The organism is Acidovorax sp. sif0632 (assembly GCF_019218805.1).
Lineage (GTDB): Bacteria > Pseudomonadota > Gammaproteobacteria > Burkholderiales > Burkholderiaceae_C > Acidovorax > Acidovorax facilis.
On sequence record NZ_JAHUWW010000002.1, the window covers coordinates 562,213 to 618,238 of the forward strand.

Sequence of the window (56,026 nt, forward strand, 5' to 3'; positions counted from 1 at the left end):
CGCTGCAGGTGGGCGTCCCACTGGCCGTGCAAGGCCTTTTCAAACACGGGCCCCAGCAGCGGGTCCTGGCGCACATCGCCGTAAAAGCCATGCACCAGCTGCGTGATGCTTTCCACGCTGGGTGGTGCCTGTGCCCCAAGACCCTCGGGTGAAGTGGTTTGCAGGTTCATGCCTGCAGTGTGCCCCCGCCGCTGCACGCGCAGCCTGACGGACCGCAACCTTGCGACGAGGGCGCTGCGCCGGCTTCGAACGCCGGGAACAGCACGTTGTTCTCCAGGTGGATGTGGTTGATGAGGTCATCGCCCAGCTGGGCAATGCCTGCATACAGCGCGCGCCAGGTGTTGCACGCGCCTTGCGGGGGCGTTGCGTCGTTGGTCAGGGCGTTGAGCTTGTCTAACGCTTCGCCGTGGTCCACGTGTTCGGCGCGCATCATGCCGATGGGCTGGCCCACAAAGGGGTTGCCGCCGCTCTTGAGCATGGGGAACAGCACCTGCTCTTCCTTGAGCATGTGCGAGAGCAGCTCTTCGTGCATGGTTTCCAGGTGGTCGGCCAGTCCGGCGGGCACATGGGGGTTGTCGCGGTGCACGGCCTCCACGCGGCGGGCCATGCGGATCAGCTCGGGCAGCTGCTGGCGGTGCACCTCGTGGTAGCGCGCCAGGATGTGGTCGATCAGTGCGCTGGGCGATGCGGCTTCGGGCACGGCGTCGCTGCGTTGCAGGGCCGCCAGCTCGGCCAGCACGGCGTTCGCGTCCAGCCCCTTGTCGGCCGCCGCCTTCGCCAGGCTCACCTGGCCGCCGCAGCAAAAGTCGAGCTTGAGCCGCCGAAAAACCGCCGTGGCACCGGGCAGTTGCACCGCGATCTGGCCGATCTGCTGGTCGGCGCTGAGCGGGGCGGGGTGGGCGGAGGCAGCTTCCAGATGGTCAACACGGGCATTCATGGCAGGTCCTTTTAAAGATTCATTTAATGTGAATATTTTATTCAATAAAATTCGTCCTGCATACCTCTTTCAATTGACCTGCGGCAAAAACCATGCGCCTGACCCAATGGACCGACTACACGCTGCGCGTGCTCATGTACTGCGCAGCCACCGAAGGCCGCGAGCAACCTGTAACGATCATCGAGGTGGCCGAGGGCTACGGCATCTCGCGCAGCCACTTGATGAAGATCGTGCAGCAGCTGGCCGCCCAGGGGCTGTTGGAGACCACGCGCGGGCGGGGCGGTGGCATGCGGCTGATGGTGCCGGCGTCGGCCATCAACATCGGCGCCGTGGTGCGTGCCACCGAGACGGACTTCAACCTGGTGGAATGTTTTGATCCCGGCACCAACCAGTGCCGCCTGAGCAACCACTGCCGCCTCAAAGGCGTGTTGTGGCAGGCCATGCAGGCCTACCTGGCGGTGCTGGACAGCGTGACGCTGGCCGACCTGATGGCACCGGCCGCTGCGGGTGGGTCGGCTGCACGCGCCCTGCTGCCCACGGTGGCGCTGCCCCGAGGCGGCGGCGCCATGCGCAAGCGAGCACCCGTGGCCGGGTTGCCCTCCAAAGCCGAAAATATTGGATAAAAATGGCCCATTACGCTTGATAGATATCGAGTTTTTGCTATCAAATTGATAGTTAATCCAACCCTTGCATGCCTCTGACTGCAAATGCCTGCCGGTAGCGCGCCGGGGTCAGGCCCACATGGCGCGCAAATTCGCGTGTGAAGTGGGGCTGATCGGCAAAGCCGCACGCAAACCCGATTTCTGCGAGGCCATTCGGGCTCTCCAGCAGCCATTGCGCGGCCACCCGCGCGCGTGCCTCGGTCACGATGTGGCGGCAGCTCAGGCCGCGTTCGGTCAGCGCCCGCTGCAGGCTGCGGCGGGCCAGGCCCGTGTGCTGGGCCAGTGCATCCACTGTGTGTTGCGCGGCCGGGTCCTGCAGCACATGGCGCGCCATCTGGTGCGCCAGCGGCGGCCAGGGCAAGGCGTCGCACAGATGGGTGGCGGGCTGGGGCTGCTGCGTGGGGGTTGTGGGTGTGTTGCTGTCGTGAGGTTCCCAATGCAAGGTCCAATGGCCTAGCAACCTTCGCGCGGCCAGCGGTGCCAGTTGCGCGTGCAGTTCCGCCGGGGTGGCGACAGGGGCTTCCATCCGCAGGTTCACGCGGTGGCCTGCGGCCTCGGGCGCGCCGATCTCCACCCGCACCCCGCGCACGCTCAGGGCCTGGCTGGCACCCACCAGCACGCCCAGCACGGCCAGGCTTTCGGTGGGGTGGGGTTCTTCCGGCACACCGGGGCGCGCGTGGTGGCGCAGTGCCAGCGTGCCCGGGGCGCTGGCGGTGACGCTGACCTGGTGGCGCGAATGCACATAGCGCTCCAGCCGCTGCCAGCGCGCCAGCAGCTCTGGCGGGTGGGTGGCGCCCAGCAGCGCGCGGTGCACCGGGTCGCCCGCCAGCAGGTCCACCCGTTGGGCCAGTTGCAGCAGTGTGCCCAGGCCGCCCTGGTGCAGCACGGCTTCGACCACGCTGCGTTTGTAGGCCAGGGGCACGTGGCTCGCGGCCAGCCCGTCGGCACCCGGTGGGGGCGGTGGCGGCACCAGCCCGTGCGCAGCCATGGCGCGCACCAGCAGGCGGACCATGGCGGCGCTGGCAAAGTCTTGCATGGGCGGATTGTGCCGTTGGTGCTGCCCCGCTAGGGATGTCCTGCATAACCCTCGCGAGTCGGTGGTAGTGCGGATCGGGATGGGCCGCAAGGCGTCTTTTCGCAGCCAATAGCCCGGCTATTGGCAAGAAAAGCAACGCAGCGGATCGCCCGAGGCCGCGCTATCACGGACCGCAGGGAGTTATGCAGGACATCCCTAGTCCCGCGTGGACAAGGCCTGCAGCACATCCGCGCTGCGCACCGGCAGGCGGGCAAAACGCACGCCGGTGGCGTCGCGCAGCGCGTTGGCGATCGCTCCGGCCCCGGCCACCATGGCGGTTTCTCCGGCACCGGTGGGCGGCGCGCTGCTGTCGATCAGGTGCACATGCAGCGGCGGCACGTCGCCCATGCGTGGCAGCGGGTAGTCGGCAAAGCTGGCAGCGGCCACGCCCGAGCGGGCCACGGGCAGTTGCTCGTGCAGCACCATGCCCACGCACCACACGAGGTTGCCCTCGGTCTGCGCGCGCACGCCGTCAGGCTGCAGCACCAGGCCGCAGTCGTGCGCGCACCACAGCGCCGTTACGCGCACCTGGCCGGTGGCGCGTTGCACCTCCACGTCGGCCACGGCGGCGGCGTAGCTCACGCCCTTGTAGATACCGCCTGCGATGCCGCGCCCGCGCAAGGTGGTGGCGTCGCTGGCGGGGCGCTCTGACCATCTGGATTCTGCTGCGGCACTGCGCAGCACCTGCGCCAGGCGTGCATCGGTGGTGTGCTGCAGGCGCCAGTCCAGCGGGTCGGCCCCAACGTGGCGCGCGCATTCGTCCATGGCGCTTTCCACCACCAGGGTGTTGGGCCCCGCACCCAGGCCGCGCCAGGGGCCTGTGTGCACGGGCAGGCGCTGGGCGGTGAACTCGATGCGCTGCTGGGGCACGTCGTACGGCATTTGTGCGCCGCGCGCCACGCCGCTGTCGCCCGCCAGGTCGGCCAGGGTCTGCATCCACACCGGCATGGCGGCGGGTGTGAACAGGATGTGGCTGCTGGCCAGCGCATGCCACCAGTGGGTGATGCGCCCGCCCTGCACGCGCGCCCGCACGCGGTGGCTGGAGGCCGGGCGCTGGAAGCCCTGAGCAAACTCCTGCGCGCGGCTCCATTGCACCTTGACGGGCGCCTCCACAGCCTGGGCGAGCACGGCGGCTTCGAGCTCCACCGTGCACAGGGTGCGGCCACCAAAGCCGCCGCCGATGCGGCAGGCCTGCACCTCAATGCGTTCAGCGTCCAGGCTGAACTGCCGTGCGAGCACGTCGCGCATGTAGAACAGGTCTTGCGTGCCCGCCCATACTTTCAGGGCGATGCCCTCTTTGCCTGCGTCGGCCAGCCAGTGCGCCGTTGCGCTGCGCGGCTCGATGGGCGCGTGGGCGGCCAGGGGCACGTCCATGCGCAGGTCCAGCGTCCATGCTGTGTCTGTGGGCAGGTCGTCCTTGCGCAGCCGGTGCTGCAGCGCGCCCCGGCGCAGGTGGGTGTCGATGTCGATGCGCTCGTCGATGGCGGCCTGCTCGAACGCACTGCCATCGTCCACCTGCCACTGCACGGCCAGCGCGGCCTCGATGCGGTCGAGCGCCGAGGGCGTGCGCGCCACGATGCCCAGGCCCAGGCTGCCCATCTGCGCGAGGCGCGGGTGCTGCACCACGGCCACGCAGGCCGGGTCGGCGCGGGCGGCCGTCTCATCCCACGCTTGCGGGCGTGAGGTGATTTCGGCCGACATCGGTGCGCGCAGCACGCGGCCATAGAGCTGGCCGGGCAGGCGCGTGTCGCCCGCAAACAGCGGCTGGCCGGTGACGAGGGCGTGCAGCTGGCCAGGTGCCGCCGCAGCTTCTTTGGCGGCCCCCGTGCGCGACTGCAGGCTGCGCAGCGCGCTGGCCGGGATGTCGCGCGGGGCCAGCGTGCCTGTGGTCTGGCCTTGCGCCAGGGCCTCGCGCAGCGTGGCGCAGGCGCGGGCCAGGGGCAGGGCAAAGTCCTGCACGCTGGCGCTGCCCACGGTGGCGCGCACGCGGGCGATGTGGCGGGTGCTGGGCAGTTGCAGGTGTACTTGTGCAGGCGGCACGCCCAGCTCGGCAGCGGCCAGGCCCTGCATGGCGGCGCTGATCTGCTGGCCCATTTCGGCGCTGGGCAGCCACAGGGTGTAGCGGCCGTTTTCGTGCCGTATCCAGCCCAGCGCGTCATCGGCGGTGGAAGTGGGGCGCTTGGGGATCACTGGCACCAGGCTGCAGCCCGCCAGCGTGACGGTGAGTACCCCGGCGCCTGCCGCTGCCAAAAACTGGCGGCGCTTCATGGTTTGGTTCCCCCGGCTGCTTGGTGGATGGCTGCGCGCACGCGGTGCTGGGTGCCGCAGCGGCACAGGTGGGCCGACATGGCGGCGTCGATCTGCGCATCGCTGGGGCGGGGTGTGGCGCGCAGCAAGGCCACGGCGCCCATGATCTGGCCGCTCTGGCAGTAGCCGCACTGGGGCACGCGCAGGTCCAGCCAGGCCTGTTGCACGGGGTGCAGCGTCCCGTCGGGCGCCGCCAGCCCCTCGATGGTGGTGATGGAGCGCCCTTGCAGCCCGCGCGCCGTCTGCAGGCAGGCGCGCTGCGCTACGCCGTCGATGAGCACGGTGCAGGCTCCACATTGGCCCATGCCGCAGCCAAAGCGGGTGCCCGTGAGGCCCAGGGGCTCGCGCAGCAGCCAAAGCAGGGGTTCGTCCTCCCAGCCGGGTGGTACGGGCTGGGGCTGTTGGTTCAGGGTGATGTGCATGCGGGCCTCCGTGGGTGGTACGGGGCCAGTGTGCAAAGGCGGAGGCGGTTGGTCTTGAAGATCTGCGCCAAACAGATCAGAGCGGTAACTTTGGCGTCGGGCCGGGGATTTGAATGAAAATGGCCTCCAGCGCTTGTCCATCAAGCGCTAGAGGCTATCATTTTGGAAGCATTGCACTCCACTGCGGCATGGTCTGCGCCCACCACAGCCGCAGGCGCATGGCCCATTCGGGTGTGTAGCCCGAGGTGGCGAACCGCACTTGGCCGTGCGCGTCGATGACCACCAGCGCGGGCACGGCGCGCACGCCCCAGCTGCGTGACAGGGTGCCCTGCGGGTCCACCGCCGTAGGCCAGACCATGCTGCGCTGGCGCTGCACCTGGGCCACCTTTTCGGCGTTGCCCGACTGCATGGCCACACCCAGCACGGGCCAGTCGGCGGACAGGCTGGCGATGCTGGGCTCTTCCAGCTTGCAGATGGAACACCATTCGGCCCAGAAATGCACGGCCACGGCCTGACCGGGGTGCTGGGCGCGCCACTGGGCCAGGGTGGTGGGGGCGGTGGCGCCAGCGCTGGGGGCCATCACCAGCGCCACATCGGGCGCAGGGCCCTGGGGCAGGTCGCGCGTGCGCCAGGTGTCTACCGCCACGATGGCGATCCAGGCGAGCGCGAGGGTGGCCAGGTGCTGCTTCCAGCCCCGGCGCAGGGCCTGTGCTGCGCGGGTGATGCGGACTTTCAGCATGACTGGATGGCGATGCCGTCGTTGATCAGCGCAGCACTTCGAGCAGCCGGTCGAGCCCGCCCTGGTTGATGGCCACCTTGGCCTGCGCGCGCACGGCGGGCTTGGCGTGGTAGGCCACCGACAGGCCCGCCGCGCCCATCATGGGCAGGTCATTGGCGCCATCGCCCACGGCAATCGCCTGCTGGGGCGAGATGCCCATGAGCGAAGCCACTTCCAGCAACGTGCGGCGCTTTTCGGCGCCATCACAGATGTCGCCCCAGGCCTGGTCCACCATGCGGCCGGTGAGTTGGCCATCTTGCACTTCGAGCATGTTGGAGCGGGCGAAATCAATGCCCAGCCCGGCCTTCACGCGGTCGGCAAAAAAGGTGAAGCCGCCAGAGACCAGCAGCGTGGTGAGGCCCGCCGCCTTGGCGGCGGTGATCAGCTCCTTGGCGCCTGGGTTAAAGCGCAGGCGCTCAGCGAACACCTGTTCCATGTGCTGCACCGTCACGCCCTTGAGCAGTGCCACGCGCTGGCGCAGGCTTTCCTTGTAGTCGGTGATCACGCCCTGCATGGCGGCTTCGGTGATGGCGGCCACCTCGGCCTTGCGGCCTGCGGCGTCGGCAATTTCGTCCACGCACTCGATGTTGATGAGGGTGGAGTCCATGTCAAACGCGATGAGCTTGTAGCTCGACAGGGACAGGGGGGCTTCAATGCCCTGGACAACAAGGCCGGGCGCGAATTCGGTAGCGTGGGTCATGGCAGAACGTGGGAGTCGATTTTTTGGGGGAGCACAACCTGCAATGGTATCGCCCGCGCCTGCGTACTCGACAGCCCCAAACCGTATCGCCCCGCAGGGCATAAATTCTGCGGCTCGCGGCCGAGAGAGGTTGCTTCCAGCCCTTGGGTTTGCCTGGGATGCGTACGATGTGCCGCACGCGCCCATGGGAGCATATGATTTCTGCACAACATGCACGGAGGGTACTGACGATGGCGATGCACAGAGACGGCAACGCGGGAGAGAAAGTCTCCGCGACATGGATCAACCGCAGGCAGGCCACGGCCGCACTGCTGGCCAGCGCGGTGGTGCCTTTTACCCCAGCGGAAGCGCAGGATGCAGCAGCCCCCGCATCACCAGCTGCATCACCCGCCGCATCAGCTGCCGAAGCCCCTCTCGCCGCTATCTGGCCTGCTGACGATTGGGCAGAAAGCACGCCCGAGGCCCAGGGCATGGACTCCGCGGCGCTGGCCAAGCTCGTCGACTTTGGTGCAGCGCAGGGCATGGACAGCCTGCTCGTCACCCGCCACGGCAGCCTGGTGGCCGAGGCCTTCTATGCCCCGTACCGCGAGGGGCTCAAGCATGCCGTCAACTCCACCACCAAGGGTGTCGTCGCCACGCTCACCGGCATGGCTATCCAGGACGGGCTGATCGCCTCGCGCGATGTGCCCGTGCTCGACTTCTTTGCTGACCGCAAGGTCGCCAACGCCGATGCCTCCAAGAAGGCCATGACTGTGGGCCACCTGCTGGACATGACCTCGGGCCTGAACTGGATCGAGCCGCTCAGCGACGCCGTGCCCGAGACCATGCTGCAGCTGACCCGCACGCGCGACTGGCAGGGCTTTGTGCTCGACCGGCCCATGGCCCAGGCGCCCGGCACGGGCTTCAACTACAACAGTGGCAACACCCATCTGCTCTCGGCCATCCTGGCGCACAAGACCGGCGGCAGCACCCTGGCCTATGCGCAAAAACGCCTGTTCGGCCCCCTGGGCATCACCGACGTCCGCTGGCGCAAGGACCCGCAGGGCCTGGAGGTCGGCGGCTGGGGCCTGTACCTGCACCCGCGCGACATGGCGCGCATCGGCTACCTCTACCTGCGCATGGGCCAGTGGAACGGCCGCCAGCTGCTGCCCGCTGCCTGGGTGGAGCAGGTCTTCAATCCCGTGGTGGACATGGGTTTTGGCACCAGCAACGGGGCGCCATCCTTCAAGTACGCCAACGGCTGGTGGAGCATCCCTTCCAAGCGCGCGTACTTCACGGCCGGCTTCAACCGCCAGCTCATCGTGGTGCTGCCCGACCTCGATGTGGTTGTCGCCGTGACCGGCCGGCGCCACTACCCGCTGCCCCTGTTCATCGACCAGATCACCGCCGCAGTGCGCTCGCGCGAGCCCCTGCCTGCCGACGCTGCCGGGCAGGACCATCTGGCCGCCCGTATCCGCGACGCCGGGGTGGAAAAACCCAGCGCCATCCCCACCACCACGCCCGAACTGGCCGCCACCGTTTCGCGCAAGGCCTGGCTGCTGGAGCGCAACGGCATGGGCATCCAGCGCCTGGTGCTGGATCTCACGCCTGCCAACCCGCGCTATGAGGTCACCTTCGACAGCAGCCGTCCCGATTTGCCGCGCGAGCCGGTTGCCGGCCCGCTGGGCCTGGATGGGAAGTACCGCACCGCGCAGCAGGGACCCAATGCGGTCATCGCCATCAAGGGCCACTGGCTTGATGCGCAGACCTTTCAGCTCATCTCGCGCTCGGTGGCGGATGGCGAGGTCACCGTGGTCACGCTGAAATTCGAGGACGGCGGGAAGGCGGTGAATGTGGGGTTGGAGAACAACTGGGGGTTCAGGGCGCAGGTGCGGGGGCGCGGGGAGTAGCGGTTCGGCTTTGCAGGGCCGTGGGCAATGACGCTGCCAGGTTCACCACCACGGCGACCAGCCCGGCTCTGGCCAGGTTCTTCCATGATCGTGGCTGGATGGTCGCGTTTCCCGAGCGCCGGGGGCTCGGCGTGCCCCGGTTGATATTGGCGCTCTCGGCCGCATGTTGATGGTTGTCAGGTAGCCTTGGGCTTCCACTTCCCAGCACCAGCAGGTGCCCTCGCCAGCAAGACCCGCTACCGATAGACCACCGATGAAGACCATTGACGAAATGCTGCACCTGGACTTGCTCACCGCCGAGCAGCACGTTGACATCAGCGCATGGATTGCGCAGTCAGCCTCTCCCGAAGAAATACTGCAGATGCCTGCGCCCCTGTGGCAGGCCCTGGAGCGCGCCAGCAAAGTGATGGGCATCGACGAGGACCTTTTGCGACCACCGTCGTTCGATGCGGACAGTCTGGCTCTGGGCTAAGACGCTTGTGCCGCTGGCGGCAAGCTTGGCTTGGGTGTCCGGGTCGAAAAGGGCGGCATGCACTGCGCGCTGGAGTTTGTCGGCAACGGGCCGTGGACCATGGCAGAACGTGGGAGCCGTTTTTTAGGGGCTACAGCCCGCAATAGCATCGCCTCCTCGGCTTCCCCGTGCCGGGCTACGGCGCTTAGACCGTGCGGGCCGGATCAGCGCGAAGGCGGCAGGCTCTTGCCGTTGCCCGCGCGCCCGGCGGTGGCGGGGTTGGGCGTAGGTGGTTCGTTCATCTTGACCAGGAACATGCGCAGGAAAAACGCGGCCATGCACAGCATGAACCCGATGCCAATGATGCTCATCAGCCCGTAGTCGGTAGAGAAAAGATCGTTCAGCAGCTTCATGGTGGGGCACTCCTTGTTGGTGTGATGTCCACTATCGCGCTGCAAAGGCGGATACCCCTTGCGCTGTGTCAACCATCGCTGCAGCAGCCGAGGCTCAGTCCGGCCGGGGCAAGTACAGCCGGTCCGACCATGTGGCCAGCCACTCGGGCTTGAAGGCCACAAAAATCGCCGCGAGCATGCCGGTGACAAACCCATCGCCCCAGGCCATCAGCCAGCGCGCCACCAGCGACAGCTCATCGCCCACGCCGGGCAGCAGGTGGCCGCTCCACTGCGACAGGACGCCCGCCGCAAACACGCAGACCACCGTGCCCAGAAACGCACGGCCCAGCACATAGACAAAAGGCCTGGTGCCCGTGTAGCGCCGCACTAGCGCGCCCAGGCCCAGTGCCAGCGTGGCGGGCACCACGCCCAGCCACACCGTGGCACCCAGCGCATCGGCCCAGGCCATGGCGGGGGAGATCAGGCAGGCCACGATGCCCACGCCCATCAGCACCGGGATCGCCAGCGGCCAGCCCAGCATCAGCACCACCAGGCAGGCGCCCGACCACTGCAGTTGCAGCGGCATGGCGTGCAGCGTGGGCAGGGCCCACAGCCAGGGCAGAAACACCAGCGCCGCGAGCAGCGGCGTCCACAGCGCAGACGGCGCGCCCTGCGTCTCGTGTGCCAGAGGCTTGCGGTTGGCCAGCATGCGCCAGGGACGGGCCGCCAGAGCGGTAACCAGAGCGACGAGGGCGAGGGCGGCTTCCAGCCACATGGTTCTGTTTACTACGCTATTGATAGCTACTAGCGCTTGCCAGATAAGCGATAGAGGCCAATTTCATTAAAAATCAAGCAACCGCCAGTGGCTGCCCCAGGCTGCGCAAGATGTCCCGCACCATCTGCGCCCGGTCCTTGGGTTCTTTCAGCTCGCGCTCGATGCGCAGCTTCTCGTTGCCCGCCAGCTTGATGTGCTTGTTTTTCTGGATCAGCTCGATGATGCGCATCGGGTCGATGGGCGGCTGGGGCTTGAAGGTGATATTGATGACGCCAGGGGCCGCATCCACCTTGACCACGCCGTAGGGCTGGCTCAGCACGCGCAGGCGGTGCACGTCAATCAGGGTCTGGGCCTGCGGCGGCAGCTTGCCGAATCGGTCCACGATCTCTTCGAGCAGGCCGTCGATCTGGTCGGGGTTCTTGGCCGTGGCCAGCTTCTTGTAGAACGACAGGCGCAGGTGCACGTCGCCGCAGTAGTCGTCGGGCAGTAGGGCGGGGGCGTGCAGGTTGATGTCAGTGGTGACGGACAGGGGCGACAGCAGGTCCGGCTCCTTGCCTGCCTTGAGCGCCTTGACGGCTTCGTTGAGCATCTCGTTGTACAGCTGAAAGCCCACCTCCAGCATGTTGCCGCTCTGGTTCTCGCCCAGCACCTCGCCAGCGCCGCGAATCTCCAGGTCGTGCATGGCCAGGTAGAAGCCGCTGCCCAGTTCTTCCATCTGCTGGATGGCTTCGAGCCGCTGCTGCGCTTGCTTGGTCAGTCCTTCCACGTCGGGCACCATGAGGTAGGCATACGCCTGGTGGTGGCTGCGGCCCACGCGCCCGCGCAGCTGGTGCAGCTGCGCCAGGCCGAACTTGTCGGCGCGGCTCATGATGATGGTGTTGGCGGTGGGCACGTCGATCCCGGTCTCGATGATGGTCGAGCACAGGAGGATGTTGTAGCGCTGGGCCACGAAGTCGCGCATCACGCGCTCCAGTTCGCGCTCGGGCATCTGGCCGTGGGCCACGGCGATGCGGGCCTCGGGCAGTATCTCTTCGAGCTTCTGGCGGCGGTTCTCGATGGTCTCCACCTCGTTGTGCAGGAAGTAGACCTGGCCGCCGCGCTTGAGTTCGCGCAGCACGGCCTCGCGGATCACGCCCGTGCCCTCGTTGCGCACAAAGGTCTTGATCGCCAGGCGCCGCTGCGGCGCGGTGGCGATGACCGAGAGGTCGCGCAGGCCTTCGAGTGCCATGCCCAGCGTGCGGGGGATGGGCGTGGCCGTGAGCGTGAGCACGTCCACCTCGGCGCGCAGGGCCTTCATCTGCTCCTTGTGGCGCACGCCGAAGCGGTGCTCCTCGTCGATGATCAAGAGGCCCAGGTTGTGGAACTTGGTGGATTCACTGAGCAGCTTGTGCGTGCCCACCACGATGTCCACCGTGCCGTCGCCGATGCCCTTGATGGCGGCGGTGATCTCCTTGCCCGAGCGAAAGCGCGAGACCTCGGCCACCTTCACCGGCCATTTGCTGAAGCGGTCCACCAGCGTCTGGTAGTGCTGCTCGGCCAAGAGCGTGGTGGGCGCGAGGAAGGCCACCTGCTTGCCGCCCGTGACGGCCACGAAGGCCGCGCGCAGCGCCACCTCGGTCTTGCCGAAGCCCACATCGCCGCAGACCAGGCGGTCCATGGGGCGGGGGCTGATCATGTCCTGGATGACCGCGTGGATGGCGGCGTTCTGGTCGGCCGTTTCTTCAAAGCCGAAGTCGTTGGCAAAGGTCTCGTAGTCTTGCGGGCTGTAGCGGAAGGCATGGCCTTGGCGTAGCGCGCGGCGGGCGTAGATGTTGAGCAGCTCGGCCGCGCTGTCGCGCACCTGTTCGGCGGCCTTGCGCTTGGCCTTTTCCCACTGGCCGCTGCCCAGCTTGTGCAGCGGCGCCTCGTCGGCGCTCACGCCGGTGTAGCGGCTGATGAGCTGCAGCTGGCTCACGGGCACATACAGCACCGCCTTGTCGGCGTATTCGAGGTGCAAGAACTCCTGCATGGCGGGCGTGCCGTCGGGGTTCTTGTTGCCCACGTCCATGTTGACCAGGCCGCGGTAGCGCCCGATGCCGTGCTGGCTGTGCACCACCGGGTCGCCCACGTTCAGCTCGGCCAGGTCCTTGATCAGTGCCTCGACATCGCTCACTTGCTCCTGCTTCTTGCGCCGGCGCGTGGTGGGGCCTGCGGCAAACAGCTCGGTCTCGGTGACGAAGTCGATGCCGTCCTCGATCCAGCTGAAGCCCACGGTGAGGCCCGCGGTGGCGATGCCCACCTTTTCGTCAGTGGTGCCCTGGAACTCGGCCAGCGAGTCGAAGGCCGGTGGGTTCACGCCGCTGGCGCGCAGAAAGTCGAGCAGGCTCTCGCGCCGCCCATCGCTCTCGGCCAGCAGCAGCACCCGGTGCTGGGTGTTGCGGAGGTGGGCGTGCAGGCGGGCCAGCGGGTCCTCTGCCCCGCGCACCACCGAGAGGTCGCCGAGCTTCTGGAAGTGGGGGTTGTCGGCAATGTCCTCTACCCCGGGGCGGATGGACAGCTGGGCATGCTCCTTGGCGCGCGTGTAGAACTGGTCGGCCGAGAGGAACAGCGCCTCGGGCGGCAGCACTGGGCGCTCCGGGTCGCCTTGCACCAGACGGAAGCGGTCCTTCGTGTCCTGCCAGAAGCGCTGGAAGGCGGGCTCCAGGTCGCCATGCAGCACCACCGTGGCTTCGCCGCCCAGGTAGTCGAACACCGTGGCAGTTTCGTCGAAGAACAGCGGCAGGTAGTACTCAATGCCGGCCGTGGCCACGCCCGCGCCCATGTCCTTGTAGATGCGGCTCTTGGTCGGGTCACCTTCGAGCATCTCGCGCCAGCGGCTGCGGAATTTCGCGCGCGCGTCGTCGTCCATGGGGAACTCGCGGCCGGGCAGCAGGCGCACTTCGGGCACGGGGTACAGGCTGCGCTGGCTGTCGGGATCGAAGGTGCGGATGCTGTCGATCTCGTTGTCGAACAGATCCACGCGGTAGGGCACCAGCGAGCCCATGGGGAACAGGTCGATCAGCCCGCCGCGCACCGCGTATTCGCCAGGGCTGACCACCTGGGACACGTGGCTGTAGCCTGCCAGCGTGAGCTGGGCCTTGAACTTGGCTTCATCGAGCTTTTGCTTGACCTTGAAGTGGAAGGTATAGCCCGCCAGGAAGGAGGGCGGCGCGAGGCGGTACAGCGCTGTGGTGGCAGGCACCAGCACCACGTCGGCTTCACCCTGGGAGATGCGCCACAGCGTGGCCAGCCGCTCGCTGATCAGGTCCTGGTGCGGCGAGAAGGTGTCGTAGGGCAGCGTCTCCCAGTCCGGGAACAGCGCGCAGCGCAGGCCCGGCGCAAAAAAGGCCATCTCGTCGATGAGCCGCTGTGCATCGGTGGCGTCGGCCGTGACGATGGCGGTGGTGCGGCCCCCTGCCTTGTCACGTTCGGCCAGACGGGCCAGTAGAAGGGAATCGGCGCTGCCCACGGGGCGGGGCAGGGTGAAACGTTTTCCGGGGGAGAGTTTGGGCAGTTCCATGCGGACGGTGTCGTCTGGGCCCACCGCATCCCCAGGGGCGCGAAACACGCACGGGCTGGATCGGAGGGCAACGGAGGATTTTAGAATGAGCGCTTCATGATTGCTCCCTTGCTCCAACCCCCGCTCGCCCCTTTGTCTGCCCATGGGCGATTCTGGGCGCTGGTGCCCTGTGCCGGAATGGGCTTGCGGGCTGTTGCGGCGGGCGCTGCAGCCCCCGCGTCCGCCTCCGGCAATGCTGCGCCATCGACCTCGACCGTGGCTGCGTTTTCGGCTGTGGACGTTGCGGCGCCCCCGCCCACATCCCCTTTGCCCAAGCAGTACCACCTGGTGGCGGGCCAACCGATGGTGCTGCACACGCTCGCGGCCTTTGCCGGTGTAGGGCGGCTGCTGGGCACCCTGGTCGCGGTGGCCCCCGGGGACCGGTTTTTGGACACGCATGCGCACCCCACCTTTTTTGTGGTGGAGTGTGGCGGCCCTACGCGGGCCGATACGGTGCTGGGCGGCCTCAAGGCGCTGCTGGAACGGGGGGCGCAGCCGGATGACTGGGTGCTGGTGCACGATGCCGCGCGTTGCCTGGTCACGTCCGAGCAGATCGACTCCCTTATCGACCAGTGCGCTGGCGACAGTGTCGGGGGCCTGCTGGCGCACAAGCTGGCCGACACGCTCAAGACCTCCATCGACGGCCCCGGCGGCGTGCGTGTAGCCTCCACGGTGGATCGCAGCGACAAGTGGCTGGCCCAGACGCCGCAGATGTTTCGCATCGGCCCCCTCATGGATGCCATCGACAAGGTGGGTTCCAACGTGACCGACGAGGCCAGCGCCATGGAGGCAATGGGCCTGCACCCGCGCCTGGTGCCAGGTGGGGCGCAGAACTTCAAGGTCACCTACCCGGACGATTTTGCGCTGGCGGCGGCCGTACTGGCTGCGCGTGCGCACGGCACGACGCTGGAGCGTTTTGGGGGCGACCGTGGCCAGGTGACCACCGCACCGGGCAAAAAGAATCTGTTCTAGAACCGTTTCCTTCAGTGCTTTAACCCCGGCCTCACGGCGCCGTGGATGAGTGCGGCGGGGGCGCAAGGCAATACAACGCCGCAAGGCAAGCAACAACAAAGGCAAGCGGATGAATTTCAGGATTGGTGAAGGTTGGGACGTGCACGCCCTGGTGCCCGGTCGTCGGCTGGTGATTGGTGGCGTGGACATTGCCCACCCCACGGGGCTGCTGGGCCACTCGGACGCCGATGTGCTGCTGCACGCCATCACCGATGCGCTGCTGGGCGCAGCTGCCCTGGGCGACATTGGCAGCCATTTCCCCGACACCGACGCTGCCTTTCGCGGTGCCGACTCCGGCGTGTTGCTGGCCGAAGCAGCGCGGCGCGTGCGTGCGGCGGGCTACGAGATCGGCAACATCGACAGCACCGTGATCGCGCAAGCTCCGCGACTGGCGGCGCACATTCCCGGCATGCGTGCCGCCATTGCACGGGCCGTGGGCATCGCTGAGGGGCAAGTCAATGTGAAAGCCAAGACGGCCGAGCGCCTGGGGCCCGTGGGGCAGGGACTGGCGATGGAGGCTCGGGCGGCGGCGCTGATCTATGCGGCCTGAATTTTTGCGCTGACCGGGCCGGGCGGCATTGTCTGTTCGCAGCCTGCGCGGCATCCCCCGTCCGGGGGGATGCCTGTCTTGCCCACGCTGCGAGGAGTGCGGGGCCTGAACCACCAGGAGAGGGCCACACACTTCGCAATCCGGTATCCAGAGCAAAAAAGAGCGTTGGGGGCTGCGCTGCGTCCCATGGTTCTACCACGCTTGCCGCGCGACTTCACTCCATCGTGATCTGGGATGTCGTCACGATATCGCGGTACAGCTTCGCCTGCGGTTTGATGAATGTCTTGAATTCAGGCCCGTTCAAGGGGGCGACCGTAATGCCTGCTTCCTGCAGCTTCTGCCGCAGCTCGGATTGCGAAAGCGCTTCCTGCAGTGCCTTGTCGGCGGCGTTCACAGTCGCGGCGGGCGTGCCCGCCTTCATGAAGAGGCCTTGCCACAATGGCAGTGCCATGCCGGAGAACCCCTCCTCCTCTCCAATGCGCTTGACGTCAGGCAGCTGCTGCACCCGTGCGGTGTCGGAGACCGAAAGCGCCCTGATCTTGCCGTCCTTGAGAAATGGCATGGCCGTGGAGAGCACCAACACGGCGCTGTCCACCTGTCCGCCGACCAGGTCGTTGGTGATGTGGGTGCCGCCACGGTAGGGGATGTGCAGCATGGACACCTTCGCCTGCTTGTTGATCAGCGCGCCGTACAGGTGCTGCATCGTCCCGATGCCTGGCGTGGCGAAGTTGATGCTGTCCTTGCCACCCATGCGCAGCGCGGCGACAAGATCTTGCAGGTTGGCGTAGGGAGACGCCTTGCGCACGGCAAAGATCATCGGGACGGTGGTCATGCGCCCCACCGGAATGAAGTCATTCTCCCAGTCGAGCTTGACCTTGGGGTTGACCATGGGCACGACCACTGTGTCGGTGCCTCCCATGTAGATCAGACTGCCATCGGCCGGTCCGTTGAGCACCCGCTGTGCGGCCAGCATGCCGCTGGCGCCCGCCACGTTCTCGATGATGACGGTACGGCCTAGGCGCTTGCCCAGCTCGGTCGCAACAATGCGCGCGACAAGATCTGCGCTTCCGCCAGCGGAATAGCCCACGATCAGTGAGATGGGTTTGGTATTGCCGCTGTCGCTCTGCGCCTGCGCGGTGTGGGTGATTAGAGTGCCCGTGCTCAGAACTGTCATCGCGGCGGCCTGACGGAGGAGTTGTCTGCGTTGCATGTGGTGACTCCTGTTCAGAACGTGTGCTTCACGCCAAAGTCGATGGCTGTGGTGCGTGTGAGGCCGTCGCGCTTGGCGGTGCCGAGGTTGGTGTAGAGCAATGTGCGTTTGCTCAGGTCGTACTGAAAACCAGCGCCGATCATCTGCGAATCGAGTTGGGTGGCGGGTTTCAGGTGCCCAACCATGAGGTAGGTACGACCAAAACTCAGCGGCACCATGGCCGACACGCTGTAGGCCGTGGCATCGCCATTGACCCCGCCTTTGGCGCGGCTGTAGCTGGCCTTGGTGTGAACCACGCCGAAGTCGTACCCGCCTGCCACCAGAGCCAGGTGGGTGCTGGAGTCAAGCCGGTCGAACGCTGCGCCCACCCATACAGGCCCGTTCTTGTACTGCAGGTTGCCCGAGGTGGCGTTGCTGCGCACTCCTTCGCCAAAAGCGCCTGCAATCTCCATGCTCACGCCAGAGATCACGGGCGATTTGTAGCCTACGGCGTTTGCCCAACGGATGTTGGATGCTTCCACGGGAGCCGCCACTGGCGTGTAGTTGGCATAGGTGTAGGCAGAGCCCAACTGGCTCACGTAGCTCCAATAGGTGGGGTCTGCATTGAGAGCCACTGTGTAGGCAGCCGAGTATTCGCGCCCCGCATACACCTCGCCCCACTGCTTGCTGCCTACTGCCACCACCGAGCGGCCCAGCCAGTAGATGCTGGGATTGCTTGGCGCGCCCGTGTCAGCGGCAAAGCGGTGCTCGATCTGAAAGCGCGAGTAGAGACCGCCGCCCATGTCCTCGCGGCCCATGAACCCCAGGCGCGACGTGTTGCCGGCCTTCATGGTCCAGACCCGTGGCGCCACGCCGCGCCCGGGTAGCAGGGCGCCGGGGGTTGTGCCCTCATTGGCACGGGCCAGGCCCTGGTCGACGATGCCATAGATGGTCAGCGAGGACTGGGCCTGCGCTGTACCGCAGGCCCCGAGGCTGGCCAAGGCGACGCACACAAGTGCGGAGTAGGGCGCTGAAGAGGTTGGGCAAGCCGTGCTTGCCAGGAAATGCCGTGTCATGGATTTGTCTCCGTGGATTGTGGTTTGGCGGTTGCATGTGAATTGTATGTATTGAATTTTCTTAATGCAATACAATGCAATCAGTGGGTGGTCGCAAATTCGCTGGCACTTGCCTTTTGGAATGCGGCTTGCCCTCGATGGACAACGCAATACAACACAATCTACGGATATACCCGTAGTTGTATGGATGGAGCACACATGGCGATCGGTATGTTCGAATCTTTCATCACGGGTCACTGGTTCAGTGCACCTGCCAAGGCCATCTGGAGCGATTCGGCCACTCTGCAGGCCTGGCTGGACGTGGAGGCGGCCTTGGCCCACGCCCAGGCCGGGCTGGGGGTGATACCCGCCGAAGTGGCACCGGTGATCGCTGCCCAGGCTCGGGCAGAACTGTTCGACCTGCCGCAATTGGCAAAGGCCATCGCTTTCGCACAACACCCGCTGGTGCCGGTGCTCCACCGGTTCGAGGAGCTGTGCGGTGAGCCTGCGGCTGGCTTCATCCACTGGGGCGCGACCACGCAGAACATCTTCGACACGGCCAGCGCACTGCAGATGGTGCGAACCCACAGGCTGCTGGCAGGGCATCTGGATGCCGCCATAGCCGCATTGGCCGCGCTGGCGTTGGAGCACCAGGCCACGCCCATGGCAGGCCGCACGCATGGCCAGCACGCGTTACCGATGACCCTGGGCTTCAAGCTCGCGGGCTGGGTCGATGAACTGGACCGTGGCCGCCGTCGCCTTGCCGAGCGGCTTGCCTCCTCGTTTCCAGCCAGCATGGGGGGCGCCATCGGCACCTTTGCTGTCACCGGGCCGCTCGGGCCCGCAGTGCAGGCGCTGATGGCGCAGCAACTGGGCCTGCTGCCGGCCGACATGCCGCTGCGGTCGTCCTATGACCGGGCCAGCGACTATCTTGCCGCACTGGGCCTCCTGGCGGGCACGGCGCAGAAGATCGCGCAGGACGTGGTCTTCCTGCAGCGCACCGAGGTCGGTGAAGTGGCGGAAGCCTTTCACATCGGGAAGGTGGGTAGTTCCACCATGGCGCAAAAGCGCAACCCTTCCATGGCATTGCTGCTGGTCAGTCTGGCGCGCATGCTGCGTACGCGCACCCAGGCCGCGCTGGAGACCATGGTGCGCATGGACGAGGGTGACTCATCGGCCACCAACGTGGCCGATACGCTGCTGCCCGAGATCGCCATCATCGCCACCTCGGTGGCCGAGACGCTGGCACGGCTGGCGCAAGGCCTGGCGGTCAACCCGCAGGCAATGTCCCGCAACCTCGCAATGACGCGGGGGTTGATCGCCTCTGAGGCTGTGATGATGCGGCTCACCCGCTTTATGGGCCGGCATGAGGCGCATCGCCTGCTCTACGCGGCGGCGCAGCGCTCGCAGTCTGAGGGCGTGCCTTTCATCGACGCGATCCGCGCACAGCCGCCGTTCAATGGCGGTGCCTTGCCGGATGACTTGCTGCAGGCGCTGGATGCACAAGCCTATGTCGGCGAATCGGCGCGGCTCGTGGTGGACACCGTGGCGCGCGTGGCACCCGGCTGCGTGGAGCCATAGCTACCGCGCAGGGGCTGCTACCGATGTGCCCGCACGGTGCGTGACCGGCGTCAGGTGCACGCCGTAGGGTGTCCCTGCGTCAGCCCAGCGCGCCGTGATGGCGCGGTGCAGGGCATCGACCTGGTCAGCCACGCTGCAACCGATCACCTCGAAAAAGTCCGCATGTTCGCTGGCCAGGTCCGTGCGGCCGAGCAATACCACGCTCAGCTGCGCGGGCACCGAAATCCCGCTGTGGGCCAGCAGGCGCTGGAAGAGGGCGCCATCCTCGATGCCCCAGGCCACCAGGGCTGTAAAGGGCAAAGCGCTCGCGCTGTCGGCGCCCTTCGCGCGGACCTGGATCTGTTCCACCAGTCGGGCGGTGTAGTCCTCGTGCGGCAGCATGTCCAGCGTGATTTCCTGCAGCACCACATCGGACAGCGTGGCTTGCAAATACTTAAAGCGCCGACGCCCGAGCTGGGTGGCCAGAAAGGGGTGGGAGGTGCATGCGTAGGCAATGCGCCGGTGGCCTTGCTCCATCAGCAAGGCGATGGCGGCTGCCAGCGGCTCGCCCCACTCGGTGCCCACGGCCTCGACGTCGGCACCCACCAGCGCCGCCCCGTCCACGGCCAGCACGTCGCACTTGTCGCGCAGAGCCGCCAGAAGGGCGATGGGAATGGCCTTGAAGGTGGATTGCACCACGCAGGCATCGAAGCGCGGCAGGCCCTTGAGCACCGTGAGCGCATGGTCCGGGTCGTTGTACGACAGCTCCAGTACCCGGTGCCCGTCGGCCGCAAGGCGGTGCTGCAGACTTTCGATCAGCACGCGCCCGCGCGCAATGCTGATGGAGCGGCGCAGCAGCAGCACCGATTTCACAGTGGAGGTGACTGCCGCAGGGGCTTTGGGATGCGGGCTTTTGCTGGGTAAGGGACTCGTTTCAGTCGTCGTCACAGGTTGCGAACCTGCGCCCAGGAAGTAGGTGCCCCGACCCACCTGGGCATCAATCAGCCCCTTTTCCTTGAGGCCTTGGAAAGCCCGCTGAACCAGCATTTGCGATGCGCCAAAGCGCTTCATCAATTCGCGGATGGTGGGGAGTCGGTCGCCCGGGCGGGCTTCGTGGGCGAGTTGTTCCAGGAATTGCTCGAGATCTGGCGAGGGGCTGCTGCGCATGGTGTTCATACAATACACCACAAATTGAACGGTATTGGCCTGTAGAGGTATGCCCGTGCGTCCGGCCTGGATCTCTGGTGGTGCCGGGCTACCCGCTATGCGCTCTCGCGCTCCATGATCGAAAAGCCGATATCCACCACCGGCTCCGCCACGGTCTTTCCCTCCGCGCGGTCGGCAATGAAGCCTGCCGCCGTCTGGCCCATGCGCGTGCCATCGATGCGCACGGTCGTGAGGCTGGGGATCACGGTCTGGGCGAACTCAATGTCTCCGAAACCGACGACGGCCAACTGGTCGGGGACCGCCATGGCGCGCGCCCGCGCCTCGGTGAGGACCCCCAAGGCCAGCATGTCGGAGCTGCAGAACACGGCATCGATGTCTGGCTGGGCGGCCAGCAAGGCCGCCAGACCCGCACGCCCTTCGGTGTGGGAGGTGGGTGATTTCTCCAACTGCAGGGCGGGCTCGCGCAAGCCCAGTCGGCCCGCTTCGGCATAAAAGCCTTTTCGCCGCCGCGCGGCGCGCTCATCGTCGCCGCTGAGCAGCGCCAGCCGGCGCCGACCTTTGGCATGCAGGTGCTTGCACACGGCGGCGCCCAGTTGTTCGTGCGACAGCCCGACCAGCATGTCGATGGGGTTGGGGGTGAAGTCCCAGGTCTCCACCACAGGGATGCCAGAGGCCTGCAGCAGCCGCCGCCCTTCGGGCGAATGCATGATGCCAGTGAGCACAATGCCGTCGGGCCTGCGGCCCACGATGGCGCGCAGCAGCTCGTCTTCGCGCGAATGTGCATAGCCCACCTGGCCCAGCATCACCTGGTACCCGCGCAACTCCAGCGCGTCGGTGAGCGATTGGACCATCTCGCCGAACAGCTGCCCCGTGGTGGTGGGCACGAGGGCCGTGACCAGGTGGCTGCGCGCCGAGCGCAGGCCCCCCGCAATGAGGTTGGGCACATAGCCCAAGCTGGAGATGGCCGCCTGCACCCGGGTGCGTGTGGGCTCGGACACCTGGCCGGGCGTATTGATGGCGCGAGAGACGGTGATCATCGACACCCCCGCCTGCTCGGCCACTTCGCGCAAGGTCACCACCGGTCGGTTGCGAATAGGTTCCGGTGTCTCTGGCAGGGTACTTGGGGGAGGGCGCGGCATCCGCCGAGTCTATCCACGAAGCGATGATTCCTCAGGACGGGCGCCTCGCTGTTGGTGAGAAACCGCCCAGCAGTCCATCCTGTGGGCGCCCGGCGAACCAGTCCTGCTAGATGGCGTACACGTTGATAACGATAGCCCCGGCAGCATGTCCAATCATTGACTGAAATTTGACCGAAATATCGGGTGTGCCAGCGCCGTTGCTCAACTTGTAGATTTCTTCTGTGCTGAATACCGGGATGCCAGGAACGAGCGTCACATTGGTGAGGCGGTACTGGCCAGGTTGCAGGGTGTCGTAGTTGTTGGGGCTGTTTGCCAAAATGCCTGTCTGGCCAAAGCCGGTAGAGAGAGTGCTGGGCATGGTGCTTCCTTGAAAGTGAATAAGTAATGCGGAGACAGCAGTCAAATGCAATTGCATTGACTCTTGTGTACTGCAGGGCCTTTGAAAAAGAGGCCCTTGAGGATGACCTGCACAACTCCCTGCGGTCTGTGATAGCGCGGTCTCGGGCAGTCCACTGCGTTGCTTTTCTTGCCAATAGCGCGGCTATTGGCTGCAAAAAGACGCCTTGTGCCCCATCCCCATCCGCGCTACCACCGTCTCTCGAGGGTTATGCAGGTCATCCTCAACAGCACCACTTCAGAATATCGAGCGGGTTGGGCGCAGGCGATTACAGTCCATTACGCCAGCTGCAAATCCACGCGCGCGAGCGCAACCATCAGGACAGCGGCAAGCTGCGATGCTGTGCACACCCACCCGGGTGCGATGGCCTGCGAGCCTCTTTTTTGCACAGTGGGTGCATATGGCTTTGGCTGAGGGCCACAGGATCAAAGAAGCGCGGTCCGCTGATACCGCTGCTACCGTTTCCGCCTTTTCGCTGAAAAGCGAAGTAGGGCGTGTAGTTACCCAGCCTCAGGTAGATATGCCTTGAAAAGCTGCTCGTGCAAGGCTGCCGGGGAGGGCGTGACCTGCGGATTGCCGAGGTCATAGGGGTAGGCGGGCAGGGCGGTCAGACCCAGGCGCAGAAACCATTGGCGGGTCTCGTCGAACGTTCCGCCGTAGCAACACTGGGTCAGGATGGCACCCGCGATGTTCGCGGTTCCGCACACCGAGAACTGCGCTTCGTTGCTCAGTTGCACCATCACACTGTCGGCAATGGGTGTTGACGACGGCCCGCGCCAGTAGCCAAAGTAATTGCCTTCATCATCGGCTACCACAAAAGCAATGTGACGGCAGACCTCGGCGATGGCCCGAAGGTTCGCAGCAATCTCGGGGTCGGCCCGCTCGGCTTCGCTCAGGTCGCTGGTGTCCAACCAGGGGGCCCAGTCGGCCGCTGTGCCCATACAGACGCCGGTGCGGCGTTGCAGCTCTTCCTGGTGATGGAGAAGGACTGCAAGGTCCTGTGGCAGAGGCTCGCCCTGCAATCGGAGAAGAGAGAACTGTGTTTGGATGCTCATGGGCTGGTTAGGCGGGTGGATGCCTAGCGTAACGCAGACTGCAGGCCAAACGCTCCGGGGCTTCCAAGCGCTTTTCCCATCAATGGGTTGGTGGTCCTATAACTAAGGGTTTTCCATGGTCTTTGATGCGACTGTTAACGTTAACATTTGCCCATCCAGACATTCAGAATGCGCCTGTTAATAGGTGTTTGAGGCTTGAATCCGGGTTGATTGAATGAATAGCTTCTTGTATGACCTCTTGCTTTTGGTGAGCGGATGTTCACGTTGGTGCCAGCTCGTCGTCAACCTGGGCACACCCCGGTTCACTTTCCCCAACCAAGGCCCCGTAGAAGGCCCTTCCACAACTGTTCAGGAGACCTCCCCATGTTCAAGAAACTGCTGCTGATTGCCAGTACCTGCACCATCGCTCTGGCTGCATCGGCCCAGACCGCCGCCACTCCCTGGCCCGAAAAACCAGTCACCGTCGTCGTGCCTTTTCCGGCAGGGGGCTCCACCGACATGGTGGCCCGCGCCATGGCGCAGCACATGGGCGACAAGCTGGGCCAGAACTTTGTGGTGGACAACCGCCCCGGTGCCACGGGCACGCTGGGGGCTGGTGCGGTGAAGCGTTCCGCGCCCGACGGCTACACGCTGCTGGTGTCGTCGCTCGGTGCGTTTGTGGTGGCGCCGCACTTGCTCAAAAGCGTGCCGTACGACGCCCTCAAGGACTTTGACTACATCACCGTGCCCGTGCAGGCACCCAACGTGCTGGTGGCTGCCCCCAATCAGAAGGCGCGCACCGTGCAAGAGGTGATTGCCCAGCTCAAGGCCAATCCTGGCAAGGTGAGCTTTGCAAGCTCGGGCAACGGCTCGTCGGACCACCTCTCGGCCGAGGTCTTTTGGCAGCAGAGCGGCACCGAAGGCCTGCACATCCCCTACAAGGGCGGCGCACCGGCCATCAACGACCTGCTGGGCGGGCAGGTGGAGTTCTCGTTCCAGAACGTGAACGCCGTGTTGCAGCACATCCGGGCGGGCAAGCTGCACGCGATTGCCGTCACCGGCGACAAGCGCAGCCCCGTGCTGCCCGACGTGCCCACCTTGGCCGAAGCTGGCGTGGCCGGTGCCGAGGTCTACTCGTGGCAGGGCATGGCCGCGCCCAAGGGCCTGCCCGCCGCTGTGAAGAAGAAGCTTTCGGACGCAGCCATCGCCGCCATGAACGACCCCGCCGTGAAGAAGCGCATGCTCGACCAGGGCCTGGAGATCGTGGCCAGCACGCCCGAAGCCTTCACTGCCTACCAGGCGCGCGAATTCGCGCGCTGGAAGACCGTCATCGAAACCCGAAAAATCACTGCCGATTGAGCCTTGTCACGGGGCGCCTTTGCCCGCCCCATCTTCGTTTCCAGACCACCATGACCACCTCCTCCATCCCTTCCGTCGCTAGTACCCCCGTTGTCACCGAGCTGCGCGTGGTGCCCGTGGCGGGCCACGACAGCATGCTCATGAACCTGAGCGGCGCACACGGCCCCTTCTTCACGCGCAACCTGATCATCCTGCGCGACAGCGCGGGCAACACCGGGGTGGGTGAGGTGCCCGGCGGCGAGAAGATTCGCCAGACCATCGAGGATGCGCGATCGCTGATCATGGGCCGCCCCATCGGGCACCACAACGCCGTGCTCAACGCCATGCGCGCGCAGTTTGCCGACCGCGATGCAGGCGGACGCGGCCTGCAAACCTTTGATCTGCGCATCACCATCCACGCCGTCACGGCCGTGGAGTCCGCCTTCCTGGACCTGCTGGGCCAGCACCTTGATGTGCCCGTGGCCGCGCTGCTGGGCGACGGCGTGCAGCGCGAGGCGGTGCAGATGCTGGGCTACCTGTTCTACGTGGGCGACCGCGAAAAGACCGACCTGGCCTACCGCACCGAGCCCGGTGCCGACAACGACTGGTTCCGCCTGCGCAACGAGAAGGCCATGTCGGCCGACGGCATCGTGCGCCTGGCCGAGGCGGCGTACGAGCGCTATGGCTTTGCCGACTTCAAGCTCAAGGGCGGCGTGCTGCGCGGCGAGGAAGAGGTCGAGGCCATCCGCGCGCTGCATGAGCGCTTTCCCGAAGCGCGCGTCACGCTGGACCCCAATGGCGGCTGGTTGCTGAAAGATGCGATCCGCCTCACGCGTGATCTGCACGGCGTGATGGCCTATGCCGAAGACCCCTGCGGCGCCGAAGGCGTGTTTTCGGGCCGCGAGGTGATGGCGGAATTTCGCCGCGCCACGGGCTTGCCCACCGCCACCAACATGGTGGCCACCGACTGGCGCGAAATGGCGCACAGCCTGGCCCTGCAGTCGGTGGACATCCCGCTGGCCGACCCGCACTTCTGGACCATGGCCGGGTCGGTCCGCGTGGCGCAGATGTGCCAGGCCTTCGGCCTGACCTGGGGTTCGCATTCGAACAACCACTTTGATGTCTCGCTGGCCATGTTCACCCACGTGGGCGCCGCTGCCCCTGGCCGCGTGACGGCGATTGACACGCACTGGATCTGGCAGGACGGTGAGCGGCTGACGAAGGAACCGTTCCAGATCAAGGACGGCTTCATCCAACTGCCCAAGAAGCCCGGCCTGGGCGTGGAGCTGGACATGGACGAGGTCGAGCGTGCCCACCGCCTGTACTTGCAGCATGGCCTGGGCGCACGCGACGATGCGATTGCCATGCAGTACCTGATCCCGGGCTGGAAGTTCAACAACAAGGCGCCCTGCATGGTGCGCTGAGGGCTCTTGCGGTCTGGTCGCCGCCACCTTCGGATGCCGAGAGGATGCGCCAAAAACAAAGCCCTCTAGGTGAGGGCTTTGTACATGGGGCAGTGCGGGGCGATCACGCCATCCGGTCTTCGGCGCGACGCCGCGGTAGCTGGCGTTTGACGGACGGGCGCTGCAGCCGCTGCTTGGGGTCTGCACCCTCGGGCAGATCAGTGGCCCGCTGCAACTGCAGGTGGGCTACCAGGCCGCCGGTGCTGGAGTTGGCCAGTGCAAAGATGCCGCCCATGCGCTGCACGGTTTTGTCCACGATGGAGAGCCCCAGCCCCGCGCCTGCCGCTGCGGTGCGCGCAGAGTCACCGCGAAAGAAGGGCTTGGTCAGATTCGACAACTGCTCGGGTGGCACGCCGGGGCCATGGTCGCGCAGTTTGACCAGCACCCAGTTCTCACGGCCTTTGGCGGCAATGTCCACGTTGGTGATACCGGTGTCCTCGGCCTTGCCGTAGCGCCGCGCGTTTTCGAGCAGGTTGGAGATCACGCGGGCCAGTTCCACTTCGTCGGCCAGCACGTTGAGGTCTTCGGGCACGGACATCGTGATCTGCAGTTCGCGATGGTCTTGCACGGCATAGACGCAGGACGACACCACGGCATGCAGGTTGACCGGTGTCAGCGTGACATGGTCCGGCCGAGCGTAGTCGAGGAACTTGTCGATCGTGGCGTCGAGCTGCACGATGTCTGCCACCATGTGCTCGCGGGCCACTTCATCGGTCACGCTCATCTCGGTTTCCAGCCGCAGGCGCGCCAGCGGCGTGCGCAGGTCGTGCGAAATGCCCGCCAGCATCACGGCGCGGTCCTGCTCCAGCTTGGCCAATTTTTGCGCCATGCGGTTGAAGCCGATGTTCACTTCGCGGATTTCGCTGGTCACCACTTCCTCGTCGAGGTGGCTGGCTGCGAAGTCGCCGTCCTTGACGCGGTTGGCCGCGTAAGAGAGCTGCTTGAGAGGCCGGTTGATCAGCCGCGCAATGGCCGCCGCACCGGCCAAGGACAACGCCCCTGCCGTGATCAGCCAGATCAGCCAGGTGCGGCCGCCTGCCGGGCTGAAGCGCGAGCGGTCCATCAGCAGCCAGTTGGGATCGCCATTGATGTTGAAGCCGACCCACAGGCCGGTTTCCCCATTCACGTTTTGCGCCACGATGGTGTCGGGCCCCAGGCGCTGGGTGAGTTCGTCGGTCAGGCGGTTGCCCAAGGCCGTGCCCTCCAGAAGCTCGAACTTGTCGCGCGGCTCGCGCGGCAGGATGCGCACGCCTTCCTGGTCGGCCATGGTCTTGATGAGCGACACACGAGCAATGGCGTCGGAATGCACCAGCGCCGCACGGCTCAGGTTCACCAGCGATGCGATCTGCTGCGCGGTGTGCAGGGTGCGCGGCTCGAACTCCAGCGCCCGCAAGGTCTGCAGCCACGCCAGAATGCTACCCACCAACAGCAGCGCCAGCAGGAAGAAAGTGCGCCAGAAGAGATTGAGGCCCACACGCGCCCGCTGCTCCCGGGCCTGTCGCAAGGACTCCAGGGGGGCGGGGCTGGTGGCGTCGGGGGAAGCGGTCACGGACTGCCGGACCGATGATGAAGATCTCGACCTCGAATTGCCGTCGGAATTGTGCATACAGGCAAGGAAAGAGGGGTCAGCTGGTTCCGTCCGGCACGAACACGTAGCCTACCCCCCACACGGTCTGGATGTAGCGCGGGGCGGCGGCATCCACCTCCACCAGCTTGCGCAGGCGCGACACCTGCACATCCAGGCTGCGGTCAAACGGCTCAAACTCGCGGCCACGGGCCAGCAGGGCCAGCTTTTCGCGCGAAAGGGGCTGGCGTGGGTGGCGCACCAGCGCCTTGAGCATGGCAAATTCGCCGGTGGTCAGGGGCAGTTCTTCGCCATTGCGCTGCAGTGCTCGGGTGCCCAGGTCGAAGGTAAAGGGACCAAAGGTCACGACCTCGTTGTCGCCCGAGGGGGCGCCAGGCGCTTCCTGTGCGGGGCGGCGGCGCAGCACAGCGTGGATGCGGGCCAACAGTTCGCGGGGGTTGAAGGGCTTGCCTAGGTAGTCGTCGGCGCCCACTTCCAGGCCCACGATGCGGTCCACGTCCTCGCCTTTAGCGGTGAGCATGATGATGGGGGTGCGGTCATTGGCGGCACGCAGGCGGCGGCAGATGGAAAGCCCGTCTTCGCCCGGCATCATCAGGTCGAGCACGATGATGTCCACGGTTTCGCGCAGCAGAAGGCGGTTGAGCGCCTTGCCGTCTTCGGCGACCATGACTTCAAAGCCTTCCTGCGTGAGGTAGCGGCGCAGCAGATCACGGATTCGTGCATCGTCGTCCACCACCAGAACTTTGTCGGTGCGATTGGTTGTTGTGGCCATCTTGATCCCAAGTCCAATTTGTAACAGAGCCGATTCTGACCACTTGGAACGCCGAAGTTCGGATTTTGGGGCTGGGTTTGACCAACTGTTACAAGTTTTGCCCAGCTTCGCACGCGCGGTGGAGGGGCTTCATCGCAACGCATGGGCAGTGCGGTTAAGGTGGTGCCCCGCATGGCCCGGCCCCGGGCCGTGCACCGATATCAAGGACACCTTTGTGATGAAAATTACTACTAAATTGATAGCTGCTGGCGTTTTGATTGCTTGCGCTGGTGCCTCTTTTGCTCAAAATGCTCCACCCCCCGAGCTGCGCAATGTCGTGCAGCTGTCGGCCACGGGCACGGTGGAGGTTCAGCAGGACCTGCTGGTGCTCAACCTTGCCACCAGCAAGGAGGCTGCCGACGCCGCCACGGTACAGACACAGCTCAAGCAGGCGCTGGACGCAGCCCTGGCCGAAGCCAAGCGCAACGCCCAGCCCGGACAGCTCGATGTGCGTACCGGCCCCTTCGGGCTGTACCCGCGTTATGGCAAGGACGGGAAGATTAACGGCTGGCAGGGTCGTGCCGAGCTGGTGCTGGAAGGCCGCGACTTCGCGCGCATCACGGCCACGGCCGGCAAGATCCAGACGCTGGCCATCAGCAATGTGGCTTTCGGCCTGTCGCGCGAGGCCCGGGCCAAGGTGGAGGGCGAAGCCCAGACCCAGGCCATCGAACAGTTCAAGGCACGCGCGGCCGAACTGGCCAAGGGTTTTGGCTTCAGCAACTACAGCCTGCGCGAGGTGGCGGTGAACAGCAATGAGATGGTGCCCGGGCCACGTCCGCGCATGATGGCCATGGAGGCCAAGGCGGGCTCGTTCTCTGATTCCGCCGTGCCGGTCGAAGCGGGCAAGGCCCAGGTCATCGTGAACGTGTCGGGTTCGGTGCAGATGCGCTGATTTTTAAGAAAAATTGGCCTCCAGCGCTTATCTGGTAAGCGCTTGCAGCTATCAATTTTGCAATTTGCCGGGCGCCTGTGCTGGCATGCCACCAGCGATCAGACGCTCGCGCGTGCTTTCTCACTGCGCTGCCCAGCCGCCATCCATGTTCCATGCCACGCCACGCACATTGTTGGCGGCGGGGGAGCAGAAGAACACAGCCAGCTCGCCCAGTTCTTCGGGCGTGGTGAACTGCATGGACGGCTCTTTTTCGCCCAGCAGCAGCTTCTTGGCGTCTTCGTTCGACAGGCCATGTTCGGCCGCCTTGGCATCCACCTGTTTTTGCACCAGGGGCGTCAGCACCCAGCCAGGGCAGATGGCGTTGCAGGTCACGCCGCTGGTGGCGTTCTCCAGCGCCGTCACCTTGGTCAGACCCACGATGCCGTGTTTGGCCGCCACGTACGCAGCCTTCTGTGCCGAGCCTACCAAGCCGTGCACCGATGCCACGTTGATGATGCGGCCCCAGTTGGCACTCTTCATGGCCGGCAGCGCCAGGCGCGATGTGTGAAAGGCGCTTGTGAGGTTGATGGCGATCACTGCATCCCAGCGCTCCACGGGGAAGTCTTCCACATTGGCCACGTGCTGGATGCCTGCGTTGTTCACCAGGATGTCCACGCGCCCGAACTGCGCGGCGCTGTATTTCATCATGTCCTCGATGTCGGCCACCCGGCTCATGTCTGCACCGTGGTAACCCACTTTAGCGCCAGCGGCTTCGCCAGCTGCCAGCACTTCGGCGCGGGGGCCATCCACATCGCCAAAGCCATTGAGCACGATGTTGGCACCTTGGCGGGCCAGCGCCTTGGCGATGCCAAGACCAATGCCACTGGTGGAGCCGGTGACGAGGGCGGTTTTGCCTTTCAGCATGTGAGTCTCTCCGAATGAATTACGATGCAACGCAAGAAAAAGTCGGCACGCATGAACGAACAATGGGTGCCGACGGCTCCTGCATTATCGAGCGCTGCCCCCGGATTTCGCACCCATGATTGAACCTACGCTGAACTACGTACTGTGCCCTGGCCCGGGGGCGCCTGTGGTGTCTTCCGGTAACTCCTCCGCATCTGCGGCTACACACCATCGCATGGCGTATTGGGAGTGGAATGCCACGGGCAACCCGGCGCATCCCCATGTGGTGGTCTGTGTGCATGGCCTCTCGCGCCAGGGGCGCGACTTCGACACCCTGGCCCGTGCGTTGAGCCAGCATGCCCGCGTGATCTGCCCCGACGTGGTCGGGCGCGGCCAGAGCGACTGGCTGGCTGACCCCATGGGCTACCAGATTCCTCAGTACGCCGCCGACATGCTGGCTCTGCTGGCCCAGGTGCACCAGCAGGCCCCCATCACCACCCTCGACTGGGTGGGCACCAGCATGGGGGGGCTCATCGGCATGGGCATTGCGGGCCAGCCGGGGCTGCCTTTGCCGGTGCCTGTGCGCAGGCTGGTACTCAACGACGTGGGCCCCGCCATCCAGTGGGAGGCCCTGCAGCGCATCGGCTTGTACCTGGGGCAACAGGCACGGTTCGAGTCGCTCCAGCAGGCGGCCGACGCCATGTGGGCGATTTCCACCAGCTTTGGCCCCCATACACCCGAGCAGTGGCTGGAACTGTCGCGTGCCATGGTGCGCGCGTTGCCGGAATCTGCGGGTGGTGGCATCACGCTGCACTATGACCCGGCCATCGCGGTGCCGTTCAAAACACTCACGCAAGAGTCCGCAGTAGCCGGTGAGGCCATGCTGTGGCAGCTGTATGACCACATCACGGCCCGCACCTTGCTGCTGCGCGGTGCGCAGTCTGACCTGCTCTCTCGCGAAACCGCGCAGGCCATGGCGCAGCGCGGGCCCCGGGCACACGTGGTCGAATTTGAAGGCGTGGGGCATGCTCCCACGCTGGTGGCGGGCGATCAGGTGGCTGCGGTCACCGGCTTTTTGCTTTCGGCGGAAGGTGTTGTGGCCGGATGAAAACCTACCCTCCCGCACAGGCGTCCCACACCCCCCAGGCCGACGCCGTCCCCCAGCTCATTGCCGCTACCGCACTCACCCTGCCTGAGCAGGTGAACGCGCTGGCGCGTGCGCGCGCGTTTGCCGAGCCCTTGATGGCTGGCGAAACGCTGGATTCCGGCGAAAACACGCTGGCCCACGCCGATGCCGTGGCTGCCATCCTCAAGGGCATTGGCGGCTCGGAGGCCATGCAGGCCGCCAGCTACCTGGTGCATGCGTGCATTCATCTGAACAAGCCTGAAGAGGTGATCGCCAAGGCCTTTGGTGCCAACTTTGCCGCGCTGGCGGTAGAGACCACCAAGCTCATGCGCGTGCAGCAGCAGGCCCGCACCGCAGAGCACCTGGAAGACCCCGCCGTGCAGACCGAGAACGTGCGCAAGATGCTGCTCGCCTTCTCGCGCGACCTGCGTGTGGTGATGCTGCGCCTGGCCTCGCGCCTGCAGACGCTGCGTTTTCATGCGGCCAGCAAGCGCCCCGTATCGCCCAGCCTGGCGCGCGAGTCGCTGCAGGTGTTTGCACCGCTGGCCAACCGCCTTGGTATCTGGCAGGTCAAGTGGGAGCTGGAGGACCTGTCCTTTCGCTTCCTGGAGCCTGACACCTACAAGGAAGTGGCCCGCCTGCTCGACGAAAAGCGGGGCGAGCGCGAGGTGTACATGGAGCAGCTGCGCGCGCGGCTTGAATCCGACCTGCGCGCACGCAGCATCAGCGCCAGCGTGCAGGGGCGCCCCAAGCACATCTACAGCATCGTCAAGAAGATGCGCGGCAAGTCGCTCAACTTCGATCAGGTGTTTGACATCCGCGCGCTGCGCGTGGTGGTGCCCACGGTGAAGGACTGCTACGCGGCCCTGAGCTGGGTGCACGAGCAGTTCAAGCCCATCGTGGAGGAGTTTGACGACTACATCGCCAAGCCCAAGCCCAATGGCTACCAGTCGCTGCACACCATCGTGCGCGACGACAACGGCAAGCCCATCGAGATCCAGATCCGTACCCAGGCCATGCACGACCATGCGGAGCACGGAGTGGCGGCGCATTGGGCCTACAAAGAGGCAGGCAGCAAGGGCTATGCAGGGGTTTCGGCCACCGGTGAATACGACGCCAAGATTGCGGTGCTGCGCCAGTTGCTGGCCTGGGAGCGCGATCTGTCGGGTGCCTTGCCCAACCGGGGCCTGTTTGAAGACCGAATCTATGTGCTGACCCCAGATGCTGCTGTGGTGGAGCTGCCCCAGGGCGCCACACCGGTGGACTTTGCGTATGCCGTGCACACGAGTGTCGGGCACCGTTGCCGGGGCGCCCGGGTGGACGGCGCGATGGTGCCGCTCAATACACCGCTGCAAAACGGACAGACGGTGGAGATATCCACCGTCAAGGAAGGCCGCCCCTCACGCGACTGGCTCAATGCTGAGCTGGGCTACCTCACCAGCAACCGCGCCAAAGCCAAGGTGCGTGCCTGGTTCAACGCCCAGGCCACACACGAAACCGTGGCCCGTGGGCGTGAGGCGGTCGAAAAGCTGCTGCAGCGCGAGGGCAAGACTGCCATCAAGCTCGACGATCTGGCGGTGCAACTGGGCTTCAAGTCCGCCGATGCCTTGTTCGAAGTGGTGGGCAAGGATGAATTCTCGCTGCGCAACATCGAAACAGTGCTGCGACCGCCCGAGCCGGTTTTGCAGCCCGACGACTATTTGTTGCTCAAGAAAACACGCACCAACGATGCCGCACCCAAGGGCGGCGTGCTGGTGGTGGGCATTGACTCGCTGATGACCCAGCTGGCCAAGTGCTGCAAGCCAGCCCCGCCGGACCTGATCCGTGGTTTTGTCACGCGGGGCAAGGGCGTGAGCGTGCACCGGGCCGACTGCAGCAACTTCCGCGAAATGGCCGCACGCAGCATTGAGCGGGTGATCGATGTGGAGTGGGGCTCCACCTCCAAATCGGCTGCACTGGCTGCCGTGTACCCCGTGGACGTCGCCGTGGAAGCCGCCGACCGCCAGGGCCTGCTGCGCGATATCTCCGAAGTCTTTGCGCGCGAGAAGACCAATGTGATCGGCGTGCAGACGCAGTCGGTGAAAGGCACGGCGTGGATGACCTTCACGGTGGAGGTTGCCGATTCGGGCCGCCTGAACAAGGTGCTGGGCATCGTGGCCGGCGTGCCCGGTGTGCGCTCCGCGCGCAGACGCTGAGTGGCGGGACGGTAGGCACGGAACAAGAGCCACGAACATCCCTTTGCCGTTTGCTATGCTGTTTTGATCGAAGCACCCGATTTTTATGGCTATAATCGTGGTCTAAACAACGACAGGCGCGTAGCTCAGCTGGTTAGAGCACCACCTTGACATGGTGGGGGTCGTTGGTTCGAGTCCAATCGCGCCTACCAAGTTTTTCCCTGAAAGAAACCAGCTTTCAGACCACTGAAAAACTTGTGGAAACCTTGACTAGGTTTCAAAAAGCACAAAGCCACCTTTTTACAGGTGGCTTTTTCTTTGGTCGCGCTCGAATCAGTCCTCTTTTTATGCGGTGTCGGGCGTCGCGGTCGTTCATCGCCCTGGGGATACCGACGAACTTCTTTGTTGGCTCCTTGCACCCATTGGGTTCACCGAGGGTGACGGCGCCTGCGTGCCTGGCGGCAAATCAATGAATTGGTTTTTGTCTGACACGAAGACGCACGGGGTCGCGATAACTTTGGTGGCTTCAAAGAGAAGGGATGCCACCATGAACACTCCATCCAATTCTTCAAGTGTCCATCAGGGTTTTGTGGACACTGATCCTGAACTGGGTCTGTACGACATCCGGATCTTCTGGCTTGCTGCTCTCGCCGCCATCGTCGCGGTGCTTGCCGTGGCGTACTTCAAGATGGGCTATTGAGGAAGAATGCCCATGCTCCGGCATGGTTGCTATCGTGGCGACATGTGGCGGGGCTTCTTGTGGGTGCACCCATAGCGCTGCCTTGGCTCAGGCCTTCAACGGCGGCTCTTGCTCGAGTGGTCTCGTCGGTGCTTCAGCCCCCTGTGCAGGCACACGCACTTGTGGAAGGCAGTCCGGGTATTCGCGTTGAATGAACGTCACCAGCTCTTCGCGCACCCTGCACCGCAGGTCGAACGCCAGGCTGGATGATCGTGCGGAGACCAGCACGCGGATCTGGATGGTGCGCTCGGTCACATCGGTGAGCTGCAGCACGTTCACTCGCCTGTCCCACTCTGGTGCGGTTTCCAGCACCCGCTGCAATTCGGCCCGCAGCGGGTCCAGCGGCAGGCGGTAGTCGGCAAACAGGAAAACGGTTCCCAGGATTTCAGAGCTGGTGCGTGTCCAGTTTTGAAACGGGTTTTCGATAAACCACTGCAGCGGGATGATCAAGCGCCGCTCATCCCAGATGCGCAGCACCACATAGGTGCTGGTGATTTCTTCTACCCGCCCCCATTCCCCTTCGACGATGAGCACATCGTCGATACGGATGGGCTGGGCCAGTGCGATCTGCAGGCCGGCGATCATGTTGCTGAAGACCGGGCGCGCTGCAATGCCCGCCACAATCCCCACCACCCCGGCCGACGCGAGCAAACTGGCACCTACTTGCCGGGCCCCTGGAAAAGTCATGAGCATGAGCGCGAGGCCCGCCATCACCACGCCGGTCATCGCCGTGCGCGACAGCACGCGTGCCTGGGTGGCGATGCGTCGGGCGGTCAGGTTGTCTTCCACATCTGCGGGGTGTTGGGCAATGACGCCATTGGCCAGGCCGCCAATTGCGGCAATCAGCAGCCAGCAGGCCCCGCCAATCACCGCCAGGCCATTGAGATGGCGGATACCGCCGATGTACGGCAGATCATCGCTGGCGGCTTGCCATACCAGTTGCAGCGCGATCAACGGCAGCAGAATCCGCATGACCGGTATGCATGCCAGCACCACGGTCTGCACCACGGGGAGGGGGGTTGTTGCGCGGCGCAGAATGATGGCGACCATCCGATGGGCGATGGCTGCCAAGGTCGTGGCAAACAAGGCCGCTACCGCCGTAGCGAGCCAGGGGGAGAGCTGCAAACTTTCGAGCATCGTGTGAAAAAGAGGGCAAACGCCCACTATCGCACCGGCAAACGTATTCAGCTGTCAGACGGTGCGCCGCACCGGTTGATGGGCTGGTGCAGGCCTTTGACGGCTGCGCCTAGCGTGGTGACGCTACCGGGCCCGGCAAGTGTCACCCCGGCGACAGTGGCGCGCAGCTAGTCATCAGGGTATTCCTTTGCTGGTGCCGGGCTGCCCGTTCCCTAGAATGTGCTGCACTGCAATACATGGGCTTCCAGCCCGAGGAGTTCGTCGTGTCCGAACAGAAAAGTGCCGCGCCCAAGTCGGCGCAGCGTGTCATCAAAAAATACCCCAATCGCCGTCTGTACGACACAGACACCTCCACCTACATCACCCTGGCCGAGGTGCGCCAGCTGGTCATGGCCAACCAGCAGGTGGTAGTGCGCGACGCCAAAACGGGCGAAGACCTCACGCGCAGCATTCTGCTGCAGATCATTCTGGAAGAAGAGGCCGGTGGCGCACCCATGTTCACCGAGGCGGTGCTGGCCAACATCATCCGTTTTTATGGCCATGCCATGCAGGGTTTCATGGGCGCGTACCTGGAGAAGAACGTACAGGCGTTTACCGACGTTCAGGCCAAGCTGGCCGAGCAGTCGCAGAGCGTGACGCCAGAGATGTGGGCCCAGTTCATGAGCCTGCAATCGCCCATGCTCAAGGGCATGATGGGCAACTATGTGGAGCAGTCGCAGTCCATGCTCACGCAGATGCAGGAGCAGATGCAAAAGCAGACGGAGCAGATGCTGGGCGCGTTTGGACTCAAGCGGTAGCCTCCCTGAGCCGCTTCGCGGCTTCCCCCCAGGGAGACGCCACCAGCGCGGCGGGGCGGCCCTTGCGCGGTGGCCGCTGGCCTAGGATCGCGCCAGTTTCATAGGTCGCGGCGAGTCGCAGGCATTGCAGGCAATTGCCCGTCCCACCGGTCTGACGCCGGAACTGGGACAATACGGGGATATGAGCGAAGCAATTGCCCCCACCAAAACACCCAAAGTCGGATTCGTCAGCCTGGGCTGCCCCAAGGCGCTGACCGATTCCGAGTTGATTCTCACGCAGCTGAGCGCGGAGGGTTACGAAACCTCCAAGACCTTCCAGGGCGCGGACCTGGTCATCGTCAACACCTGCGGCTTCATTGACGACGCCGTCAAGGAAAGCCTGGACACCATTGGCGAAGCCTTGGCCGAGAACGGCAAGGTCATCGTCACCGGCTGCCTGGGCGCCCGCACGGGCGACGACGGCGGCAACATGGTGCGCCAGATGCACCCCAGCGTGCTGGCCGTGACCGGTCCGCATGCCACGCAAGAGGTGATGGATGCCGTCCACCTGAACCTGCCCAAGCCGCACGACCCGTTTGTGGACCTGGTGCCGGGCAGCTTTGGTATTGCGGGCATCAAGCTCACGCCCAAGCACTATGCGTACCTCAAGATCAGCGAAGGCTGCAACCACCGTTGTACCTTCTGCATCATCCCGTCCATGCGCGGCGACTTGGTGTCGCGACCCATTGGCGATGTGCTCAGCGAGGCCAAAGCCCTGTTTGAAGGTGGCGTCAAGGAGTTACTGGTCATCAGCCAGGACACGTCGGCCTACGGTGTGGATGTGAAGTACCGCACCGGCTTCTGGGACGGCAAGCCGGTCAAGACGCGCATGCTGGAGCTGGTGCAGACGCTGGGCGAGATCGCCGAGCCCTACGGCGCCTGGGTGCGGCTGCACTACGTGTACCCGTACCCCAGCGTGGACGAGGTGATCCCGCTCATGGCCACGGGCCGCGTGCTGCCCTACCTGGATGTGCCTTTCCAGCACAGCCACCCCGACGTGCTCAAGCGCATGAAGCGCCCGGCCAGCGGCGAGCGCAACCTCGAGCGCATCCAGCGCTGGCGCGAGGCCTGCCCCGAGATCGTGATCCGCAGCACCTTTATCGCCGGCTTCCCTGGCGAGACGGAAGAAGAGTTCCAGCACCTGCTCGATTTTGTGCGCGAGGCGCAGATCGACCGTGCGGGCTGCTTTGCCTACAGTGATGTGACGGGTGCTGCTGCCAATGAGCTGCCGGGCATGTTGCCTCTGGAAGTGCGCGAAGAGCGCCGTGCCCGCTTCATGGCTGTAGCCGAAGAGGTGTCGATTGCCAAGCTGCAGCGCCGCGTGGGGGCCACCATGCAGGTGCTGGTGGATTCGGCTCCCGGCCTGGGCCGCAAGGGCGGTGTGGGCCGCACCTATGCGGATGCGCCCGAGATCGACGGCACCGTGCAGCTGCTGCCGCCCGAGAAGATCAGCAAAACCATGAAGGTGGGCGAGTTCACCAAGGCGCGCATTGTCGGCGTGCGTGGGCACGATCTGGTGGCGCAACCCATTTGATAGCTATGTAATTGATAGCTATCTGCGCTTTGTAGATAAGCGCTGGCGGCTAAAAATACCATGAAAAAAGGCTTCCCAGGGGAAGCCTTTTTTGTGGTCGTTCTACCGCAAGGGAGAACTGCGCAGGGCAGCTTACACGCGCTTGCGGTATTCGCCGGTGCGGGTGTCGATTTCGATCTTGTCGCCTTGGCTGACAAACAGGGGCACGGGCACTTCAAAGCCGGTGGCGATCTTGGCAGGCTTCATGACCTTGCCGGAGGTGTCGCCCTTGACGGCGGGTTCCGTCCAGGTGATTTCACGCTCGACGCTGGTGGGCAGTTCGACTGAGATGGCCTTGCCGTCGTAGAACACCACTTCCACGGTCATGCCGTCTTCCAGGTAGTTCAGCGAGTCGCCCATGTTTTCGGCTTCCACTTCGTACTGGTTGTACTCGGTGTCCATGCACACGTACATGGGGTCGGCGAAGTAGGAGTAGGTGCACTCCTTCTTGTCCAGGATCACGTTGTCGATCTTGTCGTCGGCCTTGAACACGACTTCGGTGCCGAAGTTGCCGATCAGGCTCTTGAGCTTCATGCGCACGGTGGCTGCACCGCGGCCGCCGCGGGCGTATTCGGTCTTCAGGACCACCATGGGGTCCTTGCCGTGCATGATGACGTTGCCGGCGCGGATTTCTTGAGCGATTTTCATAGCAAGTTGCTTGGGTTGGGGCCGCTCAACGCGCGGGCTGGCAAACCGCCTGGTTTGCGCGCCGGTGCATGTTCTGCGGCGAAAGTGCGCGGGGTGGTGGCACTGCTGTGCCGTACCTGATTTGCGCAAAGCCTCGGATTTTACCGTTTTTCGGCGACAAAGCCCAAAAGTTGTGCAACGAGGTTGTCCTGTGTCAGCAGGCGCGCACGGGCGGCCTGGGTGCAGGCCGTCCACTCGGCCAGGGTGTCGTCGCCGGGCCATTGCAGCGGCTCGGCGTCCAGCCCGTTCCAGGTCGCGTGGAACTGCCGCAGCGATGCGGGGGCCTGCAGCCAGTCCAGAAACGCCCAGAGCTTGTCGTGGTGCGCGTTGTCATGCTGCGGGTAGATCTGCCACACAAACGCCTGGCCCGCCCACAGCGCCCGCACCAGCGAGTCCTCGCCGCGTACGGCGTTGAAGTCACAGGCCCAGAGCATCTCGTCAAACGCAGGCTGGGGGCGGTGGGGTAGATATGAAATTGATAGCTGCTCGCGCTTTTCAGATAAGCGCTGGAGACCTATCTGACCGATATTTTGATCACAGCCCTCAGCCAATGCAGCCCGCACGGCGGCCGTGGGGCGGCCCGGAGTCACTAGCAACTGCGTGGGCCGTGTCTGGCTGTGCCGCAGCAGCTCCGGCAAGGCGGCGGGTTCGTAGCAGAACAGCGAAACCCAGCGCTGCTCGGCGCAACCATCGCCCAGCCCGAAGACGGCGGCGTGCTCTGCACGCCAGGCGCTGCGGTCAAACGCCTCGCGCCGTGCCATCAGGTCGGGTTCGCGCAGCAAGCCGCCCGTGCCGGGCGTGAAGCCAGGGTAGAAGAACCAGCGCGTCCACCCTGCCGCGGGGCCGGACAGGATGGGTGACGGCAGCCTGTGGTTGCGCTCCACGTAAGCTTCTGCCGACAGGTATTCCAGGTTGATCCAGACTGGTTTGGAGGATTTTTGGCCTCTAGCGCTTGATGGATAAGCGCTATAAGCTATGAATTCAGGAGCAATGTCGCAGCCGAAGGCCTCCACCATCACATCGGGGGCGGGTTCATCAGGGCTCGGTGGTGGCGAACCCCAGGCGCGCAACTCCACGCCGGGGCAGCCTTGGGGCGCCATCCACTGCAGGGCCGAAGCGTCGTCCACCCACAGGCGCACGCGGTGGCCCAGCGCGGCCAGTTGCGCCACGAGGCGCCAGCACACGCCGATGTCGCCAAAGTTGTCGATCACGCGGCAGAACACATCCCACTGGAGCGGGGGCAGGGGGCGGCTCATGGTGATGGCCCCGTTGGCTGCGCGCGCAGGTGCTCCACCAGCAGCCGGGCAACGCTGGAGAGCGATTCTTCAGACCGCACACACAGCGCCAGCCGCCGCTGCGCCCAGGTCTCGTTCAGCGTGACGGTGCGGATGGCCAGCGCGCCCCGGTACAGCGCGGCGCTGCCACGGGGCATCACGCCCACACCCAGGCCCGCGTTGACCATGAGGCACAGCGCGTCGTAGCTCGTCACCTGCATGCGCAGGCGCAGTGGCAGGCCCGCCTCGGCGGCCGCGCGGGTCAGCTGGTTGTTGATGGCGCTGCCTGGGTGCGCGCCCACAAAGTCAAAAGGCAGGGCGTCTGCCAGGCGCACGGACTTGCGTCGCACCAGCGCGTGGCCGGTGGGTACCACCAGCACCAGTTCGTCGGTGCGGTAGGGCAGCAGCGTCACGCGTTCGCCGTAGCTGCCTTCGTTGAGGATGCCCACGTCGGCGGCGTTCTCGGCCACGGACTGGGCAATCGCGGTGCTGATCTGCTCCTGCAGCCGCACATCCACCTGCGGGTGTTGCTCCAGAAAGCTCTGCAACTCGGCGGGTAAAAACTGCGTGATGGCCGAAATATTGGCCACCACACGCACATGGCCGCGCACGCCCGTGCCGTAGTCGCGCATCTGCGTGGCGATGCCGTCCAGATCGTTCAGCACACCGCGCGCCAGGTTCAGCAGCGCAAACGCGGCGGCGGTGGGCTCGGTGCCCTTGTTGCTGCGGGTGAACAAGGCCACCTGCAGCGCGTCTTCCAAGTCGGCCAGGCGGCGGCTCACGGCCGATGCGGCCAGGTGCTCGCGCGCGGCGGCGGCGGCGATGGTGTTTTCTTCCATCACGGCAACGAACAGGCGCAGGGAGACGGGGTCGAGTTTCATGGGGCACCGATGGTAGCAAGCCGCTTGCTTGCCATGCCGGATTGCGATGGTGGCTTGTTGCTTGAGCGTTTTGCAGGAGGGCCGCAGGTGCGCATCATTCCCGCCCAGCATCACCGCCCGCAGGAGACACACATTTCCATGGATTCCATTGCATCCCCCGCCGCACTGCAAGGCGTGCGCGTCATCGAAATGGGCCAGCTGATTGCCGGGCCGTTCTGCGGCAAGACGCTGGGCGAGTTTGGCGCCGACGTGATCAAGATCGAGGCGCCCGAGACGGGCGACCCGCTGCGCAACTGGCGCCTGATCAAGGAAGGCACCTCCGTCTGGTGGCAGGTGCAGTCGCGCAACAAGCGCTCGGTGGCGCTGGACCTGCGGCAAAAGGAGGGGCAAACAATAGCTCGCCAGCTGATCGCCGAGGCCGATGTGCTGGTCGAGAATTTCCGCCCCGGCACGCTGGAAGGCTGGGGCATGTCGCCCGAGGAACTGCACGCGCTCAACCCCGGCTTGGTCATGCTGCGCATCTCGGGCTACGGCCAGACCGGGCCGTACCGCGACCTGCCGGGCTTTGGTGCCATCGGCGAGGCCATGGGCGGCCTGCGCCACCTGACGGGCGAGCCCGGCCGCGTGCCGGTGCGCGTGGGGGTGTCGATTGGCGACACGCTGGCGGCGCTGCACGGCACCATCGGCGTGCTCACGGCGCTGTACCACCGCAAGGTCAACGGCGGCAAAGGCCAGGTGATTGACGTGGCGCTGCACGAGGCGGTGTTCAACGTGATGGAAAGCCTGATCCCCGAATACAGCGCCTTTGGTGCCGTGCGCGAGGCGGCGGGCAGCGCGCTGCCGGGCATTGCGCCGAGCAACGCCTACCCCTGCACGGACGGCTGGGTGCTGGTGGCGGGCAATGGCGACAGCATTTTCAAGCGGCTGATGGATGCCATCGGCCGGCCCGACCTGGGCGCGGCGCCGGATCTGGCCAACAACACCGGCCGCGTGGCCCGCGTGGAAGAGATCGACGCTGCGATTGGCGCCTGGAGCGCGCAGCGCACCGTGCAGCAGGTGCTGGACGCGCTGGGCGCCGCCCGCGTGCCGGCGGGCAAGGTCTACACCGCCAAGGACATCGCCGAAGACCCGCACTACCGCGCCCGCGACATGCTGCTGACGCAGCAGACGCGCGACGGCTACAGCGTGGAAGTGCCGGGCATCGTGCCCAAGCTCTCGGGCACGCCCGGAACCATCCGCAGCAGTGCTCCGCACCTGGGCGATGACACCGATGCGGTGCTTGCCGACGCGGGTTTGACGGCCGAACAGATCGCCCTGCTGCGCAGCAAGGGGGTCATTCAATGAGTGCATCCAACACCGTGTGGCAAGGCGCGAACCGCCGCATCCACATGCAGGAGGTCGGCCTGCGCGACGGCCTGCAGATGGAGAAGACCTTCGTTCCCACTGAAGACAAGATCACGCTGTGCGATGCGCTGTCGGCAGCGGGCCTGTCCAAGATCGAGGTGACTTCGTTCACATCGCCCACCGCCATTCCCGCGCTGAAAGACGCCGAGGTCGTCATGCGCGAGATCACGCGCAGCCCGGGCACCGTCTACACCGCGCTGGTGCCCAATCTGCGCGGCGCCGAGCGCGCCATCGAGTCGCGCACGGATGAGCTGAACCTCGTCATGTCGGTGAGTGCCACGCACAACCTGGCCAATCTGCGCATGACGCAGGAACAGTCGTTTGCGGCGTTGGCGCAAGTGGTGGCCCTGGCGCAGGGCGCCAACGTGACGGTGAATGTGTCGCTGTCCTGCGTGTTCGGCTGCCCCATGGAGGGCGATGTGGCCCAGGCCGACGTGTTCGGCTGGGTGCAGCGCTTTGTGGACTTGGGTGTGCGTGGCATCACGCTGTGCGACACCACGGGCATGGCCTACCCCACGCAGGTACACCAGCTCACGGTGGCGGCGCGCGCGCGCTGGCCAGGCGTGGAGTTCACGCTGCACTTTCACAACACGCGCGGCATGGGCCTTGCCAACGTGCTGGCGGCCATCGATGCGGGCGCTGACCGTTTTGACGCCTCGCTGGCCGGCCTGGGCGGCTGCCCGTATGCGCCCGGCGCCAGCGGCAATGTGTGCAGCGAAGAGATCGTGCATGCGCTGGCGCTGATGGGCTACGACACGGGCGTGGACCTGGTCCGGCTGGTGGCAGCGGCGCAACAGTTGCCTGTGCTCATCGGCCACGACATTCCGAGTCAGATCGCCAAGGCGGGTCCGCGCCTGGCGCTGCATTCGGTACCTGCGGATTTCGACGCCATCCGCGAAAGAGCGCTTTCGCGTTGAATGCGGGCGAGCCTGCATTCATTCACAACAACAGGAGACAAAAGCCATGACATTTCAAACGATGCTGTCCCGCCGACTCTTCACGGCTGCTATGTTGTGCTCTGCTGCCTTGGCAGCAGGCGCGCAGGACAAGTACCCGTCCAAGCCCATCACCGTGGTCGTGCCCCAGGCTGCGGGAGGCGCCAATGACGCCATTGCGCGCGTGGTGGCGCAAAAGCTCGGCGAGCAATTGGGCCAGAGCGTGATCGTGGAAAACCGCCCTGGTGCGGGAGGCACCCTGGCCACGGGCACCACGGCCCGCGCGCGCAGCGATGGCTACACGCTGCTGCTGACGGCCGACAGCGCCCACGTGATTGGCCCCGCGCTGTACAAGAACCCCGGCTTTGACCCGGTGAAGGATTTTGCCCCCGTGGCCCCTGTCGCCACGGCCGGTTATGTGCTGGTGGCGCACCCGTCTTTTCCCGCCAACAACGTGGCCGAGCTGGTGAACTTGGCCAAGGCCAGCCCTGGCAAGTTTTCGATTGCCTCGGCGGGCAACGGCACGCTGAACCACCTGATCGGCGAGATGCTGCAAAAGGCCGCTGGCATTCAGCTACAGCACATTCCGTACAAGGGCTCTGCCGCAGCCGCCACCGACGTGGTGGGTGGGCAGGTGCCGCTGTCGGTGCAAAGCCTGCCGTCGGCCATCGCCTTCATCAAGGCGGGCAAGCTCAAGGTGCTGGGCGTGGTCAATGAAAAGCGCGTGGCTGCGCTGCCCGATGCGCCCACCATTGGCGAGACGATCAAGGGCTTTGGCCAGGCGCCCTGGTACGCGTTGTTTGCCCCGGCCGGCACGCCTGCGCCCATCGTGGCCCAGCTGCAGGCCGAGGTGGCCCGGGCGCTGGAGCACAAGGACGTGGTGGACAAGCTGGCTACCGTGGGCTGTGAACCCTTCAAGGGCACGGCGGCGCAACTGGCGGCGCTGGTGCAGTCCGACCTGCCCAAGTGGAGCCGCGTGGTGAAGGACACCGGCGCCACCGTGGATTGAGCGCCCGAGATGGCTATGGCGGGTGCTGGCTGCCCAGCCGCCGCCCCGGAACGACATTCAACAACAGAGAAAGCGGAGACATAGCATGAACCTGCATCGCAAGCAATTCACGTCCCTGGCCCTGGCGGCCATTGCCACCGGCTTTTGGGGTTCTGCCCTGGCGCAAGGCGCCTACCCTACCAAGACCGTGACCATGGTGGTGCCCACCGCCGCAGGTGGCACCACCGACCTGTCGGCCCGCATGCTGGCCCAGGCCCTGTCGCCGGTGCTGGGCCAGTCGGTCATCGTGGACAACAAGGGCGGCGGCAACGGCAATATTGCCGCCAGTATCGTCAAACGCGCCGAGCCCGATGGCTACACCGTGTTCATGCAGTACTCGGGCTACCACGTCATCTCGCCCCACATCACCAAACAAAAGCAGTGGGACCAGGCCGACTTTCAGCCCGTGGCCAACGTGATCTCGGCACCGCAGATCATCGTGGTGCGCAACGACCTGCCCGTGAAGACGCTGCCTGAGCTGATGGCCTATGCCAAGGCCAACCCGGGCAAGCTCAATTACGCCTCATCGGGCAATGGCTCGCTGCAGCATGTCACGGGCGCCATGCTGGAGCAGCAGGGCGGCATCAAGATGGTCCACGTGCCCTACAAAGGAACGGGCCCCGCGCTGCAGGACCTGCTGGGTGGGCAGGTGGACCTGACCTTTGGCACCGCGCCTCCGTTCATGCCCCACATCGCCAGCGGCAAGCTGCGCGTGCTGGCCGTGACGGGCAAGCAGCGGCTGCCCAGCCTGCCCGATGTGCCCACCACGGCCGAGGCGGGTTACCCCAAGGTCGATGCCACGTCGTGGTTCGCGTTGTTTGTACCCGCTGCAGTGCCCAAGCCGGTGGTGGACAAGCTCACGGCCGACATCCGCACCGTGGTGCAAAGCGCGGCCTTCCAGCAAAAGGCGCAAGAGCAAGGCGCCACGGCCGACTACCAGACCCCGGCGCAGCTGGGTGACAAGGTCAAGGCGGACCTTGCCAACTGGGCGCAGGTGGTGAAAAGCTCGAAGATCGAAGCAGAATAGTGGTCAAATTGGCTGCTAGCGCTTGATGTGTAAGCGCTAGTAGCTATTTTTTTCATAGTACACAGGCCAGGCTGCGCGCGGGGCCACAATACGCGCCATGTCCCATTCCGAAGAACTGCTGGCGCAGGTGGCTGCGCTGCCCGCGCTGCCGGGCGTGTACCGCTATTTCGACGCCCAGGGCGCGCTGCTGTATGTAGGCAAGGCGCGCCACCTCAAGCGGCGCGTGTCGAGCTACTTCACCAAGAACCATGGCGGCACGCGCATCGGCCACATGGTCAGCAAGATCGTGCGCATGGAGACCACGGTGGTGCGCTCCGAGGCCGAGGCGCTGCTGCTGGAAAACAACCTCATCAAGACGCTGAACCCCAAGTTCAACATCCTGTTCAGGGACGACAAGAGCTATCCCTATCTCAAGATCACAGGCACGCCCACGGCCAGCGGCAATGCACCCGCCCAAGTGTTTCCGCGCATGGCTTATTACCGGGGTGCGGTCGATAAGAAGCACCGCTATTTCGGTCCGTACCCCAGCGCCTGGGCGGTCAAGGAAACCATCCAACTGCTGCAAAAGGTGTTTCGCCTGCGTACCTGCGAAGACACGGTGTTTGCCAACCGCACGCGGCCCTGCCTGCTATTCCAGATCAAGCGCTGCACCGGGCCTTGTGTGGACTTGATCTCGCCTGAGGCCTATGCCGCCGACGTGCAGCATGCCGAGGCACTGCTGCGCGGCGAAACGCAGGAGGTGCTTAAGGCCATGGAGGTGCGGATGATGGCGCATTCCGACAGGCTTGAATTTGAGCAGGCCGCCGATGTGCGCAACCAGATCCAGGCGCTGTCGCGGGTGCTGCACCAGCAGTCCATCGAGATTGCGGACGACAAGGATGTGGACATCTTGGCCGTACGCGTGCAAGGCGGCCGCGCCTGTGTGAACCTGGCCATGGTGCGCGGCGGGCGGCATCTGGGAGACCGGCCGTATTTCCCGGTGCATGTGGAAGACGCTGCCGCCGTGTTCGAGGAAGAGGGCGGTGATGGCACCGATGAGAATACTCCGGCCGCGCCCTTTCGCCGTGTCGAGGTGTTGGTGCTCGAAGCGTTCATCGCCCAACATTACATCGGCGTGCCGGTGCCGCCGGTGCTGGTCACCAGCGAACCAGTGGACAAGGCGTTGCTGGAGGCACTGGGCGACCAAAGTGGTGTGCGCGTGACCGCCATCCACCAGCCGCGCGAACAGCGCCGCGCCTGGCTGGACATGGCGCAAAAGAACGCCGATCTGCAGTTGGCCCGCCTGCTGGCCGAAGAGGGCTCGCAACAGGCGCGCACACGTGCCCTGGCCGAGGCGCTGGATCTGCCGCCCGAAGATCTGGACCAGCTCACCATCGAGTGTTTTGACATCTCGCACACGGCGGGTGAATCCACCCAGGCATCGTGCGTGGTGTTCCATCACCACAAGATGCAGAGCAGCGAATACCGCCGCTACAAGATCGAAGGCATTACGGGCGGCGACGACTATGCCGCCATGCGCCAGGTACTGACGCGCCGCTACAGCAAGGTGGCCGAGGCCGCGCGCGAAGCTGGGGGCATCGACTTTGCGGCCAACCCCGCGCCCGGGGGTGAAGAGCCCACCAAGCCCAAAGGTGTGGCATGCCTGCCCGATCTGGTGCTCATCGACGGTGGCAAGGGCCAGGTGGGCGTGGCGCGCGAGGTGTTCACCGCGCTGGGGCTCGATCTGACCCGCATCGTGGGCGTGGAAAAGGGCGAGGGCCGTAAGGTGGGCCTGGAAGAGTTGGTGTTTGCAGATGGCCGCGAGAAGGTCTACCTGGGCAAGGATTCGGCGGCGCTGATGCTGGTGGCGCAGATCCGCGACGAGGCCCACAGGTTTGCCATCACCGGCATGCGCGCTGCACGGGCCAAGGTGCGGGTGGGTGGTGGTCAGCTCGAAGAAATTGCGGGGGTGGGCCCCAAGAAGCGTGCACGGCTGCTGCAGCGTTTTGGCGGGGTGCGCGGTGTGGCTGCGGCCAGTGTGGAGGACCTGGTCACCGTGGACGGCATCTCACGTGAGCTGGCCGAAGAGATCTATCGCGCCTTGCGTTGAGTCCCCGGCCGGACTGCTCGCCTGCCGTGACACAATCGACCCATGTTCTGGACTATCCCCACCTTGATGACCTGGACGCGCATCGTCGCGATACCTTTGATCGTGGGGGTGTTCTACGCGCCGCTGGACCCGGCCACGCGCAACCTCATTGCCACCGTGATGTTTGTGGTGTTCGCAGCCACCGACTGGCTGGACGGCTACCTGGCCCGCAAACTGAACCAGACCTCGTCGTTTGGCGCCTTTCTGGACCCGGTGGCCGACAAGTTTCTGGTGTGTGCATCGCTGCTGGTGCTGGTGCATCTGCAGCGCGCCGATGTGTTCGTTGCGCTCATTATCATCGGCCGCGAGATCGCCATATCAGCCCTGCGCGAGTGGATGGCGCAGATCGGCGCGAGCAAGAGCGTTGCTGTGCACATGATCGGCAAGGTCAAGACTACCGTGCAGATGGTGGCCATCCCCTTCCTTCTTTATGACGGGCGCCTGTTCGGCGTCATCGATACCGGCGTGTGGGGCACCTGGCTCATCTGGGCCTCGGCTGTGCTCACGGTCTGGTCGATGGTGTACTACCTGCAAAAGGCATTGCCAGAAATCCGGGCGCGTGTGAAGTAGCAGGAGTGGGGCGCGCGCATCCCGTCGGTGGTTTTGCGGATGAATGCGGGGGACTGTGGCCTGCGCTGCATTGTCGGAACTGGGGTGTCAATACGGAGTGCTGCCCATACGGCGTGTTTGAGACAAAAACGCCCCACAAGCCCTGTCGCAGCGTGAAATACGACTAGAATTCATCCCAACGCTGCGCCAAACCAGCGTGTTGTATTGACACCCGGAAACTCGATGGCTTTAATCTGATGCAGCAGCCACTGCTGTGTATGCCAGTCATTCCCCCGTCTGTTTTCAACCAGCCTCCGGCTGCGCTTTCGGACGTGTGAAGACCAGATATCCGCGAGACATTCCATCAACTCTTTTCCGAGAGGCTTCTTGTGAACAAAACCGAACTGATTGAGCACATCGCTACCAACGCCGACATCTCCAAGGCCGCCGCTGCTCGTGCCCTGGAATCCACGATCGAGGCCGTCAAGAAGACCCTGAAGAAGGGCGGCACCGTTTCGCTCGTCGGTTTCGGTACCTTTGCGGTCGGCAAACGCGCTGCTCGCACGGGCCGCAATCCCCGTACCGGCGCTACGATTAAAATCAAAGCTGCTAAAGTTCCAAAGTTCCGTCCTGGCAAGGCATTGAAAGATGCCTTGAACTGAGGATCAGTTTAGGTGGGGTCCTTAGCTCAGTTGGTAGAGCGGCTCCTTTACACGGAGTAGGTCGGCGGTTCGAGACCGTCAGGACCCACCACCACCGAACAAAGGCGAACGCAAGTTCGCCTTTTGTTTTTTGCCTTCTGAAAGATCGACCATGTTTGAATCCATCCGCAAGCACTCCAAGATCGTGATGATCTTATTGTTCTTGCTGATCATTCCATCGTTTGTGCTGGTAGGCATTGACAGCAACTACTTCTCTGAAAAGAGCCCAGTGGTGGCGCGCGTCGATGGCGACAAGATCAACCAGACTGACTGGGACAATGCCCATCGCATGGAGACCGACCGCATGCGTGCGCAGTCTCCCTCGGTCGATCCCAAGCTTCTTGACTCTCCCCAGGCCCGCTACGCCACGCTGGAGCGCCTGGTGCGCGACCGCGTGCTGGCAGCTGCCGCCAAGGAAATGCACCTGGTGACGAGTGATTCGCGGCTGGCACGCAGCCTGCAGGAGATTCCCGCCATTGCAGGGCTCAAGCGCGCTGACGGTACGCTGGACGCAGAAGCCTATCGGGCCCTGGTGGGTACGCAAGGTTTGACGCCGGAAGGCTTCGAGGCCAATGTCCGCCGCGATCTGTCGATCAACCAGGTCATTGGTGGTGTGATGGGTACCGCCTTCAGTACCAATGCCCAGGTCAAGCTCGCGCTGGACCCGCTCTATGAGCAGCGAGAAATCCAGGTGGTGCGCTTCAAGTCTGCAGATTTCTCTGCCAAGGTTGCTCCCACGGATGCAGATCTGGAGTCCTACTACAAGGCAAATCCTGCAAAGTTCCTTCAGATGGAGCAGGCTTCGGTGGAGTATGTGGTTCTGGACCTCGACAGCGTGCGTTCCGGTATCACCCTCAATGAGGACGACTTGCGCACCTACTACAAGGAAAACGTTGCGCGCATGGCTGGCAAGGAAGAGCGTCGCGCCAGCCACATCCTGATCAATGCCTCCAAGGACGCATCGTCTGCCGACCGTGAGAAGGCCAAGGCACGTGCGACGGAACTGCTGGCCCAGGTGCGCAAGGCGCCAGCCACGTTTGCGGATGTGGCCAAGAAGGCCTCGGACGACAAAGGATCGGCCACCGCAGGTGGCGATCTGAATTTCTTCGGACGGGGCGCCATGGTCAAGCCGTTTGAAGACGCGGCCTTTGCCCTCAAGAAGGGTGAAATCAGCGATTTGGTGGAAACCGACTTCGGTTACCACATCATCCAGCTGACCGACATCAAGGCACCCCGCCAGCCTTCCTTTGAAGAACTGCGCCCCACCATGGAAGCCGAACTCAAGCAGCAGCAGGCGCAGCGCAAGTTTGCCGAGGTGGCGGAGTCATTCACGAACAGCGTGTATGAACAGGCAGACAGCCTCAAGCCGGTGGCAGACAAGCTCAAGCTCAAGGTGCAGACCGCGTCTGGCCTCACCCGCACGCCAGCTCCTGGCGCGCTGGGACCACTGGCCAACCCCAAGTTCCTGGAAGCACTCTTCTCTTCGGATTCGGTGCAGAACAAACGCAATACCGAGGCCGTGGAAGTAGGCCCCAACCAACTGGCTGCTGGCCGTGTGGTGCAGTACACCCCCGCCAAAACCCTGCCGCTGGAAGAAGTGCGAGCCCGCGTGCGCGAACTGTATGTGGGGCAGAAAGCCTCTGAATTGGCGCGCAAGGATGGCGAAGCCAAGCTGGCTGCGTGGAAAGCGGCCCCGGCAACCGCCAGCGGCCTCGGTGCCCCCATCCAGATTTCGCGTGAGCAGGTCCAGAACCTGCCCCGTCCTCTGATTGATGCAGCGTTGCACGCGCCGACAGCCGACGCTCTCCCAGCCTGGGTTGGTGTGGACCTGGGGAGCGAGGGTTATGCTGTGGTCAAGGTGAACCGTGTGGTGCCTCGGCCGCCTCCAGAGGGCCAGCGCGCGCAACAGGAGCGGCAGCAATATATGCAGTGGTGGGCTTCGGCGGAAGGCCAAGCGTACTACGAGATGCTCAAGAAGCGTTTCAAGGCAGAGATCAAAGCGCCGCGACCCTCGGCCACTTTGCAGGCCGCTGCAGAAAATTAAGCAAATTGGTCTTGGGGCTCAAATCCCAGGCTATAATATAAAGCTACGGTGGCTGTAGCTCAGTTGGTAGAGTCCAGGATTGTGATTCCTGTTGTCGTGGGTTCGAGCCCCATCAGCCACCCCAAATCAGAAAAAGCGCCGCAACAAATGTTGCGGCGCTTTTTTGTTTTGGGCCTCCAGCATGTGAGGGGCAGTCCGGAGCCATTACTTCAGCCCACTCTTCGAACAGTCTTTCTTGGCGGGATTTGGGTAGTGCCGGGATGTAGCGCGTCGTATGCAGCGCATACTGCGTCTTTAGCTTTTTCTGGAGTTTTCCATGAGCCTTGTGATCCGCGACGCGTCGCCCAGCGAAAAACGTGGCAACGCCATGTCAGCAGCCCTTGCCAAGGAGCAGCTGGAGTACGCGGTCCAGATCGTTCGGGAGGTTTTGCCTCAGAGTGCGGGCGATGGCGCGCTCATTGGCGCGGTGGTCCAGGCCATCGCCATGAACTACGCTGCCGTCCCGCAGCCAAACCGATAGTGCTCCAAATTTTGATGGAAGGGAGTGTCCTTTCAGGCATCAATGCATGAAATGTCCGCGCCGAAGTAGAACTGAGCCACCGCGCCGCTTGAATCGTGAGCCAGGGGTGGAAGCCGACGCTGTGATGGTCGGTTGTGGACCGCATTCCACGCTGTGGCTGTGCCGTCTCCTGATCCATTGAACGCTGATGATCCTGACGCTGAGAATCGAGAAGATAGAACCCGGCAACTACCGGGCCCAAGTATTTGACGGCCTTGAGGAGCTGGGTGAGTTCGGAGCCCCGGGAGGACATAGACAACTTCACCAGCTTGGCGCCTTGCATCGCCCTTCGGGTGCTGGAGGGGCCGACCTTTTCACCACCCCAAAACCGACTCTACATGGGCCGTGCCCGCAACTTTGGCTTAGGCTGGATCAAAGACATCCTCTACACTTCAAATGATACGTATTCTTATGAAGGGGTGGAGATGAATTTGCGAGACGTTGGCGTGGGCTTGATTTTCTTCCTGGGAGCGAACCTAGCTCAGGCCGTCTACACGATCAACATCAATCAGGTGGGGCCTGATGTCGTGATGAGTGGCTCAGGCTCGATAAACACCAGCTCTTTCTCCTCCGTGGGCCTCATTGGACCGTGTCTTCTTGGCGATGGATTCATCGGTACAAATGCCCTCTGCATTGGCTCAGACACAAACGGAGATTGGTATCCTGGGGCGCTGTCGCCTGGCATTTCGCTGCCTTCTATAGTGCCGACCGCTGGGTCAAGCTCTTCGGGGCCCAACGTGTTCCTCCTGGGAACTGAGCTGTACCTACCGGAAAACTATGTTTCAGCGTCTCCGCTCGTCAATCAAACGACTTTTGCAGGTACGACGTTGGCAGCGATTGGCCTCAATGTGGGGACTCAAACGTTGTTCGTGCCATCTGGCGACGAGATCATCATCAATGTGGGGCTAGCGCCACCCGCCGCTCCAGCTAGCATTCCCACGCTCGGTGAGTACGCCTTACTTGGACTGTCGTCATTGCTAGCTATTCTGGGCATGGTAGCTATGCGGCGTCAGCGGGGCTAAGGGACGTCCGCAATCGGAAGAAATCTGGTCCTGGGCGACGGGCCCACAGGATCTGCACCTTCATCCTCAATTTCGCCAACGTAGTCCGGCCCTGATTGGGGGAGCTGGGGCTGCGGGGGGATAGTCGGCGTCTCGGTACTGGGCGGCAGGTCGCCCGGGGGAAGGGGATAGGTCTCGGGGACCTTGTGGGCTGGGTGTTCGTTCGGGTCGGTGGCCATGGGGAGCTCCTTGTGGAAAGAGTCCATTGGGACACTCGCCTGTGTCGGCCGTCGTAGGAGGTCATCCATATAGAACGACCGTCCAGAGCTGGCTTCAGGCGTGAGCTAGTTGGTCAAAGTCCGCCAGCGGCATCTCGGTGCCATCGTGGGCCACAAGAACGCCAGCAGTGGCATCCGATACCTCTATCGGGCTGCCATTGAATTTGCCTTGCTCTGGCTTCACGCCATTCATTGGCACGCAGCCATAGAGGCGGCACAGAAGCAGATCGTCGGCCTGGGCCCTGGTCAGGACCAGCTTCTGCGGTTGCGCTATACCGTGTGTGCGCCAGTGCGCGCGGAATGCGTTTGTCGCGCGGCGGTGGGTGTCTGCCATGCCTGGGCGGCAGGGTGGGAGGTCTACGATGTTCTGGGCGGCCATGCCTGCGATTTTGTCAGGATGGCGTCGCATCAATCGAAAATTCTTCCTCGATTCTTCCCTGGCGCAATGCAGAAAAGGTGTTTTTCAGAGGGGATGGGGTGGCCTGCCCGGAGGGACTCGAACCCCCGACCTATAGCTTAGAAGGCTATTGCTCTATCCAGTTGAGCTACGGGCAGTAGACAAGCTTTTTGCAGAGAAGCGCCTACTTGCTTGTATTGCAAAACATTTCGGAACTGCGCTGTAGCGCAGACCGCGAATCATACCCTGCGTGCGGAGCTTCCCCGAAGATGGCGGCTCCGATGTCGGTAGTAGCAAAAGCCCGGTGGATGCGGGTATAACGAGGTCACCTACCCGCTAACGCATTCCCCCACCCCGCCCGCACCATGCCGCACAGCGTCACGCTCATACACACCATCGCTGCCGCGCTGGGGCTGGCCCTGGCGTTGGGTTTTGTGGCTACGCGGTTGCGGTTGCCAGCGTTGATCGGGTATCTGCTGGCGGGCGTGGTCATCGGGCCGTACACACCTGGTTTTGTGGCAGATGCGGCAATGGCCAGCCAGTTGGCTGAAATCGGCGTGATGCTGTTGATGTTTGGCGTCGGCCTGCATTTCTCGTGGGGTGATCTGCTGGCCGTGCGCAAGATTGCGGTGCCCGGGGCGGTGGTGCAGATGATGGTGGCCACGGCGCTGGGCATGGCTTTGGCCACCTGGTGGGGCTGGGGCTTGGGTGGGGCTTTGGTGTTTGGCTTGGCGCTCTCGGTGGCTAGCACGGTGGTGCTGTTGCGTGCGCTGGAGACCCTGGGCATTCTGGACAGTCACACCGGGCGGATTGCCGTGGGCTGGCTGGTGGTGGAAGACCTGGCCATGGTGTTGGTGCTGGTGTTGTTGCCGCCGCTGGCAGGCTGGCTGGGTGGCGGCAAAGGGGGGGAAGGTTCCGCCGCCCAGGGCGTGGATGGCGCGGCGCTGTGGCAGACCTTGGGATGGACGTTGCTGCAGGTTGGAGGGTTTGTTGCGCTGATGCTGCTGGTGGGGCGCCGTCTGTTCCCTTGGGTGCTCTGGCAGGTGGCGCGCACGGGTTCGCGGGAGCTGTTCACGCTCTGTGTGGTGGCCGCTGCGGTGGGCATTGCCTTTGGGTCTGCCGCGCTGTTTGGGGTGTCGTTTGCGCTGGGGGCTTTTTTTGCCGGCATGGTGATGCGCGAGTCGGAATTCAGCCACCGGGCTGCGCAAGAGTCCTTGCCGCTGCGCGACGCTTTTGCCGTGCTGTTTTTTGTCTCGGTCGGCATGTTGTTCGACCCCTCCGTGCTGTGGAGCCGGCCAATGCAGGTGCTGGCGGTGGTGGCGATCATCATGCTGGGCAAGACGCTGGCGGCTGCCGCGCTGGTGCTGGCATTTCGCTACCCGCTCAATACGGCGCTCACGGTCTCGGCGAGCCTGGCGCAGATCGGGGAGTTCTCTTTCATTCTGGTGGCGCTGGGTTCGTCGCTGGGGCTGCTGCCGCCCGAAGGGGCCAGCCTGGTGCTGGCGGGGGCGCTGATCTCGATGGCGCTCAATCCGATGCTCTTTCATGCCATTGCTCCGCTGCAGGCCTGGCTGCGTGCCCGTTCGGCATTGGCGCGGCGGCTGGAGCAGCGCGACGACCCTCTGGCCGAACTGCCCACGAGCACCGACGCCCGCTATCTCGCGCGGCAAGTGGTGCTGGTGGGATACGGCAGGGTGGGGCGCCGCGTTGCCAATGTGCTGGTGGCCAACGACATCCCGTTCGTGGTTGCAGAGCAGAACCGCGAAATGGTGGAGTCATTGCGGGAATCTGGCATTGCAGCAGTGTTTGGTGATGCGGTGGACCCTGCCGTGCTCATTCAAGCGCACATTGCCCGCGCCGCCATGCTGGTCATTGCTACGCCGGACACCCTGAATGTGCGGCAGATCATCACCACCGCGCGCGCACTGAACCCCCATATCGAAACCGTGGTGCGCAGCCACAGCGGCGATGAAGCGCGGCGGCTTGCGCAGGAGTGCGACAGCACGGTGTTCCTGGCCGACGAGGCGCTGGCCCAGGCGATGGCCCGCCATGTGCTGGAGCGTACCGAAGCACGCCTTGCGCGGCATACCCGCCCTGCATCGCTGCACGGTGGGGTCTGAATATCAGTGTTTTTGGCTGCTAGCGCTTGATGAATAAGCGCTAGTAGCTATTATTTTTATAGTATTTTCTCTGCCGGGGCACTGGTTGCAGCCTCGCTGGGCTGCTCCTGCGCACTGCCTCCTGCACCTTGGCCCGCATTTCTGCCACCTGGACCCACAAGACTTGCATTGTTCGTCGGTGGTGGGTTTCAGGCAGGCGCGTTCAAGGCTAGTTGATGTCTTCAAACACCAGGGCAGGGGGTGACATGATGCGCGCGGTATTTCCCAGCTCTTCAATCAGGTGGTTGGCGAAATAGCTGTTCTGCGTGTCGGGCTCCAGGGCGGCCACTGCCAGGTTGGCGCGGGGCTGGTTCAGTGGCACATAGAAGCTGCCCGCAGGCACGTCAATGGCACTGCGCACTGGCGATACCTGCACGCGAACAATGCCCTTGCCGCCAGCGATGGTGCCGATCACGTCCTGCCGGTCGCCGGACTCACGCGCTGTTTCGCGGTAGATATCGGCCAGTGCCGATCCAGATTCGGCCACGCGCATCACCTGCAGGCCGAGCATTTTCAAGCGCTCAACGGCGGCGGTGGAGCCGGCCGACAGCCAGTAGCCGCAGGGGCGGGCGCGGGTTTTGGTGGGGCGCAAGGTGAGGGATGAGTTCCAGTCCACCCGGATGGCGCGGTCTGCACCCGTTTCGGGGTCCAGGAAGTCCAGCTCGCGCTGGGTGGGAGTGGCCGCTGCTTCTACCACCACTTGGTCGCGGCAGGCCTGGGCGCTCACGTCGCGCACGACGAAGGATCGGACCTGCTCCAGGTTGGCTGCCCGCTCTGCGGTGCTGCGCAGTGCACTGGTGATGGCTGTGACCTGCGAATGCACGCGGCGCTGGATGTGCATCCGCCCGATGCCCACGCCCCGTGTTTCGATCAGCAGGCTGACGGTGTTCTTCAGGCCGTTCACATTGCGGCCGGTGTCGGGTTGGGTGCCCCCCATGGAGATGCGTTTGTCGTCCGGGTTCGTCGAGGTGGTGTAGTACCAGTCGCTGGTCAGGCCTTGGGCCCTGAGGGCCGCCACCATGGGCTGGTGGTACCACTCCTGCGAGGCCTTGGTCAGAAACTCGGGGTAGTTCGCGGTGGTGGTGTACTGCAGCAGGGCGTCATAACGCTGGATGGCGTTGAATTTCTGCAGGTAGCGGCCCACCACCGTGTATTCATGGGCATCCACCACCAGGATGGGGCGGTAGTCGTTCACCACCTTGGCCAGTGCGCGGGCCTCGGGGGTGTTCAGCAGCAGGTGGTCGCGGTTCATGTCCACGCCATTGGCTGTGACGCGGGTGCCAACGGCGGCGCCATCGGGGTTGGCGCGTGGCACTATCACCACGTTGATG

General features: G+C 64.5%; 50 protein-coding genes and 4 tRNA genes (2 of these 54 running past the window's edge). 28 read left to right on the forward strand and 26 right to left on the reverse strand.

Annotated features, from left to right (window positions below):
- On the reverse strand, positions 1-170 hold the 5' portion of the coding sequence (locus KW832_RS07765) for a group III truncated hemoglobin (RefSeq protein WP_218299448.1). Its footprint begins 280 nt before the window's first position; only the first 170 of its 450 coding nucleotides appear in the window; its start codon is at positions 168-170; its stop codon lies off the left edge, out of view.
- Complete coding sequence (gene ytfE, locus KW832_RS07770) at positions 167-937, reverse strand: iron-sulfur cluster repair protein YtfE (protein ID WP_218299449.1); 771 nt, start codon at positions 935-937, stop codon at positions 167-169. The genes KW832_RS07765 and ytfE overlap by 4 nt, the downstream gene beginning before the upstream one ends.
- A gap of 92 nt (positions 938-1,029) precedes the next feature.
- Between ytfE and KW832_RS07775 the strand changes: the two genes are divergently transcribed.
- Positions 1,030-1,560, forward strand: a complete 531-nt coding sequence (locus KW832_RS07775; RefSeq protein ID WP_218299450.1) for an Rrf2 family transcriptional regulator — start codon at positions 1,030-1,032, stop codon at positions 1,558-1,560.
- A gap of 52 nt (positions 1,561-1,612) precedes the next feature.
- Here KW832_RS07775 and KW832_RS07780 read toward each other — a convergent pair whose 3' ends face one another.
- The 5 genes from KW832_RS07780 to serB all read right to left on the reverse strand — a co-directional run bounded on the left by KW832_RS07780 (position 1,613) and on the right by serB (position 6,881).
- Positions 1,613-2,635, reverse strand: a complete 1,023-nt coding sequence (locus KW832_RS07780; protein WP_218299451.1) for a helix-turn-helix transcriptional regulator — start codon at positions 2,633-2,635, stop codon at positions 1,613-1,615.
- Positions 2,636-2,830: 195 nt separating this feature from the next.
- Entirely contained in the window at positions 2,831-4,942 is a 2,112-nt protein-coding gene (locus KW832_RS07785) for a xanthine dehydrogenase family protein molybdopterin-binding subunit (RefSeq protein WP_218299452.1), read from the reverse strand.
- Positions 4,939-5,403 (reverse strand): (2Fe-2S)-binding protein, encoded by a 465-nt coding sequence (locus tag KW832_RS07790; protein ID WP_055402315.1) that lies wholly within the window; start codon positions 5,401-5,403, stop codon positions 4,939-4,941. The genes KW832_RS07785 and KW832_RS07790 overlap by 4 nt, the downstream gene beginning before the upstream one ends.
- A gap of 157 nt (positions 5,404-5,560) precedes the next feature.
- Positions 5,561-6,142 carry a redoxin domain-containing protein gene (locus tag KW832_RS07795; RefSeq protein ID WP_218299453.1) on the reverse strand — a complete coding sequence of 194 codons (582 nt, stop codon included), beginning with the start codon at positions 6,140-6,142 and terminating at the stop codon, positions 5,561-5,563.
- Between the two features lie 25 nt (positions 6,143-6,167).
- Positions 6,168-6,881, reverse strand: coding sequence for a phosphoserine phosphatase SerB (gene serB / locus KW832_RS07800; RefSeq protein ID WP_218299454.1), 714 nt, complete (start codon positions 6,879-6,881; stop codon positions 6,168-6,170).
- Between the two features lie 230 nt (positions 6,882-7,111).
- Between serB and KW832_RS07805 the strand changes: the two genes are divergently transcribed.
- Together KW832_RS07805 and KW832_RS07810 are read left to right on the forward strand one after the other, a co-directional pair.
- Positions 7,112-8,770: a serine hydrolase gene (locus KW832_RS07805; RefSeq protein ID WP_218299455.1), complete on the forward strand. Its 1,659-nt coding sequence runs from the start codon at positions 7,112-7,114 to the stop codon at positions 8,768-8,770.
- A 253-nt stretch (positions 8,771-9,023) separates the two neighbouring features.
- The gene (locus KW832_RS07810) at positions 9,024-9,242 is read left to right on the forward strand and encodes a hypothetical protein (RefSeq protein ID WP_055400951.1); all 219 of its coding nucleotides are present in this window, start codon (positions 9,024-9,026) and stop codon (positions 9,240-9,242) included.
- Between the two features lie 203 nt (positions 9,243-9,445).
- Here the strand turns inward: KW832_RS07810 and KW832_RS07815 are convergent, their stop codons facing one another.
- The 3 genes from KW832_RS07815 to mfd all read right to left on the reverse strand — a co-directional run bounded on the left by KW832_RS07815 (position 9,446) and on the right by mfd (position 13,926).
- Positions 9,446-9,634, reverse strand: coding sequence for a DUF3149 domain-containing protein (locus KW832_RS07815; RefSeq protein WP_055393653.1), 189 nt, complete (start codon positions 9,632-9,634; stop codon positions 9,446-9,448).
- Positions 9,635-9,728: 94 nt separating this feature from the next.
- Positions 9,729-10,388 carry a hypothetical protein gene (locus KW832_RS07820; RefSeq protein ID WP_218299456.1) on the reverse strand — a complete coding sequence of 220 codons (660 nt, stop codon included), beginning with the start codon at positions 10,386-10,388 and terminating at the stop codon, positions 9,729-9,731.
- 73 nt (positions 10,389-10,461) lie between these two features.
- The gene (gene mfd / locus KW832_RS07825; protein WP_218299457.1) at positions 10,462-13,926 is read right to left on the reverse strand and encodes a transcription-repair coupling factor; all 3,465 of its coding nucleotides are present in this window, start codon (positions 13,924-13,926) and stop codon (positions 10,462-10,464) included.
- A gap of 96 nt (positions 13,927-14,022) precedes the next feature.
- On the opposite strand from mfd, the gene KW832_RS07830 reads away from it, so the two are divergent.
- On the forward strand, positions 14,023-14,937 hold the full coding sequence (locus KW832_RS07830) for a 2-C-methyl-D-erythritol 4-phosphate cytidylyltransferase (protein ID WP_121419670.1): 915 nt from the start codon (positions 14,023-14,025) through the stop codon (positions 14,935-14,937).
- A 109-nt stretch (positions 14,938-15,046) separates the two neighbouring features.
- Complete coding sequence (ispF, locus tag KW832_RS07835; protein ID WP_218299458.1) at positions 15,047-15,526, forward strand: 2-C-methyl-D-erythritol 2,4-cyclodiphosphate synthase; 480 nt, start codon at positions 15,047-15,049, stop codon at positions 15,524-15,526.
- A gap of 214 nt (positions 15,527-15,740) precedes the next feature.
- On the opposite strand, the gene KW832_RS07840 is transcribed toward ispF, so the two are convergent.
- Together KW832_RS07840 and KW832_RS07845 are read right to left on the reverse strand one after the other, a co-directional pair.
- The gene (locus KW832_RS07840; protein WP_255577571.1) at positions 15,741-16,736 is read right to left on the reverse strand and encodes a tripartite tricarboxylate transporter substrate binding protein; all 996 of its coding nucleotides are present in this window, start codon (positions 16,734-16,736) and stop codon (positions 15,741-15,743) included.
- 14 nt (positions 16,737-16,750) lie between these two features.
- A complete protein-coding gene (locus tag KW832_RS07845; protein WP_255577572.1) occupies positions 16,751-17,791 on the reverse strand; it encodes a porin in 1,041 nt (346 codons plus the stop codon).
- 210 nt (positions 17,792-18,001) lie between these two features.
- On the opposite strand from KW832_RS07845, the gene KW832_RS07850 reads away from it, so the two are divergent.
- A complete protein-coding gene (locus KW832_RS07850; protein ID WP_255577573.1) occupies positions 18,002-19,351 on the forward strand; it encodes an adenylosuccinate lyase family protein in 1,350 nt (449 codons plus the stop codon).
- Here KW832_RS07850 and KW832_RS07855 read toward each other — a convergent pair whose 3' ends face one another.
- From KW832_RS07855 to KW832_RS07870, 4 genes are all read right to left on the reverse strand, one after another.
- Positions 19,352-20,506 (reverse strand): GntR family transcriptional regulator, encoded by a 1,155-nt coding sequence (locus tag KW832_RS07855; protein ID WP_121506872.1) that lies wholly within the window; start codon positions 20,504-20,506, stop codon positions 19,352-19,354.
- Between the two features lie 86 nt (positions 20,507-20,592).
- Positions 20,593-21,636: a LacI family DNA-binding transcriptional regulator gene (locus KW832_RS07860; protein WP_370628648.1), complete on the reverse strand. Its 1,044-nt coding sequence runs from the start codon at positions 21,634-21,636 to the stop codon at positions 20,593-20,595.
- Positions 21,637-21,742: 106 nt separating this feature from the next.
- Positions 21,743-21,994, reverse strand: a complete 252-nt coding sequence (locus tag KW832_RS07865; protein ID WP_055393637.1) for a hypothetical protein — start codon at positions 21,992-21,994, stop codon at positions 21,743-21,745.
- 539 nt (positions 21,995-22,533) lie between these two features.
- Entirely contained in the window at positions 22,534-23,088 is a 555-nt protein-coding gene (locus KW832_RS07870; RefSeq protein ID WP_218299460.1) for a hypothetical protein, read from the reverse strand.
- A 363-nt stretch (positions 23,089-23,451) separates the two neighbouring features.
- Between KW832_RS07870 and KW832_RS07875 the strand changes: the two genes are divergently transcribed.
- The gene (locus tag KW832_RS07875) at positions 23,452-24,426 is read left to right on the forward strand and encodes a tripartite tricarboxylate transporter substrate binding protein (RefSeq protein WP_218299461.1); all 975 of its coding nucleotides are present in this window, start codon (positions 23,452-23,454) and stop codon (positions 24,424-24,426) included.
- 50 nt (positions 24,427-24,476) lie between these two features.
- Positions 24,477-25,829: a glucarate dehydratase gene (gene gudD, locus KW832_RS07880; RefSeq protein WP_218299462.1), complete on the forward strand. Its 1,353-nt coding sequence runs from the start codon at positions 24,477-24,479 to the stop codon at positions 25,827-25,829.
- Positions 25,830-25,932: 103 nt separating this feature from the next.
- On the opposite strand, the gene KW832_RS07885 is transcribed toward gudD, so the two are convergent.
- Positions 25,933-27,474 carry an ATP-binding protein gene (locus KW832_RS07885; RefSeq protein ID WP_228894678.1) on the reverse strand — a complete coding sequence of 514 codons (1,542 nt, stop codon included), beginning with the start codon at positions 27,472-27,474 and terminating at the stop codon, positions 25,933-25,935.
- A 19-nt stretch (positions 27,475-27,493) separates the two neighbouring features.
- Positions 27,494-28,225 (reverse strand): two-component system response regulator OmpR, encoded by a 732-nt coding sequence (gene ompR, locus KW832_RS07890; RefSeq protein ID WP_010460834.1) that lies wholly within the window; start codon positions 28,223-28,225, stop codon positions 27,494-27,496.
- A 217-nt stretch (positions 28,226-28,442) separates the two neighbouring features.
- Here ompR and KW832_RS07895 point away from each other — a divergent pair, with 217 nt between their 5' ends.
- The gene (locus KW832_RS07895; protein ID WP_218299463.1) at positions 28,443-29,156 is read left to right on the forward strand and encodes an SIMPL domain-containing protein; all 714 of its coding nucleotides are present in this window, start codon (positions 28,443-28,445) and stop codon (positions 29,154-29,156) included.
- 120 nt (positions 29,157-29,276) lie between these two features.
- On the opposite strand, the gene KW832_RS07900 is transcribed toward KW832_RS07895, so the two are convergent.
- A complete protein-coding gene (locus KW832_RS07900) occupies positions 29,277-30,059 on the reverse strand; it encodes a 3-hydroxybutyrate dehydrogenase (protein WP_121506865.1) in 783 nt (260 codons plus the stop codon).
- 115 nt (positions 30,060-30,174) lie between these two features.
- On the opposite strand from KW832_RS07900, the gene KW832_RS07905 reads away from it, so the two are divergent.
- The 4 genes from KW832_RS07905 (at position 30,175) to KW832_RS07920 (ending at position 34,038) form a co-directional block, all read left to right on the forward strand.
- The gene (locus KW832_RS07905; RefSeq protein ID WP_218299464.1) at positions 30,175-31,146 is read left to right on the forward strand and encodes an alpha/beta fold hydrolase; all 972 of its coding nucleotides are present in this window, start codon (positions 30,175-30,177) and stop codon (positions 31,144-31,146) included.
- The gene (locus KW832_RS07910; protein WP_218299465.1) at positions 31,143-33,359 is read left to right on the forward strand and encodes a bifunctional (p)ppGpp synthetase/guanosine-3',5'-bis(diphosphate) 3'-pyrophosphohydrolase; all 2,217 of its coding nucleotides are present in this window, start codon (positions 31,143-31,145) and stop codon (positions 33,357-33,359) included. The genes KW832_RS07905 and KW832_RS07910 overlap by 4 nt, the downstream gene beginning before the upstream one ends.
- A 114-nt stretch (positions 33,360-33,473) precedes the next feature.
- Positions 33,474-33,550 (forward strand) — tRNA-Val (locus KW832_RS07915).
- 335 nt (positions 33,551-33,885) lie between these two features.
- Positions 33,886-34,038: a hypothetical protein gene (locus KW832_RS07920; RefSeq protein WP_158603795.1), complete on the forward strand. Its 153-nt coding sequence runs from the start codon at positions 33,886-33,888 to the stop codon at positions 34,036-34,038.
- 87 nt (positions 34,039-34,125) lie between these two features.
- Here KW832_RS07920 and KW832_RS07925 read toward each other — a convergent pair whose 3' ends face one another.
- Positions 34,126-35,214 carry a mechanosensitive ion channel family protein gene (locus tag KW832_RS07925; protein ID WP_218299466.1) on the reverse strand — a complete coding sequence of 363 codons (1,089 nt, stop codon included), beginning with the start codon at positions 35,212-35,214 and terminating at the stop codon, positions 34,126-34,128.
- Positions 35,215-35,450: 236 nt separating this feature from the next.
- Here KW832_RS07925 and phaR point away from each other — a divergent pair, with 236 nt between their 5' ends.
- On the forward strand, positions 35,451-36,011 hold the full coding sequence (gene phaR, locus KW832_RS07930) for a polyhydroxyalkanoate synthesis repressor PhaR (RefSeq protein WP_055402453.1): 561 nt from the start codon (positions 35,451-35,453) through the stop codon (positions 36,009-36,011).
- A 181-nt stretch (positions 36,012-36,192) separates the two neighbouring features.
- The gene (rimO, locus tag KW832_RS07935; RefSeq protein ID WP_121506860.1) at positions 36,193-37,584 is read left to right on the forward strand and encodes a 30S ribosomal protein S12 methylthiotransferase RimO; all 1,392 of its coding nucleotides are present in this window, start codon (positions 36,193-36,195) and stop codon (positions 37,582-37,584) included.
- 132 nt (positions 37,585-37,716) lie between these two features.
- On the opposite strand, the gene efp is transcribed toward rimO, so the two are convergent.
- The 3 genes from efp to KW832_RS07950 all read right to left on the reverse strand — a co-directional run bounded on the left by efp (position 37,717) and on the right by KW832_RS07950 (position 40,465).
- Complete coding sequence (gene efp, locus KW832_RS07940; protein ID WP_008906801.1) at positions 37,717-38,271, reverse strand: elongation factor P; 555 nt, start codon at positions 38,269-38,271, stop codon at positions 37,717-37,719.
- Between the two features lie 140 nt (positions 38,272-38,411).
- A complete protein-coding gene (gene earP, locus KW832_RS07945; protein ID WP_218299467.1) occupies positions 38,412-39,566 on the reverse strand; it encodes an elongation factor P maturation arginine rhamnosyltransferase EarP in 1,155 nt (384 codons plus the stop codon).
- Positions 39,563-40,465, reverse strand: coding sequence for a LysR family transcriptional regulator (locus KW832_RS07950; RefSeq protein ID WP_218299468.1), 903 nt, complete (start codon positions 40,463-40,465; stop codon positions 39,563-39,565). Before KW832_RS07950 ends, earP begins: the two co-directional genes overlap by 4 nt.
- Positions 40,466-40,603: 138 nt before the next feature.
- Between KW832_RS07950 and KW832_RS07955 the strand changes: the two genes are divergently transcribed.
- The 12 genes from KW832_RS07955 (at position 40,604) to KW832_RS25880 (ending at position 51,882) form a co-directional block, all read left to right on the forward strand.
- Complete coding sequence (locus tag KW832_RS07955) at positions 40,604-41,809, forward strand: CaiB/BaiF CoA-transferase family protein (RefSeq protein ID WP_218299469.1); 1,206 nt, start codon at positions 40,604-40,606, stop codon at positions 41,807-41,809.
- On the forward strand, positions 41,806-42,786 hold the full coding sequence (locus KW832_RS07960) for a hydroxymethylglutaryl-CoA lyase (RefSeq protein ID WP_218299470.1): 981 nt from the start codon (positions 41,806-41,808) through the stop codon (positions 42,784-42,786). Before KW832_RS07955 ends, KW832_RS07960 begins: the two co-directional genes overlap by 4 nt.
- Positions 42,787-42,832: 46 nt before the next feature.
- Entirely contained in the window at positions 42,833-43,813 is a 981-nt protein-coding gene (locus KW832_RS07965; RefSeq protein WP_218299471.1) for a tripartite tricarboxylate transporter substrate binding protein, read from the forward strand.
- Positions 43,814-43,898: 85 nt separating this feature from the next.
- Entirely contained in the window at positions 43,899-44,879 is a 981-nt protein-coding gene (locus tag KW832_RS07970) for a tripartite tricarboxylate transporter substrate binding protein (protein ID WP_218299472.1), read from the forward strand.
- Positions 44,880-44,976: 97 nt separating this feature from the next.
- Positions 44,977-46,968 carry an excinuclease ABC subunit UvrC gene (gene uvrC / locus KW832_RS07975; RefSeq protein ID WP_218299473.1) on the forward strand — a complete coding sequence of 664 codons (1,992 nt, stop codon included), beginning with the start codon at positions 44,977-44,979 and terminating at the stop codon, positions 46,966-46,968.
- Between the two features lie 42 nt (positions 46,969-47,010).
- Positions 47,011-47,577: a CDP-diacylglycerol--glycerol-3-phosphate 3-phosphatidyltransferase gene (pgsA, locus tag KW832_RS07980; protein ID WP_055400785.1), complete on the forward strand. Its 567-nt coding sequence runs from the start codon at positions 47,011-47,013 to the stop codon at positions 47,575-47,577.
- Between the two features lie 368 nt (positions 47,578-47,945).
- On the forward strand, positions 47,946-48,218 hold the full coding sequence (locus tag KW832_RS07985; RefSeq protein ID WP_008906675.1) for an HU family DNA-binding protein: 273 nt from the start codon (positions 47,946-47,948) through the stop codon (positions 48,216-48,218).
- Positions 48,219-48,233: 15 nt separating this feature from the next.
- Positions 48,234-48,309 (forward strand) — tRNA-Val (locus tag KW832_RS07990).
- A 60-nt stretch (positions 48,310-48,369) separates the two neighbouring features.
- Positions 48,370-50,301, forward strand: a complete 1,932-nt coding sequence (locus KW832_RS07995) for a SurA N-terminal domain-containing protein (protein ID WP_218299474.1) — start codon at positions 48,370-48,372, stop codon at positions 50,299-50,301.
- 48 nt (positions 50,302-50,349) lie between these two features.
- Positions 50,350-50,425: transfer RNA gene (locus KW832_RS08000), tRNA-His, on the forward strand.
- Positions 50,426-50,617: 192 nt separating this feature from the next.
- Complete coding sequence (locus KW832_RS08005; protein WP_055400780.1) at positions 50,618-50,821, forward strand: hypothetical protein; 204 nt, start codon at positions 50,618-50,620, stop codon at positions 50,819-50,821.
- A gap of 266 nt (positions 50,822-51,087) precedes the next feature.
- The gene (locus KW832_RS25880) at positions 51,088-51,882 is read left to right on the forward strand and encodes an IPTL-CTERM sorting domain-containing protein (RefSeq protein ID WP_218299475.1); all 795 of its coding nucleotides are present in this window, start codon (positions 51,088-51,090) and stop codon (positions 51,880-51,882) included.
- 312 nt (positions 51,883-52,194) lie between these two features.
- Here the strand turns inward: KW832_RS25880 and KW832_RS08015 are convergent, their stop codons facing one another.
- A complete protein-coding gene (locus KW832_RS08015; RefSeq protein ID WP_218299476.1) occupies positions 52,195-52,473 on the reverse strand; it encodes a hypothetical protein in 279 nt (92 codons plus the stop codon).
- 144 nt (positions 52,474-52,617) lie between these two features.
- Positions 52,618-52,694 (reverse strand) — tRNA-Arg (locus KW832_RS08020).
- A 207-nt stretch (positions 52,695-52,901) separates the two neighbouring features.
- Here KW832_RS08020 and ybaL point away from each other — a divergent pair.
- Positions 52,902-54,656, forward strand: coding sequence for a YbaL family putative K(+) efflux transporter (gene ybaL, locus KW832_RS08025; RefSeq protein ID WP_218299477.1), 1,755 nt, complete (start codon positions 52,902-52,904; stop codon positions 54,654-54,656).
- Between the two features lie 208 nt (positions 54,657-54,864).
- Here the strand turns inward: ybaL and KW832_RS08030 are convergent, their stop codons facing one another.
- Positions 54,865-56,026, reverse strand: partial view of a M14 family metallopeptidase gene (locus tag KW832_RS08030; protein ID WP_218299478.1) — the 3' portion only. The gene runs 713 nt beyond the window's last position; 1,162 of the gene's 1,875 nt are visible here — the last part of the coding sequence; the start codon falls outside the window, past its right edge; its stop codon occupies positions 54,865-54,867.

Coding starts and splice junctions, on each gene's coding strand:
- KW832_RS07920 (WP_158603795.1), top strand. CDS start 33,886: ATGAACACTCCATCCAATTCTTCAAGTGTCCATCAGGGTTTTGTGGAC.
- ispF (WP_218299458.1), top strand. CDS start 15,047: ATGAATTTCAGGATTGGTGAAGGTTGGGACGTGCACGCCCTGGTGCCC.
- KW832_RS08005 (WP_055400780.1), top strand. CDS start 50,618: ATGAGCCTTGTGATCCGCGACGCGTCGCCCAGCGAAAAACGTGGCAAC.
- serB (WP_218299454.1), bottom strand. CDS start 6,881: ATGACCCACGCTACCGAATTCGCGCCCGGCCTTGTTGTCCAGGGCATT.
- KW832_RS07790 (WP_055402315.1), bottom strand. CDS start 5,403: ATGCACATCACCCTGAACCAACAGCCCCAGCCCGTACCACCCGGCTGG.
- KW832_RS07970 (WP_218299472.1), top strand. CDS start 43,899: ATGAACCTGCATCGCAAGCAATTCACGTCCCTGGCCCTGGCGGCCATT.
- ompR (WP_010460834.1), bottom strand. CDS start 28,225: ATGGCCACAACAACCAATCGCACCGACAAAGTTCTGGTGGTGGACGAC.
- KW832_RS07995 (WP_218299474.1), top strand. CDS start 48,370: ATGTTTGAATCCATCCGCAAGCACTCCAAGATCGTGATGATCTTATTG.
- KW832_RS07795 (WP_218299453.1), bottom strand. CDS start 6,142: ATGCTGAAAGTCCGCATCACCCGCGCAGCACAGGCCCTGCGCCGGGGC.
- efp (WP_008906801.1), bottom strand. CDS start 38,271: ATGAAAATCGCTCAAGAAATCCGCGCCGGCAACGTCATCATGCACGGC.
- KW832_RS07810 (WP_055400951.1), top strand. CDS start 9,024: ATGAAGACCATTGACGAAATGCTGCACCTGGACTTGCTCACCGCCGAG.
- KW832_RS07775 (WP_218299450.1), top strand. CDS start 1,030: ATGCGCCTGACCCAATGGACCGACTACACGCTGCGCGTGCTCATGTAC.
- KW832_RS07910 (WP_218299465.1), top strand. CDS start 31,143: ATGAAAACCTACCCTCCCGCACAGGCGTCCCACACCCCCCAGGCCGAC.
- KW832_RS08015 (WP_218299476.1), bottom strand. CDS start 52,473: ATGGCAGACACCCACCGCCGCGCGACAAACGCATTCCGCGCGCACTGG.
- earP (WP_218299467.1), bottom strand. CDS start 39,566: ATGAGCCGCCCCCTGCCCCCGCTCCAGTGGGATGTGTTCTGCCGCGTG.
- pgsA (WP_055400785.1), top strand. CDS start 47,011: ATGTTCTGGACTATCCCCACCTTGATGACCTGGACGCGCATCGTCGCG.
- KW832_RS07905 (WP_218299464.1), top strand. CDS start 30,175: ATGATTGAACCTACGCTGAACTACGTACTGTGCCCTGGCCCGGGGGCG.
- ybaL (WP_218299477.1), top strand. CDS start 52,902: ATGCCGCACAGCGTCACGCTCATACACACCATCGCTGCCGCGCTGGGG.
- KW832_RS07840 (WP_255577571.1), bottom strand. CDS start 16,736: ATGCAACGCAGACAACTCCTCCGTCAGGCCGCCGCGATGACAGTTCTG.
- KW832_RS07960 (WP_218299470.1), top strand. CDS start 41,806: ATGAGTGCATCCAACACCGTGTGGCAAGGCGCGAACCGCCGCATCCAC.
- KW832_RS07865 (WP_055393637.1), bottom strand. CDS start 21,994: ATGCCCAGCACTCTCTCTACCGGCTTTGGCCAGACAGGCATTTTGGCA.
- KW832_RS07895 (WP_218299463.1), top strand. CDS start 28,443: ATGAAAATTACTACTAAATTGATAGCTGCTGGCGTTTTGATTGCTTGC.
- KW832_RS07805 (WP_218299455.1), top strand. CDS start 7,112: ATGGCGATGCACAGAGACGGCAACGCGGGAGAGAAAGTCTCCGCGACA.
- gudD (WP_218299462.1), top strand. CDS start 24,477: ATGACCACCTCCTCCATCCCTTCCGTCGCTAGTACCCCCGTTGTCACC.
- KW832_RS07925 (WP_218299466.1), bottom strand. CDS start 35,214: ATGCTCGAAAGTTTGCAGCTCTCCCCCTGGCTCGCTACGGCGGTAGCG.
- rimO (WP_121506860.1), top strand. CDS start 36,193: ATGAGCGAAGCAATTGCCCCCACCAAAACACCCAAAGTCGGATTCGTC.
- KW832_RS07900 (WP_121506865.1), bottom strand. CDS start 30,059: ATGCTGAAAGGCAAAACCGCCCTCGTCACCGGCTCCACCAGTGGCATT.
- KW832_RS07855 (WP_121506872.1), bottom strand. CDS start 20,506: ATGAACACCATGCGCAGCAGCCCCTCGCCAGATCTCGAGCAATTCCTG.
- KW832_RS07780 (WP_218299451.1), bottom strand. CDS start 2,635: ATGCAAGACTTTGCCAGCGCCGCCATGGTCCGCCTGCTGGTGCGCGCC.
- KW832_RS07830 (WP_121419670.1), top strand. CDS start 14,023: ATGATTGCTCCCTTGCTCCAACCCCCGCTCGCCCCTTTGTCTGCCCAT.
- mfd (WP_218299457.1), bottom strand. CDS start 13,926: ATGGAACTGCCCAAACTCTCCCCCGGAAAACGTTTCACCCTGCCCCGC.
- KW832_RS07845 (WP_255577572.1), bottom strand. CDS start 17,791: ATGACACGGCATTTCCTGGCAAGCACGGCTTGCCCAACCTCTTCAGCG.
- KW832_RS07850 (WP_255577573.1), top strand. CDS start 18,002: ATGTTCGAATCTTTCATCACGGGTCACTGGTTCAGTGCACCTGCCAAG.
- KW832_RS07785 (WP_218299452.1), bottom strand. CDS start 4,942: ATGAAGCGCCGCCAGTTTTTGGCAGCGGCAGGCGCCGGGGTACTCACC.
- ytfE (WP_218299449.1), bottom strand. CDS start 937: ATGAATGCCCGTGTTGACCATCTGGAAGCTGCCTCCGCCCACCCCGCC.
- KW832_RS07885 (WP_228894678.1), bottom strand. CDS start 27,474: ATGCACAATTCCGACGGCAATTCGAGGTCGAGATCTTCATCATCGGTC.
- uvrC (WP_218299473.1), top strand. CDS start 44,977: ATGTCCCATTCCGAAGAACTGCTGGCGCAGGTGGCTGCGCTGCCCGCG.
- KW832_RS07870 (WP_218299460.1), bottom strand. CDS start 23,088: ATGAGCATCCAAACACAGTTCTCTCTTCTCCGATTGCAGGGCGAGCCT.
- KW832_RS07955 (WP_218299469.1), top strand. CDS start 40,604: ATGGATTCCATTGCATCCCCCGCCGCACTGCAAGGCGTGCGCGTCATC.
- KW832_RS07815 (WP_055393653.1), bottom strand. CDS start 9,634: ATGAAGCTGCTGAACGATCTTTTCTCTACCGACTACGGGCTGATGAGC.
- KW832_RS07860 (WP_370628648.1), bottom strand. CDS start 21,636: ATGCCGCGCCCTCCCCCAAGTACCCTGCCAGAGACACCGGAACCTATT.
- phaR (WP_055402453.1), top strand. CDS start 35,451: ATGGGCTTCCAGCCCGAGGAGTTCGTCGTGTCCGAACAGAAAAGTGCC.
- KW832_RS07820 (WP_218299456.1), bottom strand. CDS start 10,388: ATGTGGCTGGAAGCCGCCCTCGCCCTCGTCGCTCTGGTTACCGCTCTG.
- KW832_RS07965 (WP_218299471.1), top strand. CDS start 42,833: ATGACATTTCAAACGATGCTGTCCCGCCGACTCTTCACGGCTGCTATG.
- KW832_RS07950 (WP_218299468.1), bottom strand. CDS start 40,465: ATGAAACTCGACCCCGTCTCCCTGCGCCTGTTCGTTGCCGTGATGGAA.
- KW832_RS07875 (WP_218299461.1), top strand. CDS start 23,452: ATGTTCAAGAAACTGCTGCTGATTGCCAGTACCTGCACCATCGCTCTG.